The organism is Streptomyces sp. YIM S03343 (assembly GCF_054729195.1).
This window is the reverse complement of sequence record NZ_JBPUKX010000001.1, coordinates 5,040,892-5,096,638: the sequence shown is the minus strand read 5'-3', so window position 1 is coordinate 5,096,638 and position 55,747 is coordinate 5,040,892. Positions and strand designations below refer to the sequence as shown.

Sequence of the window (55,747 nt, the reverse complement as noted above, 5' to 3'; positions counted from 1 at the left end):
CCGAGACCGGCCTGAACCGGGCCAAGGGGCGGGTGGATGCCCGGACCGAGGCCCTCTTCCCCGTCGTTCACGCCCACACCCTGGCCAAGAGCGGTAAGCACCGCGCTGCCTTGGCCGAAGCCGAACATGCCCGCACCCTGCTAACCGGTGCCCCCGGCGACGAGGTGCCGTTCTGGGCGCTGGCCTGGGGGCCCGCCGGACGCGTCGGTGTACTCGCGCACGGCAAAGGTCCACGAGACTCTGGGAGACCACCGGGCCGCCGCCGAGCACTACGTCCTTGCCGCCAGGGCCCGCTCGGCAGACACCTACGCATGCATCATCGCACTGGACCTGGTCGCGGGCGCGGAGATGCATCTCAAGCGCGGCAGCATTGAGCAGGCGTGCGCCACCTGGCACCGAGCCATCGACCACATGAGTGGTGTCCGCTCCGTCCGCACTCGAAGGGCGGTCTCCCGCATGCGCAGCGACCTCTCGCGCTTCCGAGCACGTGGCCTGCGGTGCATGGCCGAGCTCGACGAACGGGGACGCGACTTCCTCGTCGGCGCCTGACCTCAGCGGCGCCCGGAGAAGCGGCGGACGATCGGCTCCAGGTAGTCCGCGTGCGGACCGGTCAGACCGGCCAGTTCGTCCGGTGAGCGCACCAGGGCGATGTCGTCGAGTTCAGGTTCGCGGCCCTGGACGCGCTCGGCTGCCGCAGCCACGGTGAAGTCTGCGCGCAGCGTTGCCTTGGGGAGGGCAGGGGCGAGGTAGGTCAGGCCGATACTGCCGTTCTCGCCGCGGGTGACGACCCACAGCTTCAGGTCCTCCGCGGCCGTGTCGATCCCCAACTCCTCGGCGAGCTCTCGCGCGGCCTGGCCGGCCAGTGCCGACTCGTCCAGCACCGCTCCGTCCTGGGGAGGCTCCACGGACCCCCCTGGCAGCTGCCAGCGGCCCGGGGCGGCCGTAGAAGGCGACATCCTCGCTGCCAGCACACGGCCGTCATCTGTCGGCTGGACGACGTTCACGAACAACGAGGGCAGCGCGGTCGCGCCGGGAACGCGCCGCAGGGCGTAGTGCCGGTAGGTCACACGCACCCAGGACAGACGCAAAATGCGTGGGCCCGTCCACTCCAGTCCCCCACACGCCACCACAGGCCCGTCGAAGAGGGTGGGGTTGGCCCGGACTGCCATGTTCCACATCCGGTCTCGGGCCTCAGCGTCCTGGGCCGAGAGCGGCGGCTCCGCAGCTTCGGTCAACTGGAGCCGTTCAACGTCGAAGAGGTCAATGCCCACAGGGGGCAGTGTCTCGGTCACCGGCCCATCGTAGAAGCCGCTCCAGGCTTGACCGCCGACTTCGCATCGACGGCCGTGGACGCGAGGCATAGACGCCCGACTGGCTGCTGATCGTCGGTGTCCGCTGGTGGTCGGGGGCCCGGCATGGTGGCCGCAGCCATGTTCAGACGGGCTGCCATGTCAAGGTCCCGGATCACGCCGGACTTCCGCTCAGGCCGGATTCGCTGACCGACATCCGCAACAGTATCCGCGAACTCGCCTTCGCCTCCGGGGCTCAGATACTCGTAGACGACCTGGTCGCTCTCGACCCCCACGAAGTCCCCTCCGGGGCGGCGGCGTTGGATGACCCCAGTCCGACGACGGTACCGCGTCCGCGCCCGGGTCCGGCGGTATGTCCGGTCCGCGTCCGGCCCGCGTTCTCGCCCCCGCCGCCCCTTCCCGTCCCGACCCGGGGGCTGCGCCCCAGTCCCCCCGCTCCTCAATCGCCGGAGGGGCTAGTTTCTAGCCCGTCCGGCGATTGAGGACGAGGCCCAAAGGGCCGAAAAGGGGGTCTGGGGGCGCAGCCCCAGGGACGGGACGGGAAGGGGCGGCGGGGGCGAACCAAACCGTCCGGTGCGCGACGCGGCCCCGCCCCAAACGCGGGCACGGAAGCATGTGCGAGGACACCCGCTAACGTGGGTCGAATGAGCACCGAGGCCGAGTCAGCCCCCCGCTCCCTGGCGGAGTCGCTCCGTGGACGCGACGACGTCTCCCTCGCCGCGCTGCTGCGCAGCCGCCCCGATCTGGTCGCCCCCGTCCCCACCGACCTCACCCAGCTCGCCACCCGCGCCGGTACCCGCGCCTCGGTCGTACGGGCCCTGGAGCGGCTGGACCGGTTCGCGCTCCAGACGGCGGAGGCGCTGGCGGTGGCCGCGGACCCGGCGGCGTACGAGGAGCTGCTCGGGCTGCTCGCCGGTGACGAGGGCGACCCGGCCGTCGCCGCCGCGCTGCCCGGCGCCCTCGGCACGCTGCGCGAGCAGGCGCTGGTGTGGGGCGGCGACGACCGGCTGCGTCTGGTGCGGACGGCCCGTGAGCTGCTGGCACCGCCGGGGGCCGGGGCCCGTCCGGGCGGTGCGGGGGCGGCGGCCTCTCCGACCGGGCTCGGACTGTCCGCGCGGGAGGCGGCGGCCGGGATGTCCCCGGGGCGGGTGCAGGAGATCCTCGCGGCGGCCGGGCTGCCCTCGACCCACGACGCGGTCTCCGCGGTGGCGTCCCTGACCGGGCTGTTCACGGACCGCGCCCGGATGGCCGCCCTGCTCGCCGGGGCGCCGGAGGAGTCGCTGGCGGTGCTGTCGCGGCTGGTGTGGGGGCCGCCGTACGGCCAGGTCACCGCCGAACCCGCCGCGCATCTGCGCTGGCTGCTCGACCGGGGGCTGCTGCTGCCGACGGCACCCGGCACGGTCGTGCTCCCGCGCGAGGTCGCCCTGCATCTGCGGGGCGGGCGCGCCCACCGTGCGCCGGAACCGGTGCCACCGGCCGTGGAGGCGGGGGCGTCGTACGGGCCGCAGGTGGTGGACGCCACGGCGGCCGGGCAGGCGTACACGGCGCTGGCGACCGTCGAAGAGCTGCTGAAGGACTGGGACGAGGGCGGGCCCGCGGTACTGCGGGCGGGCGGGCTCAGCGTGCGCGATCTGAAGCGGACCGCCGTCGCCCTGGACGTGTCCGAACCGGTGGCCGCCTTCTGGGTCGAACTCGCCCACGCGGCGGGCCTGCTGGCCTCCGACGGCGAGGCCGACGAACGGTACGCGGCGACCCCGGCCTACGACGAGTGGGTCGAGCAGCCCGCGGCGGACCGCTGGGGACGGCTCGCGGAGACGTGGCTCGCGGCGACACGGACGGCGGGGCTGATCGGAGGGCGGGACGCGAAGGACCGCGCGCTGTCGGCGCTGGGCCCCGGTCTCGACCGGTCGGCGGCACCGGAGGTACGGCACCGGGTGCTGACCCTCCTCGCCGGGCTCCCGGAGGGCACGGCGCCGACCACGGAGTCGGTGCTGTCCCGGCTTCGCTGGGAACGACCCCGTTCCGCCCCGCAGCAGCGCCCGGGCCAGGGCGCGGGCGACGGCGAGGACCTGCGGTCCCGGCTGGCCCGGTGGACGCTGTCGGAGGCGGAGCTGCTGGGGGTCACGGGGAGGGGGGCGCTGTCCGCGCATGGGCGGGCGCTGCTGGGCGCGGCGGGGATTCCGTCATCCCTGCAGCCGACGCAAGCCGCGCATCCCACGTCACCCGCACCCTCGCCCGCAGCCTCACCCGCACAGCTCCCGCACCCCACCGGCCCCGGCGACAAGCTCCCCGTCCACCACCACACCCACCCACACAACCACCCTCACCACCCCCACCACCCCCTGACCGCCCCCGTAGCCCAGCCCCCGGCCCCCCTCTCCCCCGTCGAGCAGGCCGCCGCCACCGCAGCCGCCGTCCGGCTGCTGGCGCCGCTGCTGCCCGAGCCGCTGGACCATGTGCTGCTCCAGGCCGATCTCACCGCGGTCGCGCCCGGCCCGCTCCAGCGGCCGCTGGCCGAGGTGCTGGGGGTGCTCGCGGACGTGGAGTCCAAGGGCGGGGCGACGGTGTACCGCTTCACCCCCGGCTCCGTACGGCGGGCGCTCGACGCCGGGCGGACCGCCTCCGATCTGCAGGAGTTCCTGGCCAGGCACTCCCGTACCCCCGTCCCCCAGCCGCTCGCCTATCTGATCGACGACGTCGCCCGCAAACACGGTCATCTGCGGGTCGGCGCGGCCTCGGCGTACGTGCGCTGCGACGACGACGCGCTGCTCAGCGAGATCCTCGCCGACCGGCGCTCGGCGGGGCTGCGGCTGCGGCGGCTGGCGCCCACGGTGGTGGCGGCCCAGGCCGACCCGGCCACGCTGCTCGACGGGCTGCGCGCGATGGGCTTCGCGCCCGCCGCCGAGTCCGCCGAGGGCGATGTCGTGATCACCCGGGCCCTCGCCCACCGCACCCCGCCTCGCACGCCCCCCGAGCCGGTGCCGGACGGCCCGCCCGCGCCGGACGCGACCCTGCTGACCGCCGCGGTCCGGGCGATCCGCGCGGGCGATCTGGCGGCCACCGCCCCGCGCAGGCCGAGCGGCACCGAGCCCGCGGTGCCCGGCGAGCTGCCGCGCACAGCGGCGGCCGAGACCCTGGCGACCGTGCAGGCGGCGGTGATGACCGGCGAGGCGGTGTGGATCGGGTACGTGAACGCGGAGGGCGCCGCGAGTCAGCGCGTCATCGCGCCGATCAGGGTCGAGGGCGGCTTCGTGACGGCGTACGACCACACGGCGGACGAGGTACGCACGTACCCGCTGCACCGGATCACGGGCGTCGCGGAGCTGGCGGAGGACTGAGCACCCACGGATGCCTGACCGGAGTCGTACAGGCTCCCGACGCCCGTGAGGCACACTGGAGAGTCGGCCGTGGCGCTGCCGAGTCCGGCCGGAAGGAAAGGGTGCCCGCGCGTGAATGGTCCGCTGATCGTCCAGTCAGACAAGACCCTGCTCCTGGAGGTGGACCACGAGCAGGCCGACGACTGCCGTCGGATGATCGCGCCGTTCGCCGAGCTGGAGCGGGCCCCGGAGCACATCCACACCTACCGGGTGACCCCGCTCGGCCTGTGGAACGCGCGCGCCGCCGGGCACGACGCCGAGCAGGTGGTGGACGCGCTGGTGCGGTACAGCCGCTACCCCGTGCCGCACGCGCTGCTCGTCGACATCGCCGAGACCATGGACCGCTACGGGCGGCTGACGCTCAGCAAGCACCCCACGCACGGTCTCGTGCTGACGTCCACCGACCGGCCGGTGCTGGAGGAGGTGCTGCGCTCGAAGCGGATCGCCCCGCTGGTGGGGGCGCGCATCGACCCGGACACGGTCACCGTGCACCCCTCGGAGCGCGGGCAGATCAAGCAGACGCTGCTGAAGCTGGGCTGGCCGGCCGAGGACCTCGCCGGGTACGTGGACGGCGAGGCGCACCCGATCGAGCTGCGCGAGGACGGCTGGGCGCTGCGGGCGTACCAGAAGCAGGCCGTGGAGAACTTCTGGCACGGCGGCAGCGGTGTCGTCGTGCTGCCGTGCGGCGCGGGCAAGACGCTGGTCGGCGCCGGGTCGATGGCGCAGGCCAAGTCCACGACGCTGATCCTGGTCACCAACACGGTCTCGGCGCGGCAGTGGAAGCACGAGCTGGTGAAGCGGACGTCGCTGACCGCGGACGAGATCGGCGAGTACAGCGGTACGCGCAAGGAGATCCGGCCGGTCACCATCGCGACGTACCAGGTGCTGACGACGAAGCGAAAGGGGATCTACCCCCACCTGGAGCTGTTCGACTCCCGGGACTGGGGTCTGATCGTCTACGACGAGGTGCATCTGCTGCCCGCGCCGGTCTTCAAGTTCACCGCCGACCTCCAGGCACGGCGCCGGCTCGGCCTCACCGCGACCCTGGTCCGGGAGGACGGCCGTGAGTCCGACGTGTTCTCCCTCATCGGGCCGAAGCGGTTCGACGCACCGTGGAAGGAGATCGAGGCGCAGGGCTACATCGCGCCCGCCGACTGCGTGGAGGTCCGGGTCAATCTCACCGACTCCGAACGGCTGGCGTACGCGACGGCGGAGACGGAGGAGAAGTACCGCTACTGCGCCACGACCGAGACCAAGCGCCGGGTGACCGAGGCGATCGTGCGGCGGTTCGCGGGGCAGCAGATCCTGGTCATCGGGCAGTACATCGACCAGCTCGACGAGCTCGGCGAACACTTGAACGCCCCGGTGATCAAGGGCGAGACGACCAACGCCCAGCGCGAGAAGCTCTTCGACGCCTTCCGGGAGGGCGAGATCAGCGTGCTGGTGGTGTCGAAGGTCGCCAACTTCTCCATCGACCTGCCGGAGGCGACGGTCGCCGTGCAGGTGTCGGGCACCTTCGGGTCACGGCAGGAGGAGGCTCAGCGGCTCGGGCGGGTGCTGCGGCCGAAGGCGGACGGGCATCAGGCGCACTTCTACTCCGTGGTGGCCCGCGACACGATCGACCAGGACTTCGCGGCCCACCGCCAGCGCTTCCTGGCGGAACAGGGCTACGCGTACCGCATCGTCGACGCGGACGAGCTCCTCACGGACGGCTGAGCCCTGACGTAGGGCTGAGCGGGTCCGGCACGGGCGGTCAGAGGTCCGACGCGGGTCCGGCGGGGTCGGTCGCGGGTCCGGCGCGGGCGGTCACAGAGGTCACTTGCGCCGTACGCCGGCTTCCTCGCCGTACTCACCGAGGACGACGACTCTGAAGGCGGCCTCCGCATAGACGCGCACGGCGTGCAGGACATCGCCGAGGCGGTGGATGTGGCCCCCCTGGACGGGCGTGGCGCCGGTGGCACGGGCCGGGGCTGGGTGAATGGTGGCTGCGCTCATGTCTCCATGGTGCGTTTCGCGGCATACGAACGGCATCGGTCTACGGGCCGAACCCGGGCGGCCCCCAGGTACCTCTTCCGGGTGAGGGGGTCCTTCCGGGGTGGGGGGCGCCGTCCCCTAGGGGGCGGAGGGCACCACGGCCGCCAACCGCGGACGCCACGCGAAAAAACCGTTGGCCCCCGCCCACCACCCCGACCTAGAATCTCCGCTCTTGCCCGCCTCCCCCTCGGAGCGCCGCCGCCCGGACGGAAACCGGTCGGTTGTCCGGAGCACACCGACGCCCACCGCGTCCGTGCCCGTCCCGCGCGGTCGTCCTGCCGCGCGCCCGCCGCAGGTCCTGGTCCTTCCGGAGGCATTCCCTTGTCCGCGCCCGCCCCGATCCCCTCCTCCCTGCCCTTGCCCTTGCCCGCCGACGGTCCGCTCGACCGTGAGCGCGCCCATCTCGCGTCCTCCCGTGCCGCGCTGCGTGCCATGCGCGAGGACGTGGAGTCGCTCGACATCAGCGACGTCACCGCGAACTGGGTCAACGCCGCCGTCCTCTCCCGTCAGATCGACGACCGCATCAAGGCACTGGCCGACCTCAGCGACACCCCGCTGTTCTTCGGCCGCCTCGACTATCTGCACGCCCCTGGCGCGGAGCGGGCCGAGGGTGCGGAGGGTGAGCGGTTCTACATCGGGCGGCGGCATGTGCACGACGGGGACGGCGACCCGATGGTGATCGACTGGCGGGCGCCGGTCTCGCAGCCGTTCTACCGGGCGTCGAAGAAGGACCCGCAGGACATCGCGCTGCGCCGCCGCTTCGGCTACGCGGGCGGCGACCTCACCGCGTACGAGGACGAGCATCTGTCCGACCCGGCGGAGTCGGCGAAGGCCAGCAAGCTGCTCCAGCAGGAGATCGAGCGGCCGCGTGTCGGCCCGATGCGGGACATTGTGGCGACCATCCAGCCGGAGCAGGACGAGATCGTGCGCAGCGGGCTCGGCGGCACGGTGTGCGTGCAGGGCGGGCCCGGCACCGGGAAGACGGCGGTGGGGCTGCACCGGGTGGCCTATCTGCTGTACGCCCACCGCGAGCGGCTGGCCCGCACCGGCACGCTCGTCATCGGGCCGAACCGGTCCTTCCTGCACTACATCGAGCAGGTGCTGCCCGCGCTGGGCGAGCTGTCGGTGCGGCAGGCGACGGTGGACGATCTCGTGGCGCACGTCGAGATCCGCGGCACTGACAAGTCCGCCGCCGCGGTGGTGAAGGGCGACGCGCGGATGGCGGAGGTGCTGCGGCGGGCGGTCGCCTCGCATGTGACGCCGCCGGCCGAGCCGATCGTGGTGGTGCGGGGTTCGCGGCGGTGGCGGGTGCCGGTGTACGAGCTGGAGGACATCGTGCGCGAGCTGCTGGACCGGGGCATCCGCTACGGCGCCGCACGCGAGGCCCTGCCGCAGCGGATCGCACACGCAGTGCTGGTGCAGATGGAACGGTCGGGAGAGGCGCCCGACGACCGGGTGCAGGACGCGGTGGCCCGCAACGCCGCCGTGAAGGCCGCCGTCAAGCAGATCTGGCCGCCCGTCGACCCCGCCAAGCTGGTGCTGCGGCTGCTGACCGACGCGGACTTCCTCGCGGCGCACGCCGAGGGGATCCTCACCGACGAGGAGCAGCGGACCGTCCTGTGGGCGAAGCCGGTGCGCTCGGTGAAGTCGGCCAGGTGGTCGGCGGCGGACGCGGTGCTGGTCGACGAGACGCGGGACCTCGTGGAGCGCACGCACTCCCTCGGCCACGTCGTCCTCGACGAGGCGCAGGACCTCTCGCCCATGCAGTACCGGGCCGTGGGCCGCCGCTGCACCACCGGCTCCGCGACCGTCCTGGGCGACCTGGCCCAGGGCACCACCCCGTGGGCGACCCGTAGCTGGGCGGAGGCGCTCGGGCACCTGGGCAAGACGGACGGTGTGGTGGAGGAACTGACGTCCGGCTTCCGTGTCCCGACCGACGTCATCACCTACGCCTCCCGCCTGCTCCCGCACATCGCCCCCGGTCTGACCCCGGTGGCCTCCATCCGCGACAACCCGGGCTTCTTCGACGTACGCCCGGCCGGGAGCACCACCGACGTGATCGCCGCCTGCGGGGAACTGCTGGCCAACGAGGGCTCCACGGCCCTGATCGCTGCGGACCCCCGCATCCCGGCCCTCGCCGAGGCCCTCACGCAGGCGGGCGTCCCGTACCTCTCCCCGGGCGAGGAGACCACCCACGACACCCGCCTCACCCTGGTCCCGGCATCTCTGGCCAAGGGCCTTGAGTACGACTACGTGGTCCTCGACGAACCCGCGGCGATCGTGTCGGCCGAACCGGACGAACGCACCGGTCTGCGCCGCCTGTACGTCTCCCTGACCAGGGCGGTCTCGGGCCTGATCGTGACCCACGCGACGCCGTTGCCGGAGCAACTGGCCGAGTAGCCATCGTGTGCGGGGCGGGATCACCCGGGCCGCCCGGCTGCCCTTCTCGACGGACACGGCGGATCACGCGCGCGGGTTGCCGTTGCAGCTGCGTGCGGACGGAAGGCTGGTGGTGCCCGGCGGCGCGGTGCTGGGGCTGGCGCAGGACGACGTCGTAGACCTCACCTTGCCGGGCGAGGCCCAGGCCGAGGCCCGGCACGTCGAGGTCACCGCGCTGCACGGTGCGGACGCCGAGCTCGGAGTGCCGGTGGCCTCGCTGGAAGGGCGGGTGCCGGGATATCGGGTCGTACCGGTTCGCACCCGCGTCCGGCGGTACGTCGCCTTCGACGGAGACGGACCGCTGGCCGCTGCGCTACGGCCGTGTCTCGCCTCGTCGGCCGGGGTGGCGGAGGCCGGTCCCGCCGACGAGGTCTTCGCCACGGTCCGCTCCTGTGACTCCGGGGTGGTGGTCACGGACCGGGCGGGCCTCGCCTTCCGCGCACCGGTGGCCGACGATCCCGCTCATCGCGAGGGCGTGCTCGCCCTGCTGGAGGAGCTCGCCCGGGGCGAGCGCCTGCGCGCTTTCCCGGACGGCGCCGACGATGCGCGTCTGGGGGCCGAAGTCACCGCCTTCTTCGAGCGCCTACCCCCGGGCCGACGGTCACAGCCGCTGTTCTCCGGCGGCCGGCTGGGCGAAGGCGATCACTACCATGTCCGGGTCGTCAATCACTCGCAGAGGCAGCTCTTCCTCTGGCTGCTCGACGTCGGGCTGAGCGGACGCACCGCGCTGGTGACCGACTTCGAGCCCAGCGGTTGCCTGCTCAACGCCGCGGGATCGGCGGGTGCCGTATGGAATTCCGGGTGGATCGACATCTACTGGCCGGGCGACGTACCGCGCGAAGGGCCTCGCCCGGAGACCCTGATCGTCCTCGTCGCGGATCGGGAAGCGGACCTGTTGCCCCTGGCCACCTTCGATACGACATCGCCGCTGTGGCGGGAGTCCATGCCCCTGCTCCTGAGGTCCGTGGCCGCAGAGATCCTCGGCGGGGTGCGCATCTGCGGGTCGGTACAGGCCAGGGGGTTCCGCTACAAGGTGCTCCGGTGCGCGGCCGAGGTCGTACCACGGCGAGCCGGCCGTTGAGAGCCACTCCCGCTCGGTGAGCCTGGGGGCGTCCCCGGCCCGCCCGCGCCAGGCCGGTGGCGTCGTCGGGCCGACGAGTCCACCGGCGCCGATGCGGCGGGCGGGGCCGTTGTCCGCGGCAGACCGCGCCCTACGGCCCCGCCGCGCCGCCTGGCCCGGCGCGCCCTTCACCGGTTACGCCCGGGCCCCTGCCCCCGACGGCTCCGCGTGCGGTGTCGCCGTGAGCCCCCCGTCGTCGGTGGCGTCGTCCAAGACCTTCCGCCACTCGGCGACCAGCGCCGCCGACACCGGGGTCGTCCAGCCGCCCGGGCGGGCCGCGCCGCCGATGTGGAACGCGTCGATGCCGGCGTCCAGCAGGACCGGAAGGTGATCGAGGCGGAGGCCGCCGCCAACCAGGATCTGCTGGGCGTAGCCCGGTTCGCCGGACTTCGCCGCCTCCGCGAGGAGGGTGGGCAGGCCGGCATCGACGCCGCTGGCCGCGCCCGCCGTGAGGTAGGTGTCCAGCCCCGGCAGCCCGGCCAGCGCCGTGCGCAGCGCGTCGCGGTCGGCGGCGCGGTCGATGGCGCGGTGGAAGGTCCACCGGCAGCCGTCCAGCTCCGCCACGACCCGCTCCACGGCCGGCAGGTCCGGCCCGCCGTCCGTGTCGAGGAAGCCCAGGACGAACTCGTCGGCCCCGGCCGCCCGCAGCTCCCGCGCGACGCCGGTCAGCAGCCCGATGTCGCCCGCGGCGAACCCGTCCGCGAGCCGCAGCATCACGCGCAGGTCGATGTCGACGGCGGCGCGGATCGCGGCGTACGTCTCCGCCGACGGGGTGAGCCCGTCGGCGGCCATGTCGGTGACGAGTTCGAGGCGGTCCGCGCCTCCGGCCTGGGCGGCGACCGCGTCCTCGACGTCGAGGGCGATCACCTCCAGGACTGCACGCTTGTTCATGGGACCCCATTCATCGGGCGGCTACTGGTCTACACATGTCTGGTAGAGGTCTAGTCCAATTTAGAGTAGCCTGCCCGCGCAAGAGGGCCCGCGTGTGAGGTCCGCCCGCCGCCGCACCTCACCCGAAACGTCGCCCGAACATCACCCGAAGAGGTTCAGCTCCCCCTCCTCCGCCCCGGCCAGCTCGTACGCCGCGCCGCCCGGCGACCGCCCCGCGCACAGCCGTACGAGCGTCACCGCGTCCCCGAGGAACCGCGCCGGGGTCCGCTCCCCGCTCACCTCGCCGAGCCGCAGCGGCTCGTCCACGTCGTAGAGGTCGGCGTGCAGCGGCACGCCCCGCTTGTCGCGGCTCACCCGGGTGAGCAGCACCAGCGCGTCGGGGAGCCCGGCTCCCGCGTACGCGCCGGGCGCCCCGAACGCCTCCCGTACGTCACCCGAGTGCACCCACTCCCCGAGGGCGAGTCCGTCGAGCGGTCCACCCGCCCGCGCGATCACCGGGCCCGCCTCGGTCATCCCGCGCTCCAGCTCGTCCACGATCCGGGTGTGCGGCCAGCCGGACCGCTCGGCGATGTCCCGGTCGTTGGACTCGGGCGAGAACACGCCCTCCTCCAGCCGCCGCTCCACCACCCGGGTCAGCGCGGCCGAGCAGTGCGCCAGCACGTCCCGCACCGTCCAGCCCGGGCACGCGGCGACCGGCAGCGCGAAGTCGGCGTCCGGGCGGGCCCGCAGCAGCGGCACCAGCGCATCCCGCTCGGTCGTCAGCAGCCGCCCGGGGACGTCCGGGTCACGTGGTTCCTCGGCATTCGCATTCGTCGTCATGCGTTCCACGCTAGGCGGCGAAGGACGCGTGAGAATGGAGCTATGGCCGAACTCGACGACCTCCGTGTCCGCTGGTCCCGTGCTCTCGAAGGGGCCCGTGGGGCCAGTAGGGCCAGTGAGGCCCGTGAGGTCCGTGGTGGTACGGGCGGCGGGCCCGATCCCGGGGCGTACGCCGACAACCTGCTCGCGCGCTGGCAGGAGCCGCAGCGGCACTATCACACGCTCGCCCATCTCACCGCGGTCCTCGACCACATCGACACCCTCGCCCCGCACGCCGCCGACCCGGACGTCGTACGGCTCGCCGCCTGGTTCCACGACGCGGTGTACCGGCCCGACCGCTCCGAGAACGAGGAACGCTCCGCGCACCTCGCCGAGCGTGCCCTCCCCGAGGCCGGGGTCCCGGCGGCGAAGACGGCCGAGGTGGCCCGGCTGGTCCGGCTCACCGTCAGCCACGACCCGGCCGACGACGACCCCGACGGCCAGGTGCTCTGCGACGCCGACCTGGCGATCCTCGCCGCCCCGCCCTCCGCCTACGCCGCCTACACGGCCGCCGTCCGCCAGGAGTACGCCTTCGTCCCCGACGACGCCTTCCGTGCCGGGCGTTCCGCGATCCTGCGCCAACTCCTCGCCCTGCCCCGTCTGTTCAGAACGCCTCACGGGCAGTCGGAGTGGGAGGCCACCGCCCGCTTCAATCTGCGGTCCGAACTGGAAATGCTGTCGCTTCCGGAGCATGCGCCGTCCTAGTCTGCGGATCATGCGTGCACTGGGCGGGGATCAGGTGGAAGAGGCCGTCGCGGGATGCCTTGCACTGCTGCGGAGGGCTGTCAGGCGGGAGGGCTGGGCGGAGGTCCGGGCCGGGCGGCTGACGTGGAGCTGCCGGGAGACGGCCGTACACATCGCGCGCGATCTCATCACCTACGCGGCGCGGCTGGCGGGCCGTGTGCAGGAGCGGCACGCGCCCTTCGAGATCTCCCTCGACGACGGCGCCGCCGACCGCGGTGTCCTGGAGGTCGTCTCCACCACCGGCGCCCTCCTCACCGCCGCCGTCCGCACCACTCCCCGCAACGTACGCGCCTACCACTCCTATCCCTTCCGCAGTGCCGACCGGACCGGCTTCGCCGCGATGGGCGTCGCCGAGGTGCTGCTGCACACCCACGACATCGCCGAGGGCCTCGGCCTGCCCTACGAGCCTCCCGCCGAACTCGCCGAGTCCGTACTGGCGTTGCTCTTCCCGCACATCAAGCCCGGCCCCGCGCCCTGGCCGACGCTGCTGTGGGCCACCGGGCGGGGCGAACTGCCCGGCCGGGCACCGGTCACCGAGTGGCGCTGGAACAACAACCTGGTCCTGCCCGCCGAACGCCTCGCCCTGGAGGGCATACGGCCCGCCGCCGCACGGAACTTGGCACTGGGCGGCGACGGCGGCTTCGACTGGCTCACCGGCGGCCCGTACCACGGCACGCGCGAAGCCGCCCGGATGCTGGTGAAGGCATACGAAGCAGGCGTCCACCGGCCCGAGTTCGGCGCCTTCGTCCTCGTACGGCACGAGGACGACCGCGCCATCGGCAGCATGGGCTTCCACTCCGCCCCGGACGACGCGGGCCGGGTGGAGATCGGCTACGACCTCGTCGAGGGCGCCCGCGGCAACGGTTACGCCACGGAGGCGCTGCGCGCCCTGGCCCGCTGGGCACTGGAACGGGACGATGTGCACGCCCTGTTCGCGACCGTCGAGCGCGGCAACACCCCCTCCCAGGCGGTCGTCTCACGCGCCGGGTTCCGGAAAGTCAGCGAGGACGAGCAGCTGTTCGCCTATGAACTGCGGGACGAGTAGGGAGCGTTATCCGACTGGGTTGTCCGGCTGGGTTGTCCGGCTGGGATATACGGCCGGGTTATCCGACTGGGCTATCGAGCCGGTCATCACGCACGGTGCTTGGGGCGGCGCAGCCCGGCCGCGTACAGCAGCCGTACCACCTCGCGGCTGCGCACCTCCACCGCACCGGCGGCCACCGCGTCGGCGTAGTGGTGCGCCGGGATGTCGTAGTGGTCCCGCTCGAAGGCGCGCCGGGGCACGCCCAACGCCTCGGCGAAGGCGTGCAGTTCGTCGTACGAGACATCGCTGACCAGATGCGACCAGTAGCGGCCGTGGCCCGGCCAGCTCGGCGGATCGATGTAGATCACGTCGCCCCCGCCGCCCGCGCCGCCCCCGTACCGTCCCGGCACCGACCGTGCGCCCTCACGCCGCGCCGCCGCCCACGGCACCGCCCAGCGTGCCCAGCGCGGCGACCTTCACCCCCGCCTGATGGCACACCCAGTGCGGATCGGGCCCGAGTTCCGGCTCGACCTCCAGGGCATGCGGGTCCCCGGAACCGCAGACCGGGCACAACGGCCAGCGGCCGTACCGCTCCAGCAGGTCGTCCTGCACATCCTGCGCGACCAGCCCGGCCACATATTCCACGCCGTCCGGCCACTGCTCGATCCACCAGCGCCGCTGCGCCACCGAGTCCTCGACCAGGGACACCACGTCCGCCTGCCCGACCCTGCCCGCGACGAGATCGGCGAGCACCAGGGCACGCGCGGTGTGCAGTGCCTGCTCCAGGCGGCTGACGGGATCCATGGTCCTATTGTGCGCGGTCTTGACCAGGACCCGCGCCGAAAATATCTTCCAAAGATGACCCAGGATGTGAAGGAAATTTTCGCCGCGCCGCCCGCACCCGCCGCGCTCGCCGCGAAGGTGCGCACCCTGGCCCCCTCCATGACCCGCTCCATGCAGCGTGTCGCCGAGGCCGTGGCGGGCGACCCGGCGGGCTGCGCCGCCCTCACGGTCACCGGTCTCGCCGCGCGCACCGGCACCAGCGAGGCCACCGTCGTCCGCACCGCCCGGCTGCTCGGCTACCCCGGCTACCGCGATCTGCGCCTGGCCCTCGCCGGACTCGCCGCCCACCAGCAGTCCGGGCGCGCCCCCGCCCTCACGACCGACATCGCGGTGGACGACCCCATCGCCGATGTCGTCGCCAAGCTCGCCTACGACGAGCAGCAGACCCTCGCCGACACCGCCGCCGGACTCGACACCGCACAACTCGGCGCCGCCGTCACCGCGTTGGCGACCGCCCGCCGCACCGACGTGTACGGCGTCGGGGCGAGCGGGCTGGTGGCCCAGGACCTCACGCAGAAGCTGCTGCGGATAGGGCTGATAGCGCAGGCGTTCAGCGATCCGCATCTCGCCGTCACGAACGCCGTGCAACTGCGCTCGGGCGACGTGGCGATCGCGATCACGCACTCCGGTTCGACCGGCGATGTCATCGAGCCGCTGCGGGTGGCCTTCGAGCACGGGGCCACCACCGTGGCGGTCACCGGGCGGCCCGACGGGGCGGTGGCGCAGTACGCGGATCATGTGCTGACGACGTCGACGGCCCGGGAGAGCGAGCTGCGGCCCGCGGCGATGTCCTCTCGGACGAGTCAGCTGCTTGTCGTGGACTGTTTGTTCATCGGGGTTGCCCAGCGGACGTATGACCGTGCCGGTCCTGCGTTGGCGGCGTCTTATGAGGCGTTGGCGCATCGGCATCGGCATGGTTCTCGATAGGCCGTAGGGCCACCTGTTGTCTTCAGCCTGCGGGTTCGTCGTGGTTTCTCGCGCAGTTCCCCGCGCCCCTGGGCAAGTTGAACAAACCCGAATTCGAAAGTCACCGGAAAGAGCCACCCCCCATGACCTTCACGTCCCACCCCCGACATCTCCGTGCCGAGTTGGAGTCGCTGACCACCGAGGCTTTTCGGCCGGAGCTTGCCGATATCGATACGTTGCCCACGCTGGAGATCGCCCGGCTGATGAACGGCGAGGATGCCGGGGTGCCGGGGGCGGTCGCGGCGCGGTTGCCCGAGATCGCCGCCGCCGTCGACGCGGTCGCGGAGCGCATGGCGCGCGGCGGGCGGCTGGTCTACGCCGGTGCCGGGACCGCCGGACGGCTCGGCGTGCTGGACGCCTCGGAGTGCCCGCCCACCTTCAACACCGGCCCCGAGCAGGTCGTAGGCCTGATCGCAGGTGGCCCGGACGCCATGGTCACCTCGGTCGAGGGCGCCGAGGACTCCCCGGAGCTGGCCCGGCAGGACCTGGACGCGCTGAAGCTGACGGCCGACGACACGGTGGTCGGCGTCTCCGCCTCCGGTCGCACACCGTATGTGCTCGGCGCCGTGGACCACGCCCGCAAGCTCGGCGCCCTGACGGTCGGCCTGGCCTGCAACACGGACAGCGCGCTCGCGGCCGCCGCCGAGCACGGCATCGAAGTCGTGGTGGGCCCGGAGCTGCTGACCGGCTCCACGCGCCTCAAGGCGGGGACGGCGCAGAAGCTGGTCCTGAACATGCTGTCGACGATCACGATGATCCGGCTCGGCAAGACGTACGGGAACCTGATGGTCGACGTGCGCGCCTCCAACGACAAACTGCGGGCCCGCTCCCGCCGTATCGTCGCCCTTGCGACGGGCGCGCCGGACGACGAGATCGAGGCGGCGCTCACCGCCACGGACGGCGAGGCGAAGAACGCGGTGCTGTGCCTCCTGGCGGGCGTGGACGGCCCGACGGCCGCCCGCCTTCTGGAGGAGTCCGGCGGTCATCTGCGTGCCGCGCTGGCGGCGGCGGGCGACTGACCAGCACGCTCGGTGGATGACCGTCGAACCCTCCGTCACCGCCGCCGCCCTGCTGCCGCTGGTCGGCGGCCCCGCGAACGTCGTCTCCGCCGCCCACTGCATGACCCGCCTCCGGCTCGCCCTCGCCGATCCGTCCCGCGTGGACACAGCGGCGGTACGAGCGCTGCCGGCGGTGCTCGGGGTCGTGGAGGGGGGTGACGGAAGCCTCCAGATCGTGCTGGGGCCGGGGGCGGTGACGAAGGTGACGGGGGAGTTCGAGCGGCTGCTCGACAGCGGTCCGGCCGGCGCCGCCGACGCCGCAACCGACACCACCACCGCCCCCTCAGGCACCGCCCACGAACTGGCGGCTCTCGGCGAGAAGTTGCGCGAGAGGCGGCGGCTGCGCAACGCGACGCCCGTCAAGTCCGCGCTGCGCCGCGTGGCGAACGTCTTCGTGCCGCTGATCCCGGCCCTGGTCGGCTGCGGGGTGCTCGCCGGGCTCAACGGACTGCTGCTGAACGCCGGTTGGCTGCCGGGTCTCACCCCCGCCCTCGCCGCCGTCGCCTCGGCGTTCATGGCGCTGATCGCGGTGTTCGTCGGGCTGGGCACGGCGCGGGAGTTCGGCGGCACTCCCGTGCTGGGCGGCGCGGTGGCGGCGGTGGTGGTCTTCCCCGGGGTCACGAAGGTCACCGCGTTCGGCACCCACCTCTCCCCCGGCCAGGGCGGAGTGCTGGGCGCGCTGGCGGCGGCGCTGCTCGCGACGTACGTCGAGAAGTGGTGCCGCGGCCGGGTCCCGGAGGCACTGGACGTCCTGGTCACGCCGACCGTGACGGTCCTGGTCTCCGGACTGGTCACGCTCTACGGCCTGATGTACGCGGCCGGAGCCGTCGCCTCCGCCGTGGGCACCGCGGCGACCTGGCTGCTGTCCACCGCGGGGGTCCTCGCCGGACTGCTGCTCGGCGGTCTCTTCCTCCCCCTGGTCATGCTGGGCCTGCACCAGGCCCTCATCCCCCTCCACACCACCCTCATCGAGCAGCAGGGCTACACGGTGCTGCTGCCCGTCCTGGCGATGGCGGGCGCGGGCCAGGTCGGCGCGGCGGCAGCGGTCTACGTCCGTCTCCGCCACGACACCTCGATCCGTACGACCATCAGATCGGCCCTTCCGGCGGGCCTGCTCGGCGTCGGCGAGCCGCTGATCTACGGCGTCTCCCTGCCGCTGGGCCGCCCCTTCCTCACCGCCTGCGCGGGCGGCGCGGCGGGCGGCGCCTTCCTCGGGGTGTTCGCGATGCTCGGCGACAAGGTCGGCACGACGGCGATCGGGCCGTCGGGCTGGGCCCTGTTCCCCCTGCTCGCGGGGAACAGAGGCCTGGCCCTGACGGCGGCGATCTACGCGGGCGGTCTGCTGACGGCGTACCTGGTCGGCTTCGCGGCGACGTACCCGGTACTGAACCCGTCCGCCACCACCTCCACGGACACCACATCCACGGACACCACCTCCACGGACACCGCCCCCGCGGAGCCCGCGCCGGACGGCCGGACTACGCCCGCCGGTACCCCGACACCTTCGCGATCCACGTGACGAAGTCGCCCGGGTCCTGGTCGGCGCCGTGCCCGGCGTCCCAGTAGTACTTGGTGGACAGGTCGGTCAGCCGGGCGTGCAGATCGGAGACGATCATCGGGGAGCTGTCGGTGTCCTTGGTGCCGACACGCAGCCACCAGTGCCGGGAGCGGCCGTTGTTCACCGTGTCGTTCTTGTCGACGAGGTCGACGAGGTGGTGCATGGGGTTCATCAGGTGCAGCTTGGCGGGGAGGTCCTCGTCGAGGCGTGCGCTCGTGCTGCCGCTCGCGTGGCGCAGGCTGTAGAGGGTGAAGTGGCGGGCGGCGGTGGTGCCGGTGCCGAAGAGGTTGTTCTCACCGGCAGACAGGTCGAAGGCGTCGAAGGCGGGGGTGTCCTTCTTGCGGGCGCCGACGTGGGTGACGAAGTCGTCCCAGGAGAAGCGGGCCCGGCCGCCCTGCCAGTCGAGGAAGGTGTGGGCGGCGAGGTAGGAGGCCCGGTCGGTGCCGGAGAGGGCGGTGAGGTACCTGGTGGCGGAGTCCTCCAGATGGGCGCCGACCAGGTAGTCGTCCAGGTTGCGGACGGTCAGGGCGCCGTAGCCCCGGGCGCGCAGCCGCAGTCCGGCGACGTAGTCGGCGTAGGCGCCGGCGAGGTCCTTGCTGACCGTCTGGTCGACGAGCGAGCCGTTCGCGAGCGGACTGCCGCCCCAGGCCCACTCGTACGCCATGTCGGCGTGCTCCAGGTCGGTGATCGGGCACCAGGCGCCCACGGCGTGGATGGCGTCGCTCGCGTCGGCCGCGCCGATCGCGTCGAGGTAGGGCCGGTAGAGCGGGCTGTCGCCGGACGCGCCGAGCAGGGTGGACAGGGCACCGCCCGCGCTGACGCCGGACGACACGATCCGGTCCACGTCACCGGGGATACGGCCGCGGTTGGCCTTCACATAGCGCACGGCGGCCTTGAGGTCGACGATCGCGGCGGGCGCGGTGCCGTAGGTACACCCCGGAGGAGTCGACGAGACTGCGGCCGCGGGCGCCCGGCTCGACGACGACGTACCCGGCGGCGAGGGCGAGCTGCTGACGGCTGGCGCCACCGCCGGAACCACCGGGACCACCGGAACCACCGGGACCACCGGGACCACCGGGACCACCGGGACCCATGCCGCCGCCGATGCCGGTCGCGTTCGCCGTGGACGACGGCATGTAGCCGCCGACGGAGTTGGCGAGCAGGATCGGCGCCCCGGAGGCGTCGACCGCGCTGCCGTCGATCGTCACGGGGACACTGACGTTCAGCGACTGGTACGTCGCGTCGACCGGGTCGGCGACATAGGTGATCGCCTTCCAGAAGTGGTACGTCACCGAGTGCGCGGTGCCGTCGGTGCCGGTGATGCTGGTGGTCAGCTCGGTGTACGCGGCCGGGTCGAAGACCAGGCCGGACCCGGCGGCCGACGTTCTCGGGGTGGCCGCACGGGCACTGGAGGCAAAACCGACCGCCGGCACCGCGGCGGCCGCGGTGAGTCCCATGACCACTGTCCTGCGCTTCACTGTCCTGCGCTTCACTGTCCTGCGCTTCACGTCGTCTGCTCCTGTCGCGGCTCGGAAAGGACAGGGCCGAGTGCAACAGGGGTTTCTGAAGGCAAGCTGAACGCCCCGGGCGGCCCGGCGCGAAACCGGCCGGGCGGGGCGGGGGGAGGAACCGCAGGTGAGGCCCTAAATCGTCACCATAATTGTCAACAATAAGGCTGACGAAAACGCCGGGAAACTTGGCCATATCGTGACGCTGGAACGGCCCTACGAACGGCGACGAGCGACCGCGGACCCGCGCCGGGCCGCCACCGGGCCCCGCCCCGACCGCCGCCGGACCCGATTGTCAGTGCCGTATGCCACGGTGGAGGCGTGAACCACGCCCAAGCAACCGCCCTGGGCCGCGCCCTCCGCCTCGTCGGGGAGCACGGCGACGCCCTCACCGCCACCACCCCCGACACCAAGCTGCACGAGTTCAGGGACGACCTGCGCCGCGCCCTGGAACTGCTGGACGAGTCCGTCACCCACGCCGTTCCCACCACCCGCTGCGCCGAGCACCCCACCGGCCCGGTGGACAAGGCGGCCCCCGATCTGTGCCTGCTGTGCGAGACCCGGCGCCGCGCCGCCCGCCGCTCAGAGCTGACCGGCGGCGGCTCTCAGGGCATGCGCCCCGGCGGACAGCCCCCGGCCGCCCCGGCGCCGTCGCGCTACGGCGTCCGCGCCCACCGCCCGCAGCCCCAGCAGCGCTGGCTGCCGGAGCTGTGGAACGGCCAGGAGTGGCAACTGTGCGGCACCCCGCGCCGCGACCGGCACGAGGCGGAGCTGTATCTGGCCGCCCAACGACGCGGCCCACGGCCCGCCATGGCGTACCGACTCGTGCACGAGTTCACGGACTACGAGGTACTGCGGGTCTGGGGGACACCCGTACAGGTCGCCGCCATCGAGCCCATGGACAACCTGTGATTTCTGGATGTCCCGAACGGAACCCATGACTTTCACAGTTTGCTGATATTCCATCTCCCGCACGTGGCGTAGGGAGCGTCACCGTGATCTCACGGAGCGTGGAGCGTCGATGACCGGCCTTATCAAACAGCTCCGCATCTCGCTCCTCGTCACGCTCGGGGTGATGGCCTTCGGCGTGCTGTCGGACCTCCTAAAAGCACTGTGGTCGGGGGACTTCCTGGCGGTCCTGGGCGACGATGCGCTGACCGCGGTCATCTTCTGTACTTTCGTGGCCGTCGTGCACACGGTGATCTACGGCGCGATGCACGTCGGACGCCCGGAGACGCGGGAGGCGCGGGGCGTCCGGGCCGGGTTGGGGGTGCTGCTGGTGCTCGACGTGCTCCCGCTGCTCATCGCGGGCTACGTCGTACTCGCCCTCATACCCGTCATGACCGTCGTGGTGACATGGGGCTGGGTGAGGCGGGGAGCCACGGTACCCGGTGAGGCGCGGAACACCGCGCTGTTCTTCGGCATCCTGTCCGTGCTGGTGCAGGCGGTGGGAGCCGCGATCATGGCCGCGGTGGGATGATCATGCATATGTCCGAGGACACCGGCGCCATGTGGGCCGTCCTGCTGATGCTCGCGGTCGCGCCCGCGATGGGGTACGCGCTCGTCACCCGGCTCACCGGGCGCGGGCGCAAGGGGGCTGCCTCCTGGCAGCCGATAGACGACCCGGTCTTCTGGGCCGGCGCGGGTGCGGCGGTTGCGGGCCATGCGCTGGCCGCGGTCGCCGTGGTCGGGGACTGGGGCGGGATGTCCGGACCGCTGTCGGCGGCGTACGCGGGCGGAGGTGTGGCCAGCGCCCTCGTCTACGCGTACGACGCCTGGACGGGCAACGGCCGTGCGGGTGACGGCGATAGGGGTGAAGGCACTGCGCGGGCGGGTCGTCGGGGCGGGCGTGTGCTGCGTCCTGCGCTGCTGCTCGTCGTGCCGTACGTGTTCGCCCTCGGGTTCTTCCTGCTGGTCACTGACTGACCCGAGGGCGAACGGTGGGACGGCTCAGCTCAGGGATTTCAGAGCCGCCGCGTCGTACGGCTTCAGCTCGTCCGTACGGCCGGAGAGGATCTTCGCCGCCCACTCGGGGTCCTGGAGCAGCGCGCGGCCGACGGCCACCAGGTCGAACTCGTCGCGCTCCAGTCGGTCGAGCAGGTCGTCGATGCCCTTGAGCACGGAGCCCTCGCCGGTGAAGGCCTTGATGAAGTCGCCGTCGAGGCCGACTGAGCCGACGGTGACGGTGGGCTTGCCGGTCAGCTTCTTCGTCCAGCCCGCGAGGTTGAGGTCGGAGCCCTCGAACTCGGGGAGCCAGTAGCGGCGGGTGGAGGCGTGGAAGGCGTCCACACCGGCCGCGGCGAGCGGGGTCAGGATGGACTCCAGTTCCTCGGGGGTCTCGGCGAGCCGGGCGTCGTACGCCTCCTGCTTCCACTGCGAGTAGCGGAAGAGGACCGGGAAGTCGGGCGAGACGGCCTCGCGGACGGCCGCGATGACCTCCGCCGCGAACTTCGTCCGGGCCACGGGGTCACCGCCGTAGGCGTCGGTACGCCGGTTGGTGCCCGCCCACAGGAACTGGTCGAGGAGGTAACCGTGCGCGCCGTGCAACTCGACGCCGTCGAAGCCGATGCGCTCGGCGGCGGCCGCGGCCTCGGCGAACGCGCCGATCACGGCGTCCAGGTCGGCCCGGTCCATCGCCTTGCCGGTGGCCTCGGTGGCGCCGATGCGCAGGCCGGAGGGGCCGACGGCGGGGGCTTCGGGGAAAGGCGCCTGGCCCTGCTCACGGACCATGCCGATGTGCCACAGCTGCGGGACGATCGTGCCGCCCGCCGCGTGCACCGCCTCGGCGACCTTCGCCCAGCCCGCCAACTGCTCCTCCCCGTGGAACCGCGGTACGCGGCTGCTCTGCCCGGCCGAATCGTGGCCGACGTACGTTCCCTCGGTGACGATCAGACCGACACCGGCGGCTGCGCGGCGGGCGTAGTACGACACCACGTCCTCACCCGGGATGCCGCCGGGGGAGAACATGCGGGTCATCGGCGCCATGACGATCCGGTTGGGCACGGTCAGGCCGTTGAGCGTGACCGGGCGGGAGAGGATCTCGGCGGCGCGGGAGGCCGGGGGCGTGGTGACGGTCACGTGGGGGCTCCTGGAGAGTGATTCGACTGACCAACTGGTATGTGCGCACGCATCGTTGCACTACCTGAATCAACTGCACCCTCCGAGTGGTGCATTCCGCATCGCCGATGAGCCGCCGTGTGATCCCGGACACGCCGAGGGCGGCACCCCCTGTCGGAAGGGGGTGCCGCCCTCGGTAAGGACGCAGATCAACCAGAGGTCGATCAGAAGTCCATGTCACCGCCCGGCATGCCGCCCGGGGCGGCCGCGGCGGCCTTCTCCGGCTTGTCGGCGATGACGGCCTCGGTGGTGAGGAACAGCGCGGCGATGGAGGCCGCGTTCTGCAGCGCCGAACGGGTCACCTTCGCCGGGTCGATGATGCCCTCGGCGACCAGGTCGACGTACTCGCCGGTCGCAGCGTTCAGGCCGTGACCCGGGGTCAGGTTGCGCACCTTCTCCACCACGACGCCGCCCTCGAGGCCGGCGTTGACGGCGATCTGCTTCAGCGGGGCCTCCAGCGCGAGCTTCACGGCCTGCGCGCCGGTCGCCTCGTCACCCTCGAGGTCCAGCTTCTCGAAGACCGAGGCGGCCTGGATGAGGGCCACGCCGCCACCGGCGACGATGCCCTCCTCGACGGCAGCCTTCGCGTTGCGGACGGCGTCCTCGATGCGGTGCTTGCGCTCCTTGAGCTCCACCTCGGTGGCGGCACCGGCCTTGATGACCGCGACACCGCCGGCGAGCTTCGCCAGGCGCTCCTGGAGCTTCTCGCGGTCGTAGTCCGAGTCGCTGTTCTCGATCTCGGCGCGGATCTGGTTGACGCGGCCCGCGACCTGGTCGGAGGAGCCGGCACCGTCGACGATGGTGGTCTCGTCCTTGGTGATGACGACCTTGCGGGCCTTGCCCAGCAGGTCGAGGGTCGTGTTCTCGAGCTTGAGACCGACCTCCTCGGAGATGACCTCGCCGCCGGTGAGGATGGCGATGTCGTTCAGCATCGCCTTGCGGCGGTCACCGAAGCCCGGGGCCTTGACCGCGACGGACTTGAAGGTGCCGCGGATCTTGTTGACGACCAGGGTCGACAGGGCCTCGCCCTCGACGTCCTCGGCGATGATCAGCAGCGGCTTGCCCGACTGCATGACCTTCTCCAGCAGCGGGAGCAGGTCCTTGACCGAGGAGATCTTGGAGTTGGCGATCAGGATGTACGGGTCGTCGAGGACGGCCTCCATACGCTCCATGTCGGTGGCGAAGTACGCCGAGATGTAGCCCTTGTCGAAGCGCATGCCCTCGGTGAGCTCGAGCTCCAGACCGAAGGTCTGCGACTCCTCGACGGTGATGACGCCTTCCTTGCCGACCTTGTCCATGGCCTCGGCGATCAGCTCGCCGATCTGGGTGTCGGCGGCGGAGATGGAGGCCGTGGAGGCGATCTGCTCCTTGGTCTCGACGTCCTTGGCCTGCTCCAGCAGGGCGGCGGAGACGGCCTCGACGGCCTTCTCGATACCGCGCTTGAGGGCCATCGGGTTGGCGCCGGCGGCTACGTTGCGCAGGCCCTCCTTGACCAGGGCCTGGGCGAGCACGGTCGCGGTGGTCGTACCGTCACCGGCGACGTCGTCCGTCTTCTTGGCGACTTCCTTGACCAGCTCGGCGCCGATCTTCTCGTACGGGTCCTCGAGCTCGATCTCCTTGGCGATGGACACACCGTCGTTGGTGATCGTGGGGGCGCCCCACTTCTTCTCGAGGACGACGTTGCGGCCCTTGGGGCCGAGCGTCACCTTCACGGCGTCCGCGAGCTGGTTCATGCCGCGCTCGAGGCCGCGCCGCGCCTCCTCGTCGAACGCGATGATCTTGGCCATGTGAAGTGGTCCCTCCAGGACTGGGGGTGATTCCTTCGGACCGCGCCCGCGCCCGCGACGGACGGCTCGCCGGCCCGTGGTTCCTTGCCCCACGCGGCCTGCGGGCCTCACCGACCCGGTCCTTCATTGTCACTCTCACCTTCAGAGTGCTAACGCCAATGATTAGCACTCGCCCCTGTCGAGTGCAAGCGCCTCCGGCAGGGTCGGCCGAGGGTCAGCCCTTGGCGAACAGCAGCCCTACGACGTCCGACGGCAGCCGTACGACGTCCGCACGGCAGCCGTACGACGTCTGCACGGCGTCCGGGCACGCGAAGGGCCCGCACCCGGTGCGGGTGCGGGCCCTTCGCAGGAAATACGTGCAGTTGACGTTCAGGCGGTGACGCGGACCATGTCGGCCTGCGGGCCCTTCTGGCCCTGCGAGATCTCGAACTCGACGCGCTGACCCTCTTCCAGGGTGCGGTAGCCGTCCATCTGGATCGCGCTGTAGTGGACGAAGACGTCCGCACCACCGTCGACCGCGATGAAGCCGTACCCCTTCTCCGCGTTGAACCACTTGACGGTGCCCTGAGCCATGCCTAACTCCCCTATTACTGGCCCTTGCACAGATCCACACTTCGCGGATCCGGGTCAGACCTCACCCCCCATGGATTGGGGGCGTGCGCCGGAACGCGTCGACCGCGGCTGAATGTATCTGTCCAACTGCCGTCTGCAACAGGTCAATCGGACGAGAAATCCGGGCACGCACGGTCGGGAATCTCCCGAGAATTCACCTGAATTCAGGGCAAGTCGGGCCCCATAAAAGGCGTATAAGGCGCAAAAGGTTCGCACACTTTGGCTACTTCTTGCCGTTCGCCCGGCACATTCACAGGGTCTTCACCCTGAAGATCACGAGCGCCTTCCCCAACCCTACCGCGTTCAACCCAACTGAATTACCCCCTCCGCTTCTCTCACGGAGGAGGCAATTCGATGAACAGTGAGTGAGCGACGTTACCCCCGGTAACAGTGGTGGGCTCCGTGGTGCACTCCGGGCGGGCGCTCCGGGGGTGCGCTCCTGGGGTGCTCAGCCTCCGGCGACGGCGGGGATGATCGACACGCCCGCCCCGTCCGGAGTAGCCGTCTCCAGGCCCTGCTCGAAGCGGACGTCGTCGTCGTTGACGTAGACGTTCACGAACCGGCGCAGCTTGCCCTGGTCGTCCAGGACCCGGGCGGCGATGCCGGTGTGGTTCTTCTCCAGGTCGGTGATGACATCGGCGAGGGTCGCGCCCTCGGCCGCCACTTCGGCCTGCCCACCGGTGTAGGTGCGCAGGATGGTGGGGATGCGGACGGTGACACTCATGCGACTTGACCTCCGGTGACAAGGGGACTACGTTGCGTCGCGACCGCCGGGCCGGCGGTTTCGGCCTGTGGAGCTGGCATAAGACCTCGGCTTGGGTTCGTCCCGGGGGCAGCCGGCGGTGAAGCAGGAAACCCGGCGGGCGACCGCTGGACTCCTCGGGACTCGGAGGAGGAGGTCAAGCGAGGCCAGCCTCTCGGAACGACTCAAGGTTGGGACGGATGGTGGCGGTCAGCCCGGTGCCGGCCACCGCGTCGAGGGTCTTGAGGCCGTCGCCCGTGTTGAGGACGACCGTGGTGAGGGTGGGGTCGAGGACGCCGTCGTCGATCAGCTTCTTCGTCACGCCCACCGTCACACCGCCCGCCGTCTCGGCGAAGATGCCCTCGGTGCGGGCGAGCAGCCCGATCGCCTCGACGACCTGATCGTCCGTCACGTCCTCCACGGCGCCGCCGGTACGGCGCGCGATGTCGAGGACGTAGGGCCCGTCGGCCGGGTTGCCGATGGCGAGCGACTTGGCGATGGTGTTCGGCTTCTGCGGCCGTACGACGTCGTGCCCGGCCTTGAAGGCGGTGGACACCGGCGAGCAGCCCTCGGCCTGCGCACCGAAGATCTTGTACGGCCGGTCCTCCACCAGACCCAGCTCGATCAGTTCCTTCAGCCCCTTGTCGACCTTGGTGAGCTGCGAACCGGAGGCCACCGGTACGACGATCTGGTCGGGCAGCCGCCAGCCGAGCTGCTCGCAGACCTCGTACGCCAGGGTCTTGGAGCCCTCCGCGTAGTACGGCCGCAGATTGACGTTGACGAAGCCCCAGCCCTCGCCCGCCGGATCGCCGATCAGCTCGGAGCAGAAGCGGTTCACATCGTCGTAGGTGCCCTCGATACCGACCAGATCGCCGCCGTAGATCGCGGCCATGACGATCTTGCCCTGCTCCAGGTCGTGCGGGATGAACACGCACGAGCGCAGCCCGGCGCGGGCCGCGGCGGCACCCACCGCACCGGCCAGATTGCCGGTCGAGGAGCAGGAGAGCGTGGTGAAGCCGAAAGCGCGGGCGGCCTCCAGCGCCTGGGCCACGACACGGTCCTTGAAGGAGTGCGTCGGATTGCCGGAGTCGTCCTTCACATACAGACCGCCGGTCACCCCGAGTTCCCGGGCGAGACGGTCGGCCTTGACGAGTTTCGTCCAGCCGGGATTGATGTTCGGCTTGTCCGCCACGTCCGCGGGGACGGGCAGCAGTGGCGCATAACGCCAGATGTTCGCGGGTCCCGCCTCGATACGCTTACGGAGCTCCTCGGTGTCGTAGGACGAGAAGTCGTAGGAGATCTCCAGCGGGCCGAAACACTCCGCACAGGCGAAGACCGGGCCGAGCGGTACGCGATGGCCGCATTCCCGGCAGCTCAGAGCGGCGGCGGGCCCGAGATCGACGGAGGATTCCGTGGTGCTTGCAAGTGACTGCGCGGCCATGAGAGGCGAGGCCCTTTCTCCTCATCTTCCTCACGACGCATCTCGTCGTGAGACGGATTTGGCACCTTCCCTCGCCGGGAGCCTCGCAGCGGATGCCGAGACCGGTCGTAGGGGGGTTGCCGGGGCTTCACCGGGCCGTATCCCTCTGCCCCTCTGGATGAGCGGTATGCACTTGTGGACGCCGGAGACCTCGGACATGCGATGGTCATCCGCGTTGTTCAAGACTGTAACCGAAGGCCAGGAGAGTTGAGATAGTCGTCCGAACCGCGAGATGGATCACAGGGATCACATGGATCGCAGGGATCACATGGTGATGTGTGGCCGCAACAGTGAGGAGCCGCAAGCTGTGCTGGAAGAAGTCGAGCGCTGGCTGAGCGATCGCTCCTGGTCCGTGACCGATCGCCCCCTTCACAGGATCATGGCGGCGAAGCAGCGCACGGGTCAGTCGGTGTCCGTCGTCCTGCCCGCGCTCAACGAGGAGGAAACGGTCGGCGACATCGTCGCGATCATCCGCCACGACCTCATGCAGCAGGTCCCGCTGGTCGACGAGATCGTCGTCGTCGACTCCGGGTCCACCGACCGCACCTCCCAGGTCGCCGCCGCCGCGGGCGCCCGGGTCGTCCACCGCGACCACATCCTGCCGCGCATCCCCGCCGTGCCCGGCAAGGGCGAGGTGCTGTGGCGCTCCCTCCTGGTCACCGGCGGGGACATCGTTTGCTTCATCGACGCCGATCTGAAGGAGTTCTCCTCCGACTTCGTCTCCGGCATCGTCGGCCCGCTGCTCACCGACCCGGAGGTCGACCTGGTCAAGGCCATGTACGACCGTCCGCTCGGCGGCGCCGCCGGGCAGGGCGGCCGGGTCACCGAGCTGATGGCCCGCCCGCTGCTCAATATGCACTGGCCCCAGCTCGCCGGCTTCGTCCAGCCGCTCGGCGGCGAGTACGCGGCCCGGCGCAGTCTGCTGGAGCTGCTGCCGTTCCCGGTGGGCTACGGCATCGAGCTGGGCATGCTCGTCGACGCCCTGCATCTCGTCGGCCTCGACGCACTGGCCCAGGTCGACGTGGGGGTACGCAAGCACCGGCACCAGGACGGGCAGGCGCTGGGGCGGATGGCCGCGGCGATCTACCGCACCGCCCAGCTCCGGCTGGCCCGCGGGCATCTGATCCGGCCGTCGCTCACGCAGTTCGAGCGGGGGGCGGAGGGGTTCGAGGCACGGACGTATTCCGTGGACACGGAGGAGCGGCCGCCTATGGCCGAGATCGTGGAGTATGCGGAGCGGCGGGTGGCCTGACCGGGGGCTGGGGGGCTGAGGTTTGCGCAGTTCCCCGCGCCCCTGGATTTGTCCGGTTCGATGTCGGGTGCGGGTGCGTCGTGGCTGGTCGCTCCCCCAAGCTCTCAACTTCGTTCGAGCAGGGAGGTACCCCCATCGCGGCAGAGCCGCAGATCGATGCGCCCCGCGCCCCTTCAGGCACGCTGCCGCCCCGGCGCCAGTGCCTTACCGGGCACACCCGCCCGGTGTGAGTGAGCATACGTTTGACACCCCTCCCGACGGGCTAGGTCTGGGCTTATGGCCACTACGTCAAGCGGCGCAGCCCACCCCGTGCTGGTCGCGTCCAATCGCGGCCCCATCTCGTACCAGGTGCGCGAGGACGGTTCCCTGCACGCCAAACGCGGCGGTGGCGGTCTGGTGTCCGGGCTCTCGGCCATCGGGCCGGACGCCGGCGCCCTGTGGGTGTGCTCGGCACTCGGCGACGGGGACCGCGAGGCGGTACGGCGCGGGGTCGGCGAGCCCGGTGTGCGAATGCTGGACATCCCGCCCGATGTGCACTCCGACGCCTACAACGGCATCGCCAACTCCGTGCTGTGGTTCGTGCACCACATGCTGTACCAGACCCCGCTGGAGCCGGTCTTCGACAGCGAGTTCCGGCGCCGATGGACGTCCTACGAGGAGTACAACCGCGCGTTCGCGACGGCGCTCGCCGAGGAGGCGGCCGAGGGGGCCGTCGTGATGGTGCAGGACTACCACCTGTGCCTGGTGCCGGGGATGCTGCGCGAGCTGCGGCACGATCTGCGCATCGGACACTTCTCGCACACGCCGTGGGCGCCGCCGGAGTACTTCCGGATGCTTCCCGACGACATCGGCGCCCAGCTGGTGCGGGGCATGCTCGGAGCGGACCGGCTCGGGTTCCTCACCCGGCGGTGGGCCGACGCGTTCGTGCGGTGCGCGAGGGAGACGGACCGGGACGGTGTCGTCTTCGCCGGGGCGGACGACGACGGCGGTCTTGTCGTACGGCACTCCGCGGGCGGGCCGGTGCGGGAGACCGTTATCGGGGTGCACGGGCTCGGTGCCGACTCCGAGTTCCTGCGCGAGCGCGCGCATCAGCCCGATGTCGACGAGCGGATGGCCGCGCTGCGCGAGGAGATCGGCGCCGGACGCAAGACGATCGTCCGGGTCGACCGGACCGAGCTGTCCAAGAACATCGTGCGCGGGCTGCTGGCGTACCGGCAGCTGCTCGACGACCGTCCCGAGTGGCGGGAGCGGGTCGTGCATGTCGCGTTCGCGTATCCGTCCCGGCAGGATCTCGCCGTGTACCGGGAGTACACGGCCGAGGTGCAGCGGGTCGCTGATGAGATCAACTCGGTGTACGGGACGCCGGGGTGGACACCGGTCGTCCTTCATGTCAAGGACGACTTCGCGCGGTCGCTGGCGGCGTACCGTCTGGCCGATGTGGCGCTGGTCAATCCCATCCGCGACGGGATGAATCTTGTGGCCAAGGAGGTGCCGGTCGTCTCCGACGAGGGGTGTGTGCTGGTGCTGTCGCGGGAGGCGGGGGCGTTCGAGGAGTTGGGGGACGATGCGGTGGTCGTGAATCCCTATGACGTGGTGGGGACGGCGCGGGCGTTGCATCTGGCGTTGGCGATGCCGGGTGGGGAGCGGGGGGAGCGGGGGAAGAGGCTGGTTGCGGCGGCTACGGCTCTGCCGCCGAGTGCGTGGTTCTTGGAGCAGCTTGACGCGTTGCGGGGGTAGGCGGTTTTCGCCCCCGCCGCCCCTTCCCGTCCCGTCACGGGGGCTCCGCCCCCGTCCCCCCGCTCCTCAAACGCCGGAGGGGCTGGATGTTCAGCCCGTCCGGCGTTTGAGGACGAGGCCCGAAGGGCCGAAAGGGGGGTCTGGGGGCGCAGCCCCCAGGGACGGGAACGGGAAGGGGCGGCGGGGGCGAAAACCCCCTACACGGCCGCCGCCAGTCGCCTCAGCAGCGCCACCACTCCCCCCGGCCCCTCCACCACCAGGTCCGCTCTCGATGACAGCTCCGTGACCTCCGTGCTGCCGCTGCACACCAGGAGGCCCGGGACACCTTCCTCCCGGAGCTTTTCGACGGCCGCGTAGGCCGGGAGATCGCCCAGATCGTCGCCTGCGTAGAGCAACGACCCCGCGCCGGCGGCCCGGACGTGGTCCCGCAGCGCCACCCCCTTGTCCATGCCCGGCGGCCGCAGCTCCAGCACCAGACGCCCCGGTTCCACGATCAGACCGTGAGCCGTGGCCAGGCCGACAAGCGGAGTGCGAAGCGCTTCGAAGGTCGACTGCGGGTTCGCCGCCCGGCGGGTGTGGACCGCGATCGCCCTGCCGCCCTTCTCCTCCACCCAGGCGCCGGACCCGGCCAGCAGGGCAGGGAGCTCGGCTCGGGCCGCGGCCACACCGGGGTGCGGCGGCGGGGCGGTCAGGGTGGCGGTGGCCGCGTCCCAGCGCTCGGCGCCGTAGTGGCCGAGGACCACCAGGTGCTCCAGGCCGGGTACGTCCGCGAAGCCGCCGTGGTGCACGGCGACCTCGGCCGGGCGGCCGGTGACGACGGCCACGGACGCGACCTTCGGGGCGATCGCGGCCAGTGCGGGCACCGCGTCGGGGTGGGCGCGGGCCTGTTCCGGGTCCGGCACGATCGGGGCGAGCGTCCCGTCGAAGTCGAGGCCGATCACGGTGCGGTCCGGGTGGGCGAGGATGGTGGCCAGGGCCTCACGGCCGGCCTGGGTGACGGGCTGCGGGAGAGGGTCCATCGGATCGGTGGGCATGTCGTCAACCTAACCGCGGGCCGTCCGCCTTACTCATGTCTGCGCGTGCTGACACGTGCCTCAGCGTTCCGCCCGTCTGCGCTCTCTGATCCGTCGCAGTCTGTTCACCGTGACCGGGTCGTGGGCCAGGGCCCGGGCGTCGTCGAGGAGGGCGTTGAGGAGCTGGTAGTAGCGGACCGGGGCCAGGCCCAGCTCCTCCCGTATGGCACGTTCCTTGGCGCCGGGGCCCGAGAACCCCCGGCGCTCCAGGGCCAGGACCGCACGTTCCGTGCGGCCCAGGCCGTCGGGCGCCGTGTCCTCGGTCCTGTTCGTGTCCTCCATGTGTGCACGGTAGCGGCCGTCACCGACAGCCGCCGCGTGCCGCTGCCTCTGCTTGTCGCTCTGCTTGTCGCTCTACTTGTTGCGCCTTGCCACGTCCGCCGCGTTGTCCGCCGCGCTCGCCCTGGTCTGGAGGCGGGTGAGGACGGCGGACGGATTGCCGTCGGCGGCGACGGCCGTGCCGATGGTCTTCTTGATCTCGGCGCTGACCGTGGCCCAGGAGGTCTTGCCGACCGGCGGGAGCACGGAGGTCGGCAGCTGCTCCAGGAACGGCCACAGGTCCTTGTCCTGCTTGGACTCGGTCATGGCCTGCGAAGCGGACGTGGTCACGGGCAGCAGGCCGTACTCGCGGGCGAAGGCCAGGACGTTCTTCTTGTCGTAGACGAAGTCGAGGAAGTCGCCGATCTGGTCGCGGTGGCCGTTCTGCTTGAACGCCATCATCCAGTCGGCCACACCCATCGTGGACTGGGACTCCCCGTCCTTGCCGGGCATCGGCACCATGCCGAACTTCACGCCCTTCGCGTCGGCCTGCTTCATCAGCGTGGGGTGGCCGACGAGCATACCGACGTTGCCGTCGGCGAAGGCGGCGAAGGCGTCGGCGCGGTTGAGCTTCGAGGGCGCGACCGGGCCGGTGAGGTCCTTGGCGACGAGGTTGTCCTTGAGCCAGTTGAACGTGTTGATGTTGCGCGGGTCGTCGATGGCGTATGTGCCGATGTCGTCGGTGTAGCCGTCGCCGCCGCTGAGCAGCCACTGCATCGTCTCGGCCTGCGCCTCCTCGGGGCCGAGGGGCAGCGCGTACGGGTAGGACACGCCCTTGGCCTTGAGGGCCGCCGCGTCGGACGCGAGCTCGGCCCAGGTGGTGGGCGGGGTGATGCCCGCACTGGTGAAGAGGGTCTTGTTGTAGAAGAGCATGCGGGTGGAGGCCACGAACGGGATGCCGACCTGGGTGTGGTCCGCCTCGCCCGCGTCGGCGAGCTGGGACAGGAAGTCCGCCTGGGTGGATATGGAGAGCAGATCGTCCGCGCCGTACAGCTTGCCCGCGGCCGCGTAGTCGGCGTAGGCGCCGATCTGCGCCAGGTCGGGGGCCTTGCCGTCGTCGACCATGGACTTCACCTTGGCGTCGACGTCGTTCCAGGAGTAGACGGAGACCTCCACCTTCACATCGGGGTGCGAGCTCTCGTACTCCTTCACCAGCCTGTCCCAGTACTTCCGCGAGCTGTTGGCCGAGGAGTCGCCGTACTCGGCCGCGACCAACCGCAGAGTCACATCACCGGACGCGGCCCCGGTGAGTCCGCATCCGCTGAGGACCGCCGTCATGCCCAGGGTGGACATCACCGCGATCATTGCCGTCTTGCGCCGAGCCACTACTCCCGACCTCGTCTCTGCCGTAGTGCTGATCAACATATGGACAGAATAGGTCTACACCATATGTGGACTAGACCTCTTACGCGTTCGGGTTCACACTGTCCCCCGTGAGACATGTCATCGCCCTCGACGTGGGCGGCACGGGGATGAAGGCTGCCCTGGTCGGCGCGGACGGCGCGCTGCTCCACCGGGCACGCCGCGCCACCGGCCGCGAGCGCGGACCCGGTGCCGTGGTCGAGGAGATCCTCGGCTTCGCCGCCGACCTGCGCGCCCACGGCGCCGAGCAGTACGGAGAACCCGCGGCCGCCGCGGGCATCGCCGTGCCCGGCATCGTCGACGAGGCGCGGGGTGTCGCCACCTACTCCGCCAACCTCGGCTGGCGCGACATACCCCTGCGTGACCTGCTCACCGACCGGCTCGGCGGCATCCCCGTCGCCCTCGGCCACGACGTGCGCACCGGCGGGCTCGCCGAGGGCCGCGTCGGCGCGGGCCGGGGCACCGACCGCTTCCTGTTCGTCGCCCTGGGCACCGGTATCGCCGGCGCCATCGGCATCGACGGCCGGGTCGAGGCGGGGGCGCACGGCTTCGCGGGTGAGATCGGACACATCGTCGTACGGCCGGGCGGCGAGCCCTGCCCGTGCGGGCAGCGCGGCTGTCTGGAGCGCTACGCCTCCGCCGCCGCCGTGAGCGCCGCGTGGGCCGCCGCCACGGGGGACGCGAACGCCGACGCCGCCGACTGCGCACGCGCCGTCGACGCAGGTGACCCGCGTGCCGCCCGGATCTGGGCGACGGCCGTGGATACGCTCGCCGACGGGCTCGTCACCGCGCTCACCCTGCTGGACCCGCGCACCCTGATCCTCGGTGGCGGGCTCGCCGAGGCGGGACACACCTTGATCACACCCCTGCGGGACGCCGTCCGGCGCCGCGTCACCTTCCAGCAGCCTCCGGACCTCGTCCCCGCTGCCCTGGGCGACACCGCGGGCTGCCTGGGCGCGGGACTCCTCGCCTGGGATCTCCTGACCATCACCGATCCAACGGAGGTAACCACCTGATGGCCACCACCACAGTTTTCGCCGGTGCCCGGGTGGTACTGCCCACCGGAACCGTGGACGGAGGGCGGGTGATCGTCGAGGGCACCCGCATCGCCGGGTGCGCGGAACCGGACGCCCCGGTCGTCGACGTGAGCGGTCACTGGCTCGTGCCCGGCTTCGTCGACATGCACAACCACGGCGGTGGCGGCGGCTCCTTCTCCGTGGGCACGATCGAAGAGATCCAGACGGCCATCCACACCCACCGCCTGCACGGCACGACCACCATCGTCACCTCCACCGTCACCGACGACCTGGACGTCCTCGCCCAGCGCGCCGGGCTGCTGGCCGAGCTGGCCGAACAGGGCGACATCGCCGGCATCCACTTCGAGGGCCCGTTCATCTCCCCGCACCGCAAGGGCGCCCACTCCGAGCCCCTGCTGCGCGACCCCGACCCGGCCGCGGTGCGCAAGCTCATCGACGCCGCGCACGGCCAGGCCCGCATGATGACCCTGGCGACCGAGCTGCCGGGCGGCATCGACTCCGTACGGCTGCTCGCCGAGCACGGCGTGATCGCCGCGATCGGGCACACCGACGCGACGTACGAGCAGACCCTCGCCGCGATCGACGCGGGCGCCACCGTCGCCACGCATCTGTTCAACGCCATGCCGCAGCTCGGCCACCGCCTCCCCGGCCCGGTCGCCGCGCTCCTGGAGGACGAGCGGGTCACCGTCGAGCTCATCAACGACGGCACCCATCTCCACCCCGCCTCCCTCCAGCTGGCGTTCCATCACGCGGGCCCGGAGCGCGTGGCGTTCATCACCGACGCCATGGACGCCGCCGGCTTCGGCGACGGCCGCTACCTGCTCGGCCCCCTGGAGGTCGAGGTGCTGGACGGTGTGGCCCGCCTGGTGGAGGGCGGCGCGATCGCCGGGTCCACCCTCACCCTGGACCGCGCGTTCAAGCGGGCGGTGACCATCGACAGGCTGCCCGTCGAGCACGCGGTGGCGGCCCTGTGCGCCAACCCCGCCCGACTGCTGGGCGTCGACGACCAGGTCGGCTCCCTGGACCCGGGCAAGTACGCCGACTTCGTCCTCCTCGACGCCGACTTCGACGTCAAGGGCGTCATGCGGCGCGGCGAGTGGGTGGTGGAGCCCGCCCTGGAGCCCCAACAGGGCTAATTTGTACGGCAGTACGACAACTAAATAACGCCGGCTGGGAGACAGCGGGCCGTCCGAAACGGGCCGACCAGGCCCTAGGCCGCCCGCTGTCTCTTTGGCATCATCTGGGGCCGGAACGAAGGCAACAAGGCAAGCGCAGGCACCAGGTACTACCGGTACTACCCGTGGGAGGTCGGCCCAGATGATCCTCACGGTCACCCTGAACACCGCTCTCGACATCACCCACCGTGTGCCGTCGCTGCGGCCCCACGCCGCCCACCGGGTCACCGATGTGGCCGAACGGCCGGGCGGCAAGGGCCTGGACGTGGCCCGTGTGCTGGCCGCCCTCGGTCATGAGGTCACCGTCACCGGCTTCACCGGCGGCGCCACCGGACGAGCCGTACAGGACCTCCTGACCGCCGTCCCCGGCATCGCCGACGCCCTGGTCCCGGTCGCCGGAGCGACCCGTCGCACCGTCACCGTCCTCGACGAGCGCACCGGGGGCACCACCCGTCTCGTCGAGCCGGGACCAGTCGTCACCGCGGCCGAATGGCGGGCGCTGCAAGAGGTGTTCGAGGACCTGCTGGCCGACACCCCGGTGTCCGTGGTCGCCCTGTGCGGCAGTCTGCCGCCGGGGCTTCCCGTGGGCGCGTACGCCGTCCTCGTGCGCACCGCGCACTCCGCGGGCATCCCCGTGCTGCTGGACACCGGCGGAGAACCTCTGCGCCGCGCGATCGCCGCCCGCCCGGACGTCGTCGCGCCCGGCACCGATCAGCTTGCCGAACTCACCGGCTCCCACGAGCCGTTCAGGGCCACCCAGGACGCCCGCAGACGCGGTGCGCGGGCCGTGGTGGCCTCCCTGGGCCCCGAGGGCCTGCTGGCGGTCACACCGGACGGCCAGTGGCGCGCCACGCCGCCCGCCCGGATCTCCGCCGACGTGGCCGGTGAGTTCACGGTCGCGGGACTTCTCTCCGGCATCGCCGGCGGCTCCCCCTGGCCGGAACGGCTGTCCCGCGCCGCCGCCCTGTCAGCGGCGGCCGACCGGGCCCGTACAGCCGAACGACCCACGACAGCCGCCGGGTTCGACCCCGACGTCTACGCCGATCTGCTCACCCAGGTGGCGGTCACCCGCGAGGCCCCTGCTGCCTAGAGCGGTGCCTAGCTCGTGACCTGACCCGGCTTCACCCACAACTGGTCCAGCAGCACATTGCACTTGTCGCCGGTCCCGCAGGACAGGGAGATGGTGTTGGAGCCCTTGGTGAGGGTCGGCCAGGCGTAGGTGGTGGTCCAGGCGTTCGCGAAGTTGCCGTCCTTGTTGTGCGAGTAGTTCTTCAAGCTCATCTTGGAGCCGAACACCGTGCCGTTGATCGTCAGCGTCATCGACTGGTCTTCCACGGCGCTGAAGTGCGCGAACACCGTGTACGTGCCCTCCGACGGGACGCCGTTGACCGTCCAGGTGACCGTGGCGCCGGTGGTGTTGACGGTGACGTAGGTACCGCCGTCGGCCTGCGCACCCTTGATGTCGGACGCCGTGGTGGCGCCGCCCTCCAGCTTGAGCGTCTTCGCGTCGACCGGTGTCGACAGGTCCTGGGACGTGGAGCCGCTGCTCGACGAGCTCGGCGACGCGCTCTGCGACTGCGACGGAGCCTTCGAACCCGCGTCGGAATTCGCCTTGTCGCCGTTGCCGTTCATCATCGCCACGCTGATGCCTATGACGACCGCCGCAACCACCGCGAGCGCGCCGATCAGCAGCCCCTTGGTGTTGGGACCGCGGCCCCGCCCGCCCCCGCCGGGGGGCGCCGAGCGCCGGGTCGGGGCGCCGCCCGGCAGCGTCTCGGGCGCCGCGTAGGACGCGTTGGGCTGCCCGTATCCGCCCTGCTGCTGCGGCGCCTGGCCGTACTGCGCGGTCGGCTGCTGCGGCTGGCCGTACTTCCGCTCGCCCACCGGCCGCACCCTGTTGACCGAGTTCGGATAGCCGTAACCACCGGACGGCGGCTGGGCTCCTCGGGCCTGACCGTCGGCGTAGAGATAGCCGAACGGGTCGTCGTCCTCGGGCGTGCTCGCGCCGTTGTTGCCGGGCGTCATCCCTTGGGTACTCCTCAACAGGTGCGGGCGGATGCGTTACATGTTTGAAGGGCGAGCCTACCCGCTCCCGTCGGCCCGTTCGGGTGCCCGTACCCCCCGGACCGCGCTGACCTGCGGATCATCCGGCACGGCGATGAGCTTTGGGACGAGATCGTTTCTCGACGTACATCCGCTCGTCGGCAGATTTCAAGACTTCGTCCGCCGTCATCCCGCAGTGCGCCCATCCGATGCCGAAACTGGCACCCACCCGGACCGCGCGGCCCTCGGCCCGGATCGGCTGGATGATCTCGTTGCGCAGCCGTACGGCGAGGTCCTGGGCGTCGGCCTTGCCGAGGCTGTCGGCCAGTATCACGAACTCGTCGCCGCCGAGCCGGGCGACGGTGTCGCCGTCCCGCACCCCCCGGGTCAGCCGCCGGGCGACCTCGATGAGGACCGCGTCGCCCGCGTTGTGCCCGAAGCGGTCGTTGATCGACTTGAAGCCGTCCAGGTCGCAGAAGAGCACCGCGAGCCCCTTGGCCCCGTCGTCGTACGCTTCGGCGCCCTCGCCCGGGGCGACGGTGTGCACATGGTGGTCGTAGGCCCCGCCGCCCTCCGCACCCGGCCGGAAGTCGAAACCGTGCCCGTGCGAGTCGAACGCCGGGTGACCGTAGGCCGCGTCCAGCGACTCCAGCTCGTCCGGGTACACCGACTGCGGGCGCTGGCACAGCCGCGACGACAGGCGCGAGCGCAGCTCCGCCGAGTTGGGCAGCCCGGTCAGCGAGTCGTGCGAGGCGCGGTGGGCCAGCTGGAGCTCGCGGCGCTTGCGCTCCTCTATGTCCTCGACGTGGGTGAGCAGGAAACGCGGGCCGTCCGCGGCGTCCGCCACGACCGAGTTGCGCAGCGACACCCAGACATAGGTGCCGTCCCGGCGGCCCAGCCGCAGCTCGGCCCGGCCGCCCTCCGCCGAGGTGCGCAGCAGGGTGCCGATGTCCTCGGGGTGGACCAGATCGGAGAAGGAGTAGCGGCGCATCGCGGACGCCGGGCGGCCCAGCAGCCGGCACAGGGCGTCGTTGGTGCGCAGGATACGGCCGTGCTGGTCGCCGCCCATCTCCGCGATCGCCATGCCCGACGGGGCGTACTCGAAGGCCTGCCGGAACGACTCCTCGCTCGCCCGCAGCGCCTGCTGCTCACGTTCGAGCCGCACCAGGGCGCGCTGCATATTGGCCCGCAGCCGGGCGTTGCTGATCGCTATGGCCGCCTGGAACGCGTACTGCTGCAACGCCTCACGGCCCCACGCACCCGGCCGCCGCCCGTTGCGCGGCCGGTCCACGGAGATCACACCGAGGAGTTCGCCGTGCGCGCCGCCCGCGCCCGGCGAGTACATGGGGGCGAACAGCCGGTCGGAGGGATGCCACTCGTCCTCGAAGCGGGGCGCGGGCCCGTCCGTGTACCACTGCGGAACGTCGTCGTCGTCGAGGACCCAGCCCTCGGTGTGGGATATGAACCGCAGGTCGCCCCACGACTCCCCCATCATCAGCCGCCGCTCCCACGACTCCCGGGAGCCGACCCGGCCGGTGATCAGCGCCTCCGCGGCGGGGTTCCCTGCGAACGCGGCCACCACAAGATCGCCGTCCGGCTGGACGAGGTTCACACAGGCCAGTTCGTAGCCCAGGCCGCCGACCACGCCGTTCGCGACCGCCTGCAGCGTGTCCGCCAGGCTGCGGGCCTTGTTCATGTCCGCCATGACCTGGTGCAGTTGCCGCAGGGACGCAAGACGGACATACGGCTCCGACTCGGTCTCCATGCTCGCCCTCCCCCCGAGACATCGCAGCGAATCAAGGGTCGTCTTCGGCGCTTCAAGGGTTGTCTTCGGCGCTTCTCATTGAATCGTTCCCTTGTACTTTCACCGCCACTGAATCACAGCGCGCTCCCCACTCGGTACACAGGGTCAACAATTCACCGCTCTTGTGACTCAAGTCACAACATAACGTGAGCAATTGACAAGCGTTTCTGTGCTTCCCCTGTACACCGCGCCGGCGCCCGTCGAATGCGGTCCTCGTGGGCCGCACGGTCCTCGTGGTCGCGGGTGCGGCGGATGGTGGCGGGTGGTGGCGCTGTGGCTCGTGGCCATGATGCACGACCGCTCTTCCGCGGCCCCGTGCGGTCCCGTGCGGTCCCGTGCCGTGGTCCTAGGTCGGCGCGGTCTCCCACATCGGGCCGCGGCCCGATGTGACGCCCACCAGCCGGAGACTAGCGTCTCCGCGTGCGCAACGCCTCCCCCGCCTCCCCTGCCGCCCCCGTCCACAGCCCTGCCGGGCATGCTGAGGGGGTGAGCGACGACGAGTTCCGGGCCGCCATGACCCGGCTGGCCTCCGGCGTGGTCCTGCTGACCGCGCAGGAACCGCCCCTCGACCCCGACGACCCCACGGCACCGCACGGCGAGGACGTCGGCATGACGGCCACCGCGTTCATGTCCGTGTCGCTGGACCCGCCGCTGGTCCTCGTCGGGCTGCGCGAGGGCTCCCGTATGGACGACCTGCTCGCCGAACAGCCTTTGTGGGCCGTCTCCGTCCTGGCCGAGAGCCAGCGGCACGTCGCGGGCCGCTTCGCCATGAAGGGCCGCATCAGCGACCGGCTGCTCTTCGCCGACATCCCCTGGACCCGGGGCGGTGTCAGCGGGGCGCCCCTGGTCGGCGGGGCGCTGGCGACCCTGGAGTGCCGCACCGAGCAGCACGTCACCGCCGGGGACCACACCCTGGTCGTCGGGCGGGTGCTGACGGCACGGGTGCCGAGCGCCCAGGGGGGTCCGCTGATGTACTTCAAGGGGCGGTACCGGCAGCTGGGGTGAGCGGGGACGGTGCACGGCACCGGCCAGGTGGGACGGCGGCTGCCGGGTGGGACGACGTCTGCCGGATCGAGGTCGGTGCTACGTCCAGTCGCGGCCCGAACGCCCCCGTTTGGTCTCCCCGCGCTGCTTTTTCTCCCGCAGCCGCCGCTCGTTGATGCCACGCGGGATCCGGGTCGGCCGACGCGGCTTCGGCGGGGGCGCGGTGGCCTCCGCGAGCAGGGCGGCGAGCCGTACGGCGGCGGCCTCGCGGTTGCGCCACTGGGAGCGGTGCTCGGAGGAGCGGACGGTCAGGACGCCGTCGGTGAGACGGGAGGCCAGGCGCTCCAGGGCACGGCGCTTCCACACCTCGGGCAGCGCCTCGGTGCGCGCCAGATCGAAGCGCAGCTCCACCTGGGTGTCGGTGGTGTTGACATGCTGCCCGCCCGGCCCGGACGACCGCGAGAAACGCCATATGAGCTCGGCCTCGGGCAGTGAGACGGAGCCTCGGACGACATAGGGACCGGACATGCCGACCATGTTCGCGTCACCGACCTGCCGACGTCATCCGAATTTGACGCGGAACGAATTCCGGAGAAGGTAAAAAAGGTAAAGCATCCGGAACCACGGCGACACCTGTCGACGTTCCTACCGATGACGGTAGCTTCGTCCGCAGAGCGAAGCCTGTACGCGCGTCTGTACGTGCACAACGAGGGAAGGGACTCCCAACAATGGCTGTAAGCCTGTCCAAGGGCGGCAACGTCTCGCTCACCAAGGAAGCTCCGGGCCTGACCGCCGTCACCGTGGGCCTCGGCTGGGACGTCCGCACCACCACCGGCACGGACTTCGACCTCGACGCCTCCGCCATCGCGGTCAACACCCAGGGCAAGGTCTACTCGGACGGCCACTTCGTCTTCTTCAACAACAAGCAGACCCCGGACAACACCATCGTCCACACCGGTGACAACCGCACGGGTGAGGGCGCGGGCGACGACGAGGCCATCAACGTCAACCTGGCCGGCCTCCCGGCCGACATCGACAAGATCGTCTTCCCGGTCTCCATCTACGACGCAGAGAACCGCGGCCAGAACTTCGGCCAGGTCCGCAACGCCTACATCCGCATCGTGAACCAGGCCGGCGGCTCCGAGATCGCCCGCTACGACCTGTCGGAGGACGCCGCCACCGAGACCGCCATGGTCTTCGGCGAGCTCTACCGCAACGGCGCGGAGTGGAAGTTCCGCGCGGTCGGCCAGGGCTACGCCTCGGGCCTGGTGGGCATCGCCCAGGACTTCGGCGTCAACGTCTGACAGCCGGGCATCCGAACCCCGGCGGCCGGTGACGGTCGCCGGGGCCCGGGCCGCCCCGCGTCGCCCCGCATCGCCAGGCGTCGCCTCGCTCGCCGACCGGCCCTCCGCCGGGACTCAGGGACGGTCCGGCTTGCCGTCGCCGTACAGCCAGTCCCGCCAGATCCCGGAGAAGTCCTTGTCCGGCGCCCGCTTCTCCACATACGCGGTGAAGTCCGCCGTGTCCGCGTTGCCGTGGCGGTGCGCCGCCGCCCAGCCGCGCAGCAGGCCGAAGAAGGCGTCGTCACCGACCTTCTGCCGGATCTTGTGCAGCACCATCGCGCCCCGCAGATACACCGGGCTGTCGGACAGATGCGCCGCGCTCGACGGCTTCGCGGGCGGGAAGGCCCACGCCGCCTCCTCCGTCTCCTCCGCCTTCGTATCGTCGAAGTAGTCGCCGTCGTAGAGCGCGTCGAAGGTCTCCTGCGCCGAGTCACCGCCGTGGTCCTCGTCCCACAGCCATTCCGCGTAGGTCGCGAACCCCTCGTTCAGCCACATGTCCCGCCAGCTCTTCGGGGTGACCGAGTCCCCGTACCACTGATGGGCCAGCTCATGGACCAGGGTCGTGGTGTCGGGGGCTTCGGGGAAGACGGGGCGGTTCTGGGTCTCCAGGGCGTACCCGAGGTCGTCGTAGTGGTCGACGATCGCCCCGGTGGAGGCGAAGGGATACGGCCCGAACGCCTCCTCCTCCCACCCGACGATCTCCGGGATCTTCGCCAGCACGGCACGGCTCTTCGCCGCCTGCGTGGGGTCCACGGCAACATAGACCGGCAATTCGTCGTCCGTGGTCTTGTCGCCCGTGGTCTCGTCGTCCGTGGTCTCGTCGTCCGTGGTCAAGCGGGTCAGCTCGAAACGGCCGACGGCGAGCGTGGCGAGATAGCTCGCCATCGGTTCGGCGGTATGCCAGGCGAACGTCGTACGGCCGTGAGCGGTGTTCTCGCTCCGCAGCTCCCCGTTGGAGACCGCCTTCAGCCCCTCGGGCACGGTGACGGAGATGTCGTACGACGCCTTGTCCGACAGGTGGTGGTTGCCGGGGAACCACGCCATGGAGCCGGTCGGCTCGCCCAGGGCCAGGGCGCCGTCGTCGGTGCGCAGCCAGCCTTCCTCGGTGCCGTCCGGGTCGGTGACGGGTTCGGGGATGCCGGAGTAGCGGACGGTCACACGGAAGGTCTCGCCGGCGTCGAGTTCCTTGCGCGGGCGGACGGTCAGCTCCTGGCCCGCACGGTTCCAGCGGGCCCTCCTGCCCTCCACGGTGACCTTCTCGACCGTCAGCCCCTTGAGGTCGAGATCGAACGCCGACAGATCCTGCGTGGCCCGCGCCGTGATCACCGCCGTACCGGTGAGACGGTGGCTGCCGGGGTCGTAGGCGAGCGTCAGGCCGTAGTGCCCCACGTCGTAGCCGCCGTTGCCCATCTTCGGGAAGTACGGATCCCGCACGCCGGGACCACCCGGGGTGCCGCGCACGCCGCCGTCGCACGCGGTGAGTGTCAGTGCCGGGAGGGCGAGGACGCCGAGGAGCAGCGCGGTGGCGCGGCGGGGGCCCCCAGGACGCCGGGGCCGCGGAGCTGTGGCGGGTGTGGGGCGCGGGGGCGTGGGCGGGTCGGTGAGAGCGGATCGGGACATGTCACGAATCCTAGGCGGGCCCGTCCCCTGGCCGGCGTGACACCATCACCTACGTGCTCGACATCGGCTACGCCCTCTCCAACCGCTTCCCGGACCCCCCGCAGACCGACTACCGCACCGTGGACGTCCACGCCCTGCGGTACGACCTCTTCTGCGGCGACGTCTATCTCGCCGACACCAAGGCGGACCGGGAACTGTCCACAGCCTGGGGATGGGTGCCGGTGCTCGACTTCGCCTGGGCGCTGTGCGACATCGCCGAGCGCCTCGACCGCGACCCGGCGGGCTCCCGCGCCGCCCGCCCCCAGCGCGCGGAACTCGACTTCACCGAGTCCACCGACCGCCTCCGCTTCGAGCGCCGCTTCGGCTGGGTGGACATCGAGGCCGACTGGATGCCGGCCGAGGAGGCTCCGCTCAGCTTCTCCCATGCCGCACTGCGTCGTGAGGCACGGGACTTTCTCCAGGACCTGATCGCGGATCTGTGCGATCTGCATGACGAGTTGTCGGAGAACCCGGCGATCTGGATGCTGCAGGCGCGGTTTCCCCGGGTGCCGTGAGCCGCGGCCGGTGCGTCTTCTGGGGGCTGCCGCCCTCAGACCCCCAGGCCCCCGCTTCGGCCCTGAACGGGCCTCGTCCTCAATCTCCCCCAAGCTCTTCGAGCAGGGAGGGACCCCCAGACAGGCTGAGATTTCCCGGCCCAGCCGATCAGGCCCTGTCAGTCCACCACTCGGATCCCCAGCGCCCCCGCCAGCACCGGTGCCAGATCCAGCAGTTGCCCCGTGCTGATGACTGCTCCCGAGAGCCGTTCCACCCCTCTCGCGACCTCCAATGACACCACTCCCCTCAAGTCCACGTCCTTCATCGTCACCGCCGTGAAGTCCGCGCCCTTCAGCTGACAGTCCACGAACTCCACCCGCTCCAGACGAGCGCCCCCGAAGTCCGGCTCGACGAGCACACACCCTTGGAAGACCACGTCTCTCAGCCGTGCGTCCCGCAGATTCAGATAGTCGATCTTGCCGCCCCGGACCAGCACCCGTTCCAGCGCGGCCCCGTGCAACTGCACACCCCCGAGCCGGGCGTCGAGCAGCTCCACATCCCGCAGGGTCGCCTCGGCGAGGTCTGTGCCCACCCCCCGCGGCGCCGCCAGCACCGAGTCCAGCACCCGCGCATGCTGCAGCTCGGCCTCGTCCAGCGCGCACCCCGTCAGCCGGCAGTCCATGAACCGGGTGCCCCGCCCGTCCTGCCCGGCGAAGTCCTCCTCCCTGAACTCCAGCCCGTCGTAGTCCCCGTCCGGCTCCAGTCCCCCTCCCCCGAACACCTCCAGAGCAGGCAACCGCACCTCAGGCCGCCGCGCCCCCTTCACCGCGCCGCCCCCGCCACCACCGACCGCTCTCCTCGCCATGCCCCCATCCTGCACCCCACCACTGACAATCCCCCCGACCTGCGAAAAGCACCGTCAAGAGCCCCGGGACTCAGCCACTGCCTCCTTCGGATTTCGCACCCTTCCGCGCCCTCTGACCAGCGGATAGCACGCGAGCCCGATGAGCAGAGAGCTGAAATGCCCTATGTCGGTGAACGTGGGCCCCTCGAAAAGCGGAACGCTGTAGAACACCCCCACGACTGCCAGATACCCGTACCGCCAGGGCCGGGGAACCCGGTAGAACAGCACCCCGATGACGCCCACCAACGCATAACTCACCCCGACATCAAGGGTGTTGACTGCGGAACGAGGCGCGATCCCGTCATGTATGGCCTTCAGCAGCGCGCCTTCCCCGACCAGTGTCGCCAGCACATGGGCGGTCGCGCACACCACCAGCCAACGCAGCGTCCCGAGCCACCGTTCGGCCTGAGCGTGGAAAACGGTGTAGAGCGCGGCATACGGCAGCCAGTACCCGCCGTCGATCCACATGGCACTGGTGATCAACACCCGCAGCGGAGCCTGAGACAACTCCCGGATATTCGTCGACCGCTGCCGAAGGAATTCCCGCTCGAACTCGGGCGACATGTAATGAAGAGCAACGGTGGTGACAAACAGAATCGCCAGCCAGACATAAGTCCCAGGAGCACTGCGCACATAGGCCGCGACACGGCCCAGAACCCCCCTGACCCGACCCATGAGGCGATTCACCCGCCCAGTATCACCGACCGGACCCCCCGCTGCCCGCCCGCACACCACCACCCCCACCCGACTACCCTCCCCCCGTGATCCGCACCGCAACCCCTGCAGACATCCCCACCGTCCACGCCCTGATCCGCGAACTGGCCGCCTACGAGAAAGCCCCGCACGAGGCCAGAGCCACCCCGGAGCAACTCCATACAGCCCTCTTCGGCCCCCGCCCCGCTGCCTACGCCCACCTCGCCACCGACGACACGACAGGCGAACCGGTCGGCTTCGCTCTCTGGTTCCTCACCTTCTCCACATGGCGCGGCACCCAGGGCATCTATCTGGAAGACCTCTACGTCCGCCCCACGGCCCGAGGCGCAGGCCACGGCAAGGCCCTCCTCACCGAACTGGCCCGCATCTGCGTCAGCCACGGCTACCAGCGCCTGGAATGGTCGGTCCTCGACTGGAACCGCCCCGCCATCACCTTCTACGAGTCCCTGGGCGCCCGCCCCCAGTCCGAATGGACGGTCTACCGCCTGACAGACGAAGCCCTGACAGTCCTGGGCAGCCGGGACCGGAACCCGTAGCCCGGCAGGGGGAGTTGACGGCCTCCGTATCCTGGAGGGGAAACGCATCAATGCCCGCCCCGGGCTGTGAGCCGGGCGGGCCGAGCGGGGGAAGAAAGGTGCGTGCCCGATGACGGTCGGGCTCCTCTCCACGATCGCCTCCACGATCGCCGCCGTGTTCTACGGCGGCACGGTCTCGGTCCTCGCCCTCACGGCGACCTTCGCCCGAAGCAGCGCCCTGCGCCGTGAAGCACGCAGCACTCTCGCCGTGCTGGCACCGGGCAGGACGGCGAAGCCGCACCAGGCGGACCCAGGCGGCTGAGCGGTCACGACGTAGATCCCAGGCGCCGGATCCAGGCGCCGGATCCGTTCCGGCGCCTGGCGTTCCGCCGCACGGGTGCTACGGCGCGGCGGTCTTGTTGAAGCCCTTGTCGAGGTAGGGGTACTGGTCGACGACGAAGCCGTTGTGGACCAGGCGGCCGATGCCGCCCTCGTCACGCCAGACCTGGTCGGAGGAGCCGAAGGAGAATCCTCCGAAGTTCTGGTGGACCTCGTCGGTGTAGACCCGGTAGCGCTGGCCGGGCTGGATGACGGTCCCCGGCGGGAAGGTGTAGGCGCGCCCGGTGGGCTTGGACTCCACCATCCAGCCGGTCAGGTCCTGGGGCGCGCCGCCCTTGTTGAAGATCTCGATGTATTCGTCGGGCTGGCCCGTGCCGCTGCCCAGGTAGCGCAGGTCGGAAATGATCACGTCCGGCTCGTCGAGGGTGAACATGCAGACGATCTCGGCGAAGTTCACTCCGCCCTCGGGGCTGCGGAACTGCCGGACGATCTGGCCGCCCCGCTTGAATCCGCTCAGGACCGCCTTGTACTGCTTCCCGCCGATCGTGACGGGCTGAGGGTGGATGAACTCCTGCAGGTCGACCAGATCATCGTCCACAGGGCTGCTGCCGGTGCTGTTGGGTGTCTCGAAGTGATGGAAGGCGAAGTTCAGATCGGTCGTGCTGCCGTCCTCGAACATGACGTTGACGGCGAGCGCGACGTTGAACGTGCTCGGGCTGACGTTGGTGGGGAGATTGCGGTGCACGAAGGTACCGACGACGAACTCGGTGCCGTCGAGCTCGACGTCCGCGGCCGCACCGCGGAACTGGTACCCGCTCTGGGAGCCGCTGCTGCCCCATCTGACGTCGGCGGTGCCCAGCCCGTCGACCGGGGAGATGGCTGGGGTGGTGCTCGGGAAGACTCCGGAGGTGACGACGGTGGTCATGGTGTCTGGCTCCTGCTCTCTCAGTCCTCGTCCGTGATGACCTCGGCCGTGAGCTTGGCCGGGGGCGCGGTGCCGATCTGGGCGACGCCGTCCTTGTAACGGCCGGACTTGGCACCGTCGACGGCTTCGAGGCCGCAGGTGTAGGCGATGCAGTCCTTGTCCTCGCCGTTCGTGTTCAGGTGCACGTGGTAGGTGAAGGTCAGCGTGCGCCCGTCGTCGCTCACCTTGGCCTGGACGGGCGGCAGGTTGCCGCCGGTGGTCTGGTCGATGCGCTTGTACTGGCTGCCCACCATGCCGTTCCAGCGGAATCCGGTGGGGGCGGTGAAGACGTGGTCCCGTTCACCGGCGTCGACGGTCTCGCTCCAGTTCGGCGTACGGACGCAGATGTTGATGGTGGTGCCGAGACCACCGGGAGCGTCCTCGACCCCGCCTTCCTGCCACACCACCAGGTCCAGCTTCTGGGCACGGCCCTGCTCGTAGCCCCAGTCGTAACCGTTCGCGTAGTAGTCCTTCTCCCCGCGCATGCCGTCGCGCGGCGGGCCGGCGTGCGGGCGTCCGGCGATCGCGTCGGCCCGGCCCTGCGCTTCTCCCCGTTCGTAGGCTTCCTTCTTCGTGGACTGCGCTTCAGTGGCCATTTCGGAGTCCTCCTGGGCATTGATCGAAACGTGGGTGTGAGTGGGAAGGGGCGCCCGGACACGGACCACCGGTGCCCGCTGGACGGGCAGGGCAGGGCAGGGCGCGGCATCCCGCGTGCTTCATGAGGCACGGGACGCCATGAGAGCGGTCGCCGAGGCGAACCCAGGACGCCGTCGGCGGCTTCGGCCGAGGCGTTGCGGCAGGCGAACGGCACCGGGCCGTCATCCGTGTCCATGGTTAGCCGTTCCGCGCGGGTGATATGCAGCCGTTCGGCCGTTTGGAATACGAGATCGATTCCGCGTCACTTGTTCGAGTGGAACCGAGGCATTCAGGGGCGCATAAATCCCGATCGGTGCGCTGTTCCCACGGTCCGCGGCCCGGCCGGTATGCAGGAGGGGCAGCGACGGCTCGGAAGGGAGACCGACATGCGGATGACGAAGCCGTGGAAGGTGAGAGACGCCGCCAAGGCGCCACTGCGGCGGCGCCGGGTGGTGACGGCGTGACGGCGAAAGCTGAGGCCCGGACGCGCGAGCCTGTCTCCCCGGACCGACACGACCCGCCGCTCACCGTGGCGGGAGACGGCACCGCCGGATTCTCCGGGGACGGGCATCCAGCCACGGAAGGACAGTTGGCCTTTCCCGCAGCCGTGGCCGTGGGCGGCGGGGCGGTCTTCATCGCCGACCATGCCAACCACCGGGTCCGCCGGATCGACGGCTCCGGCGTGCTGACCACGGTCGCCGGGGACGGACTGCGGGGCTTCGCCGGGGACGGTGCGGAGGCGGTGCAGGCCCGCCTGGGCTTCCCGTCCGCCCTCGCGGTCGACGCGGACGGGAGTGTGTTCATCGCCGACGAGATGAATCACCGGATCCGCCGGATCGACTCCTCCGGCGTCATCGACACCGTTGCGGGAGACGGCTCCCGCGGTGGCGACGGCGACGGCGGGCCCGCCGACCGCGCCGGCCTGGACGCCCCGTGCGCCCTGGCCGTGGACGGCTCCGGATCGTTGTACATCGGCGAAGCGGGCACTCCCCGGGTACGCAGGGTCGGCGGGGACGGTGTCATCAGCACGGTCGTCAACGCGGTCGTCACGGCGTCCGGACGGACCGGACACCCCGATGCGACCGCCGTCGGCGAGGCGTTCCTGCCGGCAGGGTTGGCGACCGATCCGTCGGGCCGGCTGTACATCGCCGACCCGGTGGGGCGGCGGGTGCTGCTGCTGGGCACCGACGGGACCCTTCGGGTGCTGGCGGGGCCGCCGGGCGGAAACACCGACGCCACGGCGGCCGACTGGAGTGCCCCGTGCGCCGTGGCCGTCGACGCCCAGGGGGCCGTCTACGTCGCCGATCTGAACGGACACCGTGTATGGCGGTTGGCCGACGGGGCGGCTCGCGTCATCGCGGGACCGGACCCGGCGGCCGGAGCGGTGGCCGGTGCCACGGCCGAGGCAGCTGAGGAGGCAGAGGCAACCGACGGCGTCTCGCTGGCCTATCCGTGCGGTCTGGCCGTGGACCCGGCCGGGCGCCTGCTCGTGGCGGACAACTTCCACCACCGGATCGTGGCCCTGCCCCTCACAGCCGTACCCTCCGACCCCACTGAGCCCACTGAGCCCACTGAGCCCACCGAGCCCGAGGACAAGGACCGGACTCCCGCTGTGGTGACGGCCGCACGGTTGTTCGTACGCCAGGAAGGCGGGCTGGAAATCCCGCGTGGCGGCAGCGAGTTGATCCACGTAAGGGTCTCATCCACCGACGCCTGGGCACCCGGGCGCGTGGAGCACCGCTTCACCGCTCCGACGGGGTTCTCTTTCGACGGCCTGGCGACCTGCGCGTACTACCGCATCGACGGCTCCGTGGTCGCTGCTCCGCAGCCGACGGCGGCGGTGCGGGAGGGCGGCACGTCGCTGTCCGTGACGGACGACCCCCATCTGAACACTCCCGGCAATCCGGCGGCGGCCCTGGTGTACACCCTCGGCGTCAAGGCCGGGTCGGACGCCGAGCCGGGCCGGTACACCGACGGACGAGCCGTGATCGCGGGCCAGCCAGAAGTGCGCCTGAGAGCCAGCGTCCTCGGGGACGACGAGGACTGACGAAGACTGACGAAGACTGACGAAGACTGACGAAGACCAGCGAGGACTGACGAGGACTGACGAGGACTGACGCGAAGACCGGCGCGAGACACTGAGCCGTCTGTAACGGAGTGCCGCTACAGACGGCTCACCCCGATTTCAAGCCTTCTCCACGGCGGTGAACATTTCTGCGACCTTAGGTCACCCGACTGGACGTTACCGTGCGTGACAGTCTCATAACTGCGTGTTAGCTTCAAGTCGTGTCCACGCCCACCCTCCCGAGACTCGGGCCCCCGGGACCCTTCCCGCACGCCCCGCTCACCCATCCGCTGGACCGCAAATGGCTGCACTACGCCTTCCTCTCCCGGTGCGGCCGACAGGCCCTGATCGCCAACCTGTCCGTTCTGGGCTCCTCAGCCGGAGCGGTGTTCGCGGATCCGGGCGCTCCGGCCACCGGGCGACTCAGCGGTACCGGCACGGCGGCCGAGGGGCAGCACATGGCGATCCTTCTCGTCTACGAGGAGGGGCGCGGCTGGAGTTCGACGCAGTTCAACGCCGAGCAGCCCGAACTGCCCTGGTCGGCGTTCCGGCTACCGCATCCGCACGGGGAGTCCGGCGTGTTCCGGGTGGCGGCCCGGTCGGCGGCACCGGCGGTCGACGTGCGGCTGACCCGCACCAGCAGGCCGTGCACCTCGCAGTGCGCGCCCTTCGGCGAGGACGAGCACCTGCGCTGGCAGTCGGAGCCCGGAGTCCTGGGCACCGGCACGCTGCGGCACTCCGACGGAACGGTCACGGAGACGGACCTGCTGGGCTATCACGAGCGGGTACGCGGCCGTTGGTCCTGGCCCACCCTGGGCGGCTGGGTGTTCGGATTCGTCAACGACCCCTCCGGCGGGGCAGGTGACGCACCCCCCTCGGCGGTGGTCTTCACCTTGATCCAGCCCGCGTATCCGGCGGACGCGGCCAATGGATCGGTGATGTTGTGGCGCAACGGGCGCATGGTGCGTCACTTCCCGCGCCGCAACCTGCGGGTCGCGGTCAGCGGCAGCCTGGACCGCGACCGGGTGGTGATGGTGCCGCCGCTCGCGGGCGTGCTGGGCACACCGCCGATGGCCGAGGTGCCCGGCCGGTTGCTGATCACGGCCCGGCTCGGCGACGACCGTCTCGTCCTCGACTTCCGTTCGCACACGTCGGGACGGATCGCCAACCCGTCCGAGACGAGCCTGCACCCGTTCAGCGTGCACGAGACCCTCGGCCCGTGCACGGTCGAGGGCCGGGTCGGCGGACGCGCCATCAGCTTCTCCACCGCGGGCATCGTGGAGTTCGCCGGCGGCGCCCATGACTGAGACCTTGCCGGAGACCGCGACCGAGTTCACGGGTGCCCGGCTGCTGGACGAGACCGTCGCCGCCCTGTCCGACCGGGCGCCGGCCATCCTCGCCGCCGCCGCCGACCAGTTGGGGGGCAGCCGACTCGGCCTGCACTTCAACGACGGCAGCCACGCCACGCTCACCGCCCTGCACAGTCGTATCGTCGTGACCCAGGAGCGCTGCCCGGACCCGGACGTAGAAGTCGTCTTCGACAACCGGGCCATGAACCTGCTGTTCGACCTCCAGCGCCCGCCCGTCGACCAGGTTCTGCCCGAAAGCCTCGACGTCCGCGGCTCCCGGGACGAGACCCTCACCGTGTGGCGTGCTTTCACTCTGCTGTCCCAGCGCGCGGCCGGTCTGCGCAGCATGCAGGAACTCTGGGGCGCCTACCGCGAACAGGCCCCCCAGTTGTGGGGCAGTGCGGCACCCAACGCCCGGAAACCGGCCGCCGAGTCGGTCGACTGGACGGCGCTGGACTTCCTCGCCCAGCGCACTCCCGAGGACGCTCCCGAGCCGCCCTCGCTGATCGGCGACACCACGGTCAGGCCCGCGCGCCTGCTGTGGGACGGCCGGGTCAGCACCAGCTGGTCGCTGGAGGACTCCGTCCGTGACGCGGACCTGATGGAGACCATGCGCCGGTGCCGGGCCCGCACCAACGAGGAGATCGAAGGGCTGCTGCCGGACCGGGAACCGCGCGCCGAGTTGTACGACCTCATGCGCTCCTACCCCGCCCGGCAGGGCAAGGGCCTGCGGCCCACCCTGACCATCGCGGCCTGCGCCGCCTTCGGCGGACGCCCCGACGACGCCGTACGCGCCGCCGCCGCGCTGGAGCTGTTCCACAACGGCTTCCTCGTCCACGACGACATCGCCGACGAGTCCACCCATCGGCGCGGCATGCCCACTATGCACGAGGAACACGGGCTGGGCCTGGCCGTCAACGTCGGTGACGGACTGAACCTGCTCGCCGTCGACGCCGTCCTGTCCAATCTCGAAACCCTCGGCCTGGTCCGCGCCCTCGGCCTCATCCACGAGACGATGCACATGTGCCGGGAGTCCATCGAGGGCCAGGCCATGGAGCTGGGCTGGATCCGCCACGACGTCGTCCCCGAGGCCGACGACGCGTACTTCACGATGAGCACCAAGAAGACCGGCTGGTACACCTGCATCAGCCCCTGCCGCATCGGCGCCGTCTGCGCCGGCGTCACCGACCCTGCCGTACTGGGCCGATTCGACGAAGCGTTCCGCCTGATCGGCATCGCCTTCCAGATCCAGGACGACATCCTCAACCTGGTCGGCGAGGAAGCCCTCTACGGCAAGGAGCCCCTCGGGGACCTGCTCGAAGGCAAACGCACCGTGATGCTGATCCACCTCTTTCGCACCGCCCACGCCCATGAGCGGCCACGCCTCTTCGACGTGCTGCGGCAGCGCCGCACCGACAAGACCCAGCAGCACGCCGAGGAACTCCTCGCCGCCATGCGGCGGCACGGCTCCATCGAGTACGCCACCGACCTCGCCGACCGGCTCGCCGCCGAGGGCATCGCCCGTTTCGAGGAAGACCTGCGGATCATCCCCGAGAACGAAGGCAAAGCCGTCCTGCGGCAGATCGCCCACTACGTCACCTCAAGGCCACTGTGACCACCACCGCGCCCACGCCCCCGCCGGCCGAGCCCACCGACACCGGCCCGCTGACCTCCACCGACCACCGGGCCTTCGCCTTCCTCGGCCAGGTCAACAGCTGTCTGCGCCAGTGCCTGTGCACCCTGGCCCGGCACGGCGTGGCCCTGCGCCTGCACGAACCCGAACGCGCCCGCGTCCTGCTCGACACGGTCCGGCCCTGGCCCTTCTACAAGGGCGGCCAGTTCCTCTTCGACCTCATGGAGTGGGAGGACCTCATGCTCGACGGCGAGCCCCCGCCCCTCATGCCACCCGAGCGGATCATCTCCACCTTCACGCTCCCCGTGCACTGGATCGCCGCCGCCACCGCACAGGCCCCCGGCGCGGCGAAGCTGATCCCCGGACAACGCATCGCCACCGCCCTCGACCTCCCCCTCCGCCTGCTGGTCGCCACCGCCCGCACCGCCTTCCAGGGCGCCGCACAGGACCTCACGGACCTGCTCTCCCCCCAGACCCCCCACACCGGCCCCGACGACACCGCACCGGAACCCACCCCGGAAGCCGAACCCGAAACAAGTGCCGCCGACGAGCACGCGGATGTCGAACCGCCGCCCCTGCAAGCGGGTTTCTACCTCTACGAGGACATCACCCTCGGGGCCCTGGTCGTCCTGGGCCCGCTCCTCGCCGATCACGCACCCGCAGTCGACGAGGCACCCGCAGCCGACCAGGCACCCGCAGCCGACCCACCCACCCCCGGCAGCGACTGACCACCCGCTGCTGCCGGCCCCCGAACTCAGGGCACGCGCCACCGAAGCGGACGAACGGACGGACGGCCGAGCCTGCCACAAGCCCGCCACCGGCGGATCCGCACACGCGGACAGCACTCAGGCACAGAAGGGAAACCATGGCCACGCAGACCCAGGCCCCCGTCAAGGAGGGGTCCGAGAACAAGCTGTACATCCTCCAGCAAGGCATCGTCGAGGACGCGCCGGGCGGAGTACCGGCCCACCTCAGCTTCGGCATCCTCAGCACCGTCCCCGACCCGGTGAACCCCGGCGACATCACCTTCACCCTCAAGGCACCCACGGGCTTCGCCTTCACCGGCTGGCTCTCCTGGGCCTACCACGACGTCAACACCCTCCAGGCCATGGGCAATCTCCAGACCACCCAGGGCACCGTGAGTGACTCAGGCCGCAAGCTGACCTTCACCCACAACCCGTACCTGCCGAACAACCAGCAGGCCCTCGGCTACGCGGCCCAGGTCACCGCCATGGACGGCGCGACGCCCGGCCGCTACACGGACGGAGAACTCCGCGTGGGCGCCGCCAACCCCATCAAGCTCAAGGGCCGAGTCCTCGACCCCAACGAGGACTGATCGCCAGCACGCCAGCCCAACGGTGGCTCCGGCACCAATCCCGGAGCCACCCGGCCTCTGCCTGTCTGTCGTTCAGTGGTGGCTGTTCTCCTCAATGTCCGCGATGGCTAGGACGGTGCGCCTGCAATGTGCGAAAACCCCGACCGGAGAAATCTCCGATCGGGGTTTTCGCACGTAGAGCCCCCTGTCGGATTCGAACCGACGACCTACGCATTACAAGTGCGTTGCTCTGGCCGGACTGAGCTAAGGAGGCGTGTTCGGGTGTGCTCGTGCAGTGTACCCGGGCCTGTGGTGAAGACCGCAGAAGATTTTCGTCGAGATCACATGCCCCGCTGCTGACAGATCCGGGGAACGGCAGGTAGCGTCCTGGTGCAGTTCGCTCACGTGGACTACACCATCCACCTTCCTACTCGGATCGTCCGGCACGTTCCTGCCGGTAGAAGGGGGCCCATTCACCATGGCCACTGTTTCGTTCGACAAGGCGACCCGGATCTACCCGGGCACCGAGAAGCCCGCCGTCGACGCGCTCGACATCCACATCGAAGACGGGGAGTTCCTCGTTCTGGTCGGCCCGTCCGGTTGCGGCAAGTCCACCTCGCTGCGGATGCTCGCGGGGCTCGAGGACGTCAACGCCGGCATCATCCGGATCGGTGACCGTGATGTCACCCACCTGCCGCCGAAGGACCGGGACATCGCCATGGTGTTCCAGAACTACGCGCTCTACCCGCACATGACGGTCGCCGACAACATGGGCTTCGCGCTCAAGATCGCCGGTGTGCCGAAGGCGGACATCCGCAAGAAGGTCGAAGAGGCCGCGAAGATCCTCGACCTCACCGAGTACCTGGACCGCAAGCCGAAGGCGCTCTCCGGTGGTCAGCGGCAGCGTGTCGCGATGGGCCGCGCCATCGTGCGTGAGCCGCAGGTGTTCCTCATGGACGAGCCGCTGTCCAACCTGGACGCCAAGCTCCGTGTGTCGACGCGTACGCAGATCGCGTCGCTCCAGCGCCGTCTCGGCATCACCACCGTCTACGTCACCCACGACCAGGTCGAGGCCCTGACGATGGGCGACCGGGTCGCCGTGCTGAAGGACGGCCTGCTCCAGCAGGTCGACAGCCCGCGCAACATGTACGACCGTCCGGAGAACCTCTTCGTCGCCGGCTTCATCGGCTCCCCCGCCATGAACCTGGTCGAGGTCCCGATCACCGACGGCGGTGTGAAGTTCGGCAACAGTGTCATCCCGGTCAACCGTGACGCGCTGAAGGCCGCCGCCGACCGGGGCGACACCACGGTCACGGTCGGCGTGCGTCCCGAGCACTTCGACGTGGTCTCGCCGAACGGCGGCGGCGCCGCGGCATCCCTGTCCAAGGAGACCGAGGACGCGCCCGCGGGTCTCGCGGTCACCGTGAACGTGGTCGAGGAGCTCGGCGCCGACGGCTACGTCTACGGCAGCGCCGAGGTCGGCGGCGAGCTCAAGGACCTCGTGGTCCGTGTCGGCGGCCGTTCCGTGCCGGAGAAGGGCGCCCACGTGCATGTCGTGCCCCG

General features: G+C 71.0%; 52 protein-coding genes, 1 tRNA gene, 1 pseudogene and 1 riboswitch (1 of these 55 cut by a window edge). Of the genes and pseudogenes, 30 read left to right on the top strand and 24 right to left on the bottom strand.

Annotation, left to right across the window (positions count from 1 at the left end; all coding sequences use genetic code 11):
- Positions 1-207 precede the first annotated feature (207 nt).
- Positions 208-549 carry a hypothetical protein gene (locus ACSYGN_RS22215; protein WP_460398259.1) on the top strand — a complete coding sequence of 114 codons (342 nt, stop codon included), beginning with the start codon at positions 208-210 and terminating at the stop codon, positions 547-549.
- A gap of 2 nt (positions 550-551) precedes the next feature.
- Here ACSYGN_RS22215 and ACSYGN_RS22210 read toward each other — a convergent pair whose 3' ends face one another.
- Entirely contained in the window at positions 552-1,292 is a 741-nt protein-coding gene (locus ACSYGN_RS22210) for an NUDIX domain-containing protein (protein ID WP_460398257.1), read from the bottom strand.
- Between the two features lie 662 nt (positions 1,293-1,954).
- Here ACSYGN_RS22210 and ACSYGN_RS22205 point away from each other — a divergent pair.
- Both ACSYGN_RS22205 and ACSYGN_RS22200 read left to right on the top strand, forming a co-directional pair.
- Entirely contained in the window at positions 1,955-4,648 is a 2,694-nt protein-coding gene (locus ACSYGN_RS22205) for a helicase-associated domain-containing protein (RefSeq protein WP_460398256.1), read from the top strand.
- Between the two features lie 111 nt (positions 4,649-4,759).
- Entirely contained in the window at positions 4,760-6,403 is a 1,644-nt protein-coding gene (locus ACSYGN_RS22200) for a DNA repair helicase XPB (protein WP_460398255.1), read from the top strand.
- 99 nt (positions 6,404-6,502) lie between these two features.
- On the opposite strand, the gene ACSYGN_RS22195 is transcribed toward ACSYGN_RS22200, so the two are convergent.
- On the bottom strand, positions 6,503-6,682 hold the full coding sequence (locus ACSYGN_RS22195) for a hypothetical protein (RefSeq protein ID WP_460398253.1): 180 nt from the start codon (positions 6,680-6,682) through the stop codon (positions 6,503-6,505).
- A gap of 471 nt (positions 6,683-7,153) precedes the next feature.
- Between ACSYGN_RS22195 and ACSYGN_RS22190 the strand changes: the two genes are divergently transcribed.
- Together ACSYGN_RS22190 and ACSYGN_RS22185 are read left to right on the top strand one after the other, a co-directional pair.
- Complete coding sequence (locus tag ACSYGN_RS22190) at positions 7,154-9,121, top strand: HelD family protein (RefSeq protein ID WP_460403648.1); 1,968 nt, start codon at positions 7,154-7,156, stop codon at positions 9,119-9,121.
- A gap of 7 nt (positions 9,122-9,128) precedes the next feature.
- Positions 9,129-10,241, top strand: a complete 1,113-nt coding sequence (locus ACSYGN_RS22185; RefSeq protein ID WP_460398251.1) for a hypothetical protein — start codon at positions 9,129-9,131, stop codon at positions 10,239-10,241.
- A gap of 174 nt (positions 10,242-10,415) precedes the next feature.
- On the opposite strand, the gene ACSYGN_RS22180 is transcribed toward ACSYGN_RS22185, so the two are convergent.
- Both ACSYGN_RS22180 and ACSYGN_RS22175 read right to left on the bottom strand, forming a co-directional pair.
- Positions 10,416-11,171 carry a copper homeostasis protein CutC gene (locus ACSYGN_RS22180; RefSeq protein ID WP_460398249.1) on the bottom strand — a complete coding sequence of 252 codons (756 nt, stop codon included), beginning with the start codon at positions 11,169-11,171 and terminating at the stop codon, positions 10,416-10,418.
- A 141-nt stretch (positions 11,172-11,312) separates the two neighbouring features.
- Complete coding sequence (locus ACSYGN_RS22175) at positions 11,313-11,990, bottom strand: maleylpyruvate isomerase family mycothiol-dependent enzyme (RefSeq protein WP_460398247.1); 678 nt, start codon at positions 11,988-11,990, stop codon at positions 11,313-11,315.
- Between the two features lie 42 nt (positions 11,991-12,032).
- On the opposite strand from ACSYGN_RS22175, the gene ACSYGN_RS22170 reads away from it, so the two are divergent.
- Positions 12,033-12,734, top strand: coding sequence for an HD domain-containing protein (locus tag ACSYGN_RS22170; RefSeq protein WP_460398245.1), 702 nt, complete (start codon positions 12,033-12,035; stop codon positions 12,732-12,734).
- Positions 12,735-12,744: 10 nt separating this feature from the next.
- On the top strand, positions 12,745-13,818 hold the full coding sequence (locus ACSYGN_RS22165) for a GNAT family N-acetyltransferase (protein WP_460398243.1): 1,074 nt from the start codon (positions 12,745-12,747) through the stop codon (positions 13,816-13,818).
- 86 nt (positions 13,819-13,904) lie between these two features.
- Here the strand turns inward: ACSYGN_RS22165 and ACSYGN_RS22160 are convergent, their stop codons facing one another.
- Positions 13,905-14,165 (bottom strand): DUF4031 domain-containing protein, encoded by a 261-nt coding sequence (locus tag ACSYGN_RS22160; protein WP_460398240.1) that lies wholly within the window; start codon positions 14,163-14,165, stop codon positions 13,905-13,907.
- A 55-nt stretch (positions 14,166-14,220) separates the two neighbouring features.
- Positions 14,221-14,601 carry a hypothetical protein gene (locus ACSYGN_RS22155; protein ID WP_460398238.1) on the bottom strand — a complete coding sequence of 127 codons (381 nt, stop codon included), beginning with the start codon at positions 14,599-14,601 and terminating at the stop codon, positions 14,221-14,223.
- Positions 14,602-14,655: 54 nt separating this feature from the next.
- Between ACSYGN_RS22155 and ACSYGN_RS22150 the strand changes: the two genes are divergently transcribed.
- The 3 genes from ACSYGN_RS22150 to ACSYGN_RS22140 all read left to right on the top strand — a co-directional run bounded on the left by ACSYGN_RS22150 (position 14,656) and on the right by ACSYGN_RS22140 (position 18,183).
- Positions 14,656-15,567, top strand: coding sequence for a MurR/RpiR family transcriptional regulator (locus ACSYGN_RS22150; protein ID WP_460398235.1), 912 nt, complete (start codon positions 14,656-14,658; stop codon positions 15,565-15,567).
- A gap of 122 nt (positions 15,568-15,689) precedes the next feature.
- A complete protein-coding gene (gene murQ / locus ACSYGN_RS22145; protein ID WP_460398233.1) occupies positions 15,690-16,625 on the top strand; it encodes an N-acetylmuramic acid 6-phosphate etherase in 936 nt (311 codons plus the stop codon).
- A 16-nt stretch (positions 16,626-16,641) separates the two neighbouring features.
- Positions 16,642-18,183 carry a PTS transporter subunit EIIC gene (locus ACSYGN_RS22140; RefSeq protein WP_460398231.1) on the top strand — a complete coding sequence of 514 codons (1,542 nt, stop codon included), beginning with the start codon at positions 16,642-16,644 and terminating at the stop codon, positions 18,181-18,183.
- Here ACSYGN_RS22140 and ACSYGN_RS22135 read toward each other — a convergent pair.
- Positions 18,143-19,679, bottom strand: a pseudogene (locus tag ACSYGN_RS22135) (subtype B tannase). The gene ACSYGN_RS22140 and the pseudogene ACSYGN_RS22135 overlap by 41 nt on opposite strands.
- A 372-nt stretch (positions 19,680-20,051) precedes the next feature.
- Between ACSYGN_RS22135 and ACSYGN_RS22130 the strand changes: the two are divergent.
- The 3 genes from ACSYGN_RS22130 to ACSYGN_RS22120 all read left to right on the top strand — a co-directional run bounded on the left by ACSYGN_RS22130 (position 20,052) and on the right by ACSYGN_RS22120 (position 21,656).
- Positions 20,052-20,642, top strand: a complete 591-nt coding sequence (locus ACSYGN_RS22130; RefSeq protein ID WP_460398229.1) for a hypothetical protein — start codon at positions 20,052-20,054, stop codon at positions 20,640-20,642.
- 109 nt (positions 20,643-20,751) lie between these two features.
- Positions 20,752-21,210, top strand: coding sequence for a hypothetical protein (locus ACSYGN_RS22125; protein ID WP_460398227.1), 459 nt, complete (start codon positions 20,752-20,754; stop codon positions 21,208-21,210).
- Between the two features lie 8 nt (positions 21,211-21,218).
- The gene (locus tag ACSYGN_RS22120; protein ID WP_460398226.1) at positions 21,219-21,656 is read left to right on the top strand and encodes a hypothetical protein; all 438 of its coding nucleotides are present in this window, start codon (positions 21,219-21,221) and stop codon (positions 21,654-21,656) included.
- A 24-nt stretch (positions 21,657-21,680) separates the two neighbouring features.
- Here the strand turns inward: ACSYGN_RS22120 and ACSYGN_RS22115 are convergent, their stop codons facing one another.
- Together ACSYGN_RS22115 and groL are read right to left on the bottom strand one after the other, a co-directional pair.
- Positions 21,681-22,808, bottom strand: a complete 1,128-nt coding sequence (locus ACSYGN_RS22115; RefSeq protein WP_460398224.1) for an NADH:flavin oxidoreductase — start codon at positions 22,806-22,808, stop codon at positions 21,681-21,683.
- Between the two features lie 203 nt (positions 22,809-23,011).
- A complete protein-coding gene (gene groL, locus ACSYGN_RS22110) occupies positions 23,012-24,634 on the bottom strand; it encodes a chaperonin GroEL (protein WP_460398222.1) in 1,623 nt (540 codons plus the stop codon).
- 221 nt (positions 24,635-24,855) lie between these two features.
- Here groL and ACSYGN_RS22105 point away from each other — a divergent pair, with 221 nt between their 5' ends.
- On the top strand, positions 24,856-25,014 hold the full coding sequence (locus tag ACSYGN_RS22105) for a hypothetical protein (protein ID WP_460398220.1): 159 nt from the start codon (positions 24,856-24,858) through the stop codon (positions 25,012-25,014).
- Here ACSYGN_RS22105 and ACSYGN_RS22100 read toward each other — a convergent pair.
- From ACSYGN_RS22100 to thrC, 3 genes are all read right to left on the bottom strand, one after another.
- Positions 25,004-25,207, bottom strand: coding sequence for a cold-shock protein (locus ACSYGN_RS22100; protein ID WP_004986573.1), 204 nt, complete (start codon positions 25,205-25,207; stop codon positions 25,004-25,006). The genes ACSYGN_RS22105 and ACSYGN_RS22100 overlap by 11 nt on opposite strands.
- Before the next feature lie 487 nt (positions 25,208-25,694).
- The gene (locus ACSYGN_RS22095) at positions 25,695-25,970 is read right to left on the bottom strand and encodes a ubiquitin-like small modifier protein 1 (protein ID WP_460398217.1); all 276 of its coding nucleotides are present in this window, start codon (positions 25,968-25,970) and stop codon (positions 25,695-25,697) included.
- 175 nt (positions 25,971-26,145) lie between these two features.
- Entirely contained in the window at positions 26,146-27,429 is a 1,284-nt protein-coding gene (thrC, locus tag ACSYGN_RS22090) for a threonine synthase (protein ID WP_460398214.1), read from the bottom strand.
- A gap of 18 nt (positions 27,430-27,447) precedes the next feature.
- Positions 27,448-27,593, bottom strand: a riboswitch (SAM riboswitch).
- 182 nt (positions 27,594-27,775) lie between these two features.
- On the opposite strand from thrC, the gene ACSYGN_RS22085 reads away from it, so the two are divergent.
- Complete coding sequence (locus tag ACSYGN_RS22085) at positions 27,776-28,720, top strand: glucosyl-3-phosphoglycerate synthase (protein ID WP_460398212.1); 945 nt, start codon at positions 27,776-27,778, stop codon at positions 28,718-28,720.
- 276 nt (positions 28,721-28,996) lie between these two features.
- On the top strand, positions 28,997-30,457 hold the full coding sequence (locus ACSYGN_RS22080; protein ID WP_460398210.1) for an alpha,alpha-trehalose-phosphate synthase (UDP-forming): 1,461 nt from the start codon (positions 28,997-28,999) through the stop codon (positions 30,455-30,457).
- A 197-nt stretch (positions 30,458-30,654) separates the two neighbouring features.
- On the opposite strand, the gene otsB is transcribed toward ACSYGN_RS22080, so the two are convergent.
- The 3 genes from otsB to ACSYGN_RS22065 form a co-directional block, all read right to left on the bottom strand.
- Positions 30,655-31,491: a trehalose-phosphatase gene (gene otsB, locus ACSYGN_RS22075; RefSeq protein ID WP_460398208.1), complete on the bottom strand. Its 837-nt coding sequence runs from the start codon at positions 31,489-31,491 to the stop codon at positions 30,655-30,657.
- Between the two features lie 60 nt (positions 31,492-31,551).
- A complete protein-coding gene (locus tag ACSYGN_RS22070) occupies positions 31,552-31,812 on the bottom strand; it encodes a DUF3263 domain-containing protein (protein WP_460398206.1) in 261 nt (86 codons plus the stop codon).
- A 72-nt stretch (positions 31,813-31,884) separates the two neighbouring features.
- A complete protein-coding gene (locus ACSYGN_RS22065; RefSeq protein ID WP_460398204.1) occupies positions 31,885-33,141 on the bottom strand; it encodes an extracellular solute-binding protein in 1,257 nt (418 codons plus the stop codon).
- A gap of 140 nt (positions 33,142-33,281) precedes the next feature.
- Between ACSYGN_RS22065 and ACSYGN_RS22060 the strand changes: the two genes are divergently transcribed.
- From ACSYGN_RS22060 to ACSYGN_RS22050, 3 genes are all read left to right on the top strand, one after another.
- Entirely contained in the window at positions 33,282-34,226 is a 945-nt protein-coding gene (locus tag ACSYGN_RS22060) for an ROK family protein (protein WP_460398202.1), read from the top strand.
- Entirely contained in the window at positions 34,226-35,383 is a 1,158-nt protein-coding gene (gene nagA, locus ACSYGN_RS22055; RefSeq protein WP_460398200.1) for an N-acetylglucosamine-6-phosphate deacetylase, read from the top strand. Before ACSYGN_RS22060 ends, nagA begins: the two co-directional genes overlap by 1 nt.
- A 181-nt stretch (positions 35,384-35,564) precedes the next feature.
- A complete protein-coding gene (locus tag ACSYGN_RS22050; RefSeq protein ID WP_460398197.1) occupies positions 35,565-36,512 on the top strand; it encodes a 1-phosphofructokinase family hexose kinase in 948 nt (315 codons plus the stop codon).
- Between the two features lie 8 nt (positions 36,513-36,520).
- On the opposite strand, the gene ACSYGN_RS22045 is transcribed toward ACSYGN_RS22050, so the two are convergent.
- Positions 36,521-37,447 (bottom strand): carbohydrate-binding protein, encoded by a 927-nt coding sequence (locus ACSYGN_RS22045; RefSeq protein WP_460398195.1) that lies wholly within the window; start codon positions 37,445-37,447, stop codon positions 36,521-36,523.
- A 118-nt stretch (positions 37,448-37,565) separates the two neighbouring features.
- On the bottom strand, positions 37,566-39,230 hold the full coding sequence (gene cdgB, locus ACSYGN_RS22040) for a diguanylate cyclase CdgB (protein ID WP_460398193.1): 1,665 nt from the start codon (positions 39,228-39,230) through the stop codon (positions 37,566-37,568).
- A 552-nt stretch (positions 39,231-39,782) separates the two neighbouring features.
- Between cdgB and ACSYGN_RS22035 the strand changes: the two genes are divergently transcribed.
- Positions 39,783-40,274, top strand: coding sequence for a flavin reductase family protein (locus tag ACSYGN_RS22035; protein ID WP_460403646.1), 492 nt, complete (start codon positions 39,783-39,785; stop codon positions 40,272-40,274).
- Positions 40,275-40,352: 78 nt separating this feature from the next.
- On the opposite strand, the gene arfB is transcribed toward ACSYGN_RS22035, so the two are convergent.
- Positions 40,353-40,790: an alternative ribosome rescue aminoacyl-tRNA hydrolase ArfB gene (gene arfB / locus ACSYGN_RS22030; protein WP_460398191.1), complete on the bottom strand. Its 438-nt coding sequence runs from the start codon at positions 40,788-40,790 to the stop codon at positions 40,353-40,355.
- 191 nt (positions 40,791-40,981) lie between these two features.
- On the opposite strand from arfB, the gene ACSYGN_RS22025 reads away from it, so the two are divergent.
- Positions 40,982-41,557 carry a TerD family protein gene (locus ACSYGN_RS22025; protein ID WP_460398189.1) on the top strand — a complete coding sequence of 192 codons (576 nt, stop codon included), beginning with the start codon at positions 40,982-40,984 and terminating at the stop codon, positions 41,555-41,557.
- A 114-nt stretch (positions 41,558-41,671) separates the two neighbouring features.
- Here ACSYGN_RS22025 and ACSYGN_RS22020 read toward each other — a convergent pair whose 3' ends face one another.
- Positions 41,672-43,216, bottom strand: a complete 1,545-nt coding sequence (locus tag ACSYGN_RS22020; RefSeq protein ID WP_460398187.1) for a M1 family metallopeptidase — start codon at positions 43,214-43,216, stop codon at positions 41,672-41,674.
- Positions 43,217-43,269: 53 nt separating this feature from the next.
- Here ACSYGN_RS22020 and ACSYGN_RS22015 point away from each other — a divergent pair, with 53 nt between their 5' ends.
- Positions 43,270-43,770, top strand: a complete 501-nt coding sequence (locus ACSYGN_RS22015) for a hypothetical protein (protein ID WP_460398185.1) — start codon at positions 43,270-43,272, stop codon at positions 43,768-43,770.
- Between the two features lie 158 nt (positions 43,771-43,928).
- Here ACSYGN_RS22015 and ACSYGN_RS22010 read toward each other — a convergent pair whose 3' ends face one another.
- The gene (locus ACSYGN_RS22010; protein WP_460398183.1) at positions 43,929-44,615 is read right to left on the bottom strand and encodes a pentapeptide repeat-containing protein; all 687 of its coding nucleotides are present in this window, start codon (positions 44,613-44,615) and stop codon (positions 43,929-43,931) included.
- Between the two features lie 54 nt (positions 44,616-44,669).
- A complete protein-coding gene (locus ACSYGN_RS22005; RefSeq protein ID WP_460403644.1) occupies positions 44,670-45,329 on the bottom strand; it encodes a rhomboid-like protein in 660 nt (219 codons plus the stop codon).
- An 86-nt stretch (positions 45,330-45,415) separates the two neighbouring features.
- Between ACSYGN_RS22005 and ACSYGN_RS22000 the strand changes: the two genes are divergently transcribed.
- Both ACSYGN_RS22000 and ACSYGN_RS21995 read left to right on the top strand, forming a co-directional pair.
- Complete coding sequence (locus ACSYGN_RS22000) at positions 45,416-45,904, top strand: GNAT family N-acetyltransferase (protein WP_460398181.1); 489 nt, start codon at positions 45,416-45,418, stop codon at positions 45,902-45,904.
- A 109-nt stretch (positions 45,905-46,013) separates the two neighbouring features.
- Positions 46,014-46,205, top strand: coding sequence for a hypothetical protein (locus ACSYGN_RS21995; protein ID WP_460398179.1), 192 nt, complete (start codon positions 46,014-46,016; stop codon positions 46,203-46,205).
- 78 nt (positions 46,206-46,283) lie between these two features.
- On the opposite strand, the gene ACSYGN_RS21990 is transcribed toward ACSYGN_RS21995, so the two are convergent.
- On the bottom strand, positions 46,284-47,147 hold the full coding sequence (locus tag ACSYGN_RS21990; protein WP_460398177.1) for a choice-of-anchor K domain-containing protein: 864 nt from the start codon (positions 47,145-47,147) through the stop codon (positions 46,284-46,286).
- Positions 47,148-47,167: 20 nt separating this feature from the next.
- A complete protein-coding gene (locus tag ACSYGN_RS21985) occupies positions 47,168-47,782 on the bottom strand; it encodes a hypothetical protein (RefSeq protein WP_460398175.1) in 615 nt (204 codons plus the stop codon).
- Between the two features lie 500 nt (positions 47,783-48,282).
- On the opposite strand from ACSYGN_RS21985, the gene ACSYGN_RS21980 reads away from it, so the two are divergent.
- The 5 genes from ACSYGN_RS21980 (at position 48,283) to ACSYGN_RS21960 (ending at position 54,205) form a co-directional block, all read left to right on the top strand.
- A complete protein-coding gene (locus ACSYGN_RS21980) occupies positions 48,283-49,869 on the top strand; it encodes an NHL domain-containing protein (protein ID WP_460398173.1) in 1,587 nt (528 codons plus the stop codon).
- Positions 49,870-50,108: 239 nt separating this feature from the next.
- Positions 50,109-51,194: a hypothetical protein gene (locus tag ACSYGN_RS21975; RefSeq protein ID WP_460398171.1), complete on the top strand. Its 1,086-nt coding sequence runs from the start codon at positions 50,109-50,111 to the stop codon at positions 51,192-51,194.
- On the top strand, positions 51,187-52,851 hold the full coding sequence (locus ACSYGN_RS21970) for a polyprenyl synthetase family protein (protein WP_460398169.1): 1,665 nt from the start codon (positions 51,187-51,189) through the stop codon (positions 52,849-52,851). Before ACSYGN_RS21975 ends, ACSYGN_RS21970 begins: the two co-directional genes overlap by 8 nt.
- Complete coding sequence (locus ACSYGN_RS21965; protein ID WP_460398167.1) at positions 52,848-53,597, top strand: hypothetical protein; 750 nt, start codon at positions 52,848-52,850, stop codon at positions 53,595-53,597. The genes ACSYGN_RS21970 and ACSYGN_RS21965 overlap by 4 nt, the downstream gene beginning before the upstream one ends.
- A 137-nt stretch (positions 53,598-53,734) precedes the next feature.
- A complete protein-coding gene (locus ACSYGN_RS21960) occupies positions 53,735-54,205 on the top strand; it encodes a hypothetical protein (RefSeq protein WP_460398165.1) in 471 nt (156 codons plus the stop codon).
- A 178-nt stretch (positions 54,206-54,383) separates the two neighbouring features.
- Here ACSYGN_RS21960 and ACSYGN_RS21955 read toward each other — a convergent pair.
- Positions 54,384-54,458: transfer RNA gene (locus ACSYGN_RS21955), tRNA-Thr, on the bottom strand.
- A 204-nt stretch (positions 54,459-54,662) separates the two neighbouring features.
- On the opposite strand from ACSYGN_RS21955, the gene ACSYGN_RS21950 reads away from it, so the two are divergent.
- Positions 54,663-55,747, top strand: the 5' portion of a protein-coding gene (locus ACSYGN_RS21950; RefSeq protein WP_460398163.1) for an ABC transporter ATP-binding protein. It continues 55 nt past the right edge of the window; only the first 1,085 of its 1,140 coding nucleotides appear in the window; it begins with the start codon at positions 54,663-54,665; its stop codon lies off the right edge, out of view.

Bases quoted from the DNA above. Each gene is read 5' to 3' on its own strand.
- ACSYGN_RS22205 (WP_460398256.1), top strand. From the start codon at position 1,955: ATGAGCACCGAGGCCGAGTCAGCCCCCCGCTCCCTGGCGGAGTCGCTC.
- ACSYGN_RS22195 (WP_460398253.1), bottom strand. From the start codon at position 6,682: ATGAGCGCAGCCACCATTCACCCAGCCCCGGCCCGTGCCACCGGCGCC.
- ACSYGN_RS22190 (WP_460403648.1), top strand. From the start codon at position 7,154: ATGCGCGAGGACGTGGAGTCGCTCGACATCAGCGACGTCACCGCGAAC.
- ACSYGN_RS22180 (WP_460398249.1), bottom strand. From the start codon at position 11,171: ATGAACAAGCGTGCAGTCCTGGAGGTGATCGCCCTCGACGTCGAGGAC.
- ACSYGN_RS22175 (WP_460398247.1), bottom strand. From the start codon at position 11,990: ATGACGACGAATGCGAATGCCGAGGAACCACGTGACCCGGACGTCCCC.
- ACSYGN_RS22170 (WP_460398245.1), top strand. From the start codon at position 12,033: ATGGCCGAACTCGACGACCTCCGTGTCCGCTGGTCCCGTGCTCTCGAA.
- ACSYGN_RS22165 (WP_460398243.1), top strand. From the start codon at position 12,745: ATGCGTGCACTGGGCGGGGATCAGGTGGAAGAGGCCGTCGCGGGATGC.
- ACSYGN_RS22155 (WP_460398238.1), bottom strand. From the start codon at position 14,601: ATGGATCCCGTCAGCCGCCTGGAGCAGGCACTGCACACCGCGCGTGCC.
- ACSYGN_RS22150 (WP_460398235.1), top strand. From the start codon at position 14,656: ATGACCCAGGATGTGAAGGAAATTTTCGCCGCGCCGCCCGCACCCGCC.
- murQ (WP_460398233.1), top strand. From the start codon at position 15,690: ATGACCTTCACGTCCCACCCCCGACATCTCCGTGCCGAGTTGGAGTCG.
- ACSYGN_RS22140 (WP_460398231.1), top strand. From the start codon at position 16,642: ATGACCGTCGAACCCTCCGTCACCGCCGCCGCCCTGCTGCCGCTGGTC.
- ACSYGN_RS22125 (WP_460398227.1), top strand. From the start codon at position 20,752: ATGACCGGCCTTATCAAACAGCTCCGCATCTCGCTCCTCGTCACGCTC.
- ACSYGN_RS22120 (WP_460398226.1), top strand. From the start codon at position 21,219: ATGTCCGAGGACACCGGCGCCATGTGGGCCGTCCTGCTGATGCTCGCG.
- groL (WP_460398222.1), bottom strand. From the start codon at position 24,634: ATGGCCAAGATCATCGCGTTCGACGAGGAGGCGCGGCGCGGCCTCGAG.
- ACSYGN_RS22100 (WP_004986573.1), bottom strand. From the start codon at position 25,207: ATGGCTCAGGGCACCGTCAAGTGGTTCAACGCGGAGAAGGGGTACGGC.
- ACSYGN_RS22095 (WP_460398217.1), bottom strand. From the start codon at position 25,970: ATGAGTGTCACCGTCCGCATCCCCACCATCCTGCGCACCTACACCGGT.
- thrC (WP_460398214.1), bottom strand. From the start codon at position 27,429: ATGGCCGCGCAGTCACTTGCAAGCACCACGGAATCCTCCGTCGATCTC.
- ACSYGN_RS22080 (WP_460398210.1), top strand. From the start codon at position 28,997: ATGGCCACTACGTCAAGCGGCGCAGCCCACCCCGTGCTGGTCGCGTCC.
- otsB (WP_460398208.1), bottom strand. From the start codon at position 31,491: ATGCCCACCGATCCGATGGACCCTCTCCCGCAGCCCGTCACCCAGGCC.
- ACSYGN_RS22070 (WP_460398206.1), bottom strand. From the start codon at position 31,812: ATGGAGGACACGAACAGGACCGAGGACACGGCGCCCGACGGCCTGGGC.
- ACSYGN_RS22065 (WP_460398204.1), bottom strand. From the start codon at position 33,141: ATGTCCACCCTGGGCATGACGGCGGTCCTCAGCGGATGCGGACTCACC.
- nagA (WP_460398200.1), top strand. From the start codon at position 34,226: ATGGCCACCACCACAGTTTTCGCCGGTGCCCGGGTGGTACTGCCCACC.
- ACSYGN_RS22050 (WP_460398197.1), top strand. From the start codon at position 35,565: ATGATCCTCACGGTCACCCTGAACACCGCTCTCGACATCACCCACCGT.
- ACSYGN_RS22045 (WP_460398195.1), bottom strand. From the start codon at position 37,447: ATGACGCCCGGCAACAACGGCGCGAGCACGCCCGAGGACGACGACCCG.
- cdgB (WP_460398193.1), bottom strand. From the start codon at position 39,230: ATGGAGACCGAGTCGGAGCCGTATGTCCGTCTTGCGTCCCTGCGGCAA.
- ACSYGN_RS22035 (WP_460403646.1), top strand. From the start codon at position 39,783: ATGACCCGGCTGGCCTCCGGCGTGGTCCTGCTGACCGCGCAGGAACCG.
- arfB (WP_460398191.1), bottom strand. From the start codon at position 40,790: ATGGTCGGCATGTCCGGTCCCTATGTCGTCCGAGGCTCCGTCTCACTG.
- ACSYGN_RS22025 (WP_460398189.1), top strand. From the start codon at position 40,982: ATGGCTGTAAGCCTGTCCAAGGGCGGCAACGTCTCGCTCACCAAGGAA.
- ACSYGN_RS22020 (WP_460398187.1), bottom strand. From the start codon at position 43,216: ATGTCCCGATCCGCTCTCACCGACCCGCCCACGCCCCCGCGCCCCACA.
- ACSYGN_RS22010 (WP_460398183.1), bottom strand. From the start codon at position 44,615: ATGGCGAGGAGAGCGGTCGGTGGTGGCGGGGGCGGCGCGGTGAAGGGG.
- ACSYGN_RS22005 (WP_460403644.1), bottom strand. From the start codon at position 45,329: ATGGGTCGGGTCAGGGGGGTTCTGGGCCGTGTCGCGGCCTATGTGCGC.
- ACSYGN_RS21995 (WP_460398179.1), top strand. From the start codon at position 46,014: ATGACGGTCGGGCTCCTCTCCACGATCGCCTCCACGATCGCCGCCGTG.
- ACSYGN_RS21990 (WP_460398177.1), bottom strand. From the start codon at position 47,147: ATGACCACCGTCGTCACCTCCGGAGTCTTCCCGAGCACCACCCCAGCC.
- ACSYGN_RS21985 (WP_460398175.1), bottom strand. From the start codon at position 47,782: ATGGCCACTGAAGCGCAGTCCACGAAGAAGGAAGCCTACGAACGGGGA.
- ACSYGN_RS21970 (WP_460398169.1), top strand. From the start codon at position 51,187: ATGACTGAGACCTTGCCGGAGACCGCGACCGAGTTCACGGGTGCCCGG.
- ACSYGN_RS21960 (WP_460398165.1), top strand. From the start codon at position 53,735: ATGGCCACGCAGACCCAGGCCCCCGTCAAGGAGGGGTCCGAGAACAAG.